Source organism: Pseudomonas sp. NPDC090208 (genome assembly GCF_044746785.1).
Lineage (GTDB): Bacteria > Pseudomonadota > Gammaproteobacteria > Pseudomonadales > Pseudomonadaceae > Aquipseudomonas.
On sequence record NZ_JBIVCU010000017.1, the window covers coordinates 1 to 56739 of the forward strand.

At 62.4% G+C, this 56739-nt stretch carries 49 protein-coding genes, 1 tRNA gene and 1 pseudogene; 31 read left to right on the forward strand and 20 right to left on the reverse strand.

Going from position 1 to position 56739, the window contains the following annotated elements:
- Positions 1-247: 247 nt before the first annotated feature.
- The 3 genes from ACIPL0_RS24035 to ACIPL0_RS24045 form a co-directional block, all read right to left on the reverse strand.
- Positions 248-1018: a molybdopterin-dependent oxidoreductase gene (locus tag ACIPL0_RS24035; RefSeq protein WP_400599472.1), complete on the reverse strand. Its 771-nt coding sequence runs from the start codon at positions 1016-1018 to the stop codon at positions 248-250.
- Positions 1011-1622 (reverse strand): cytochrome b/b6 domain-containing protein, encoded by a 612-nt coding sequence (locus tag ACIPL0_RS24040; RefSeq protein ID WP_400731616.1) that lies wholly within the window; start codon positions 1620-1622, stop codon positions 1011-1013. Before ACIPL0_RS24040 ends, ACIPL0_RS24035 begins: the two co-directional genes overlap by 8 nt.
- A 141-nt stretch (positions 1623-1763) precedes the next feature.
- Positions 1764-2375 carry a hypothetical protein gene (locus tag ACIPL0_RS24045; protein ID WP_400599474.1) on the reverse strand — a complete coding sequence of 204 codons (612 nt, stop codon included), beginning with the start codon at positions 2373-2375 and terminating at the stop codon, positions 1764-1766.
- A 238-nt stretch (positions 2376-2613) separates the two neighbouring features.
- On the opposite strand from ACIPL0_RS24045, the gene ACIPL0_RS24050 reads away from it, so the two are divergent.
- Both ACIPL0_RS24050 and ACIPL0_RS24055 read left to right on the forward strand, forming a co-directional pair.
- On the forward strand, positions 2614-3309 hold the full coding sequence (locus tag ACIPL0_RS24050; protein ID WP_400599475.1) for a heavy metal response regulator transcription factor: 696 nt from the start codon (positions 2614-2616) through the stop codon (positions 3307-3309).
- Positions 3282-4685 (forward strand): heavy metal sensor histidine kinase, encoded by a 1404-nt coding sequence (locus tag ACIPL0_RS24055; RefSeq protein WP_400599476.1) that lies wholly within the window; start codon positions 3282-3284, stop codon positions 4683-4685. The genes ACIPL0_RS24050 and ACIPL0_RS24055 overlap by 28 nt, the downstream gene beginning before the upstream one ends.
- Before the next feature lie 137 nt (positions 4686-4822).
- Here the strand turns inward: ACIPL0_RS24055 and ACIPL0_RS24060 are convergent, their stop codons facing one another.
- Entirely contained in the window at positions 4823-5491 is a 669-nt protein-coding gene (locus tag ACIPL0_RS24060; protein WP_400599477.1) for a polysaccharide lyase family 7 protein, read from the reverse strand.
- Positions 5492-6629: 1138 nt separating this feature from the next.
- Here ACIPL0_RS24060 and ACIPL0_RS24065 point away from each other — a divergent pair.
- From ACIPL0_RS24065 to ACIPL0_RS24100, 8 genes are all read left to right on the forward strand, one after another.
- The gene (locus tag ACIPL0_RS24065; protein WP_400599478.1) at positions 6630-7082 is read left to right on the forward strand and encodes a MarR family winged helix-turn-helix transcriptional regulator; all 453 of its coding nucleotides are present in this window, start codon (positions 6630-6632) and stop codon (positions 7080-7082) included.
- On the forward strand, positions 7079-9178 hold the full coding sequence (locus tag ACIPL0_RS24070) for an FUSC family protein (protein ID WP_400599479.1): 2100 nt from the start codon (positions 7079-7081) through the stop codon (positions 9176-9178). Before ACIPL0_RS24065 ends, ACIPL0_RS24070 begins: the two co-directional genes overlap by 4 nt.
- Positions 9175-9384, forward strand: coding sequence for a DUF1656 domain-containing protein (locus ACIPL0_RS24075; RefSeq protein WP_400599480.1), 210 nt, complete (start codon positions 9175-9177; stop codon positions 9382-9384). Before ACIPL0_RS24070 ends, ACIPL0_RS24075 begins: the two co-directional genes overlap by 4 nt.
- Position 9385: 1 nt before the next feature.
- A complete protein-coding gene (locus ACIPL0_RS24080; protein ID WP_400599482.1) occupies positions 9386-10288 on the forward strand; it encodes an efflux RND transporter periplasmic adaptor subunit in 903 nt (300 codons plus the stop codon).
- Positions 10285-11757: an efflux transporter outer membrane subunit gene (locus ACIPL0_RS24085; protein WP_400599483.1), complete on the forward strand. Its 1473-nt coding sequence runs from the start codon at positions 10285-10287 to the stop codon at positions 11755-11757. Before ACIPL0_RS24080 ends, ACIPL0_RS24085 begins: the two co-directional genes overlap by 4 nt.
- 238 nt (positions 11758-11995) lie before the next feature.
- Positions 11996-12817: an aldo/keto reductase gene (locus tag ACIPL0_RS24090; RefSeq protein ID WP_400599484.1), complete on the forward strand. Its 822-nt coding sequence runs from the start codon at positions 11996-11998 to the stop codon at positions 12815-12817.
- 298 nt (positions 12818-13115) lie between these two features.
- Positions 13116-14132, forward strand: coding sequence for a transporter (locus ACIPL0_RS24095; RefSeq protein WP_400599485.1), 1017 nt, complete (start codon positions 13116-13118; stop codon positions 14130-14132).
- 294 nt (positions 14133-14426) lie between these two features.
- On the forward strand, positions 14427-16043 hold the full coding sequence (locus tag ACIPL0_RS24100; protein ID WP_400599486.1) for an inorganic phosphate transporter: 1617 nt from the start codon (positions 14427-14429) through the stop codon (positions 16041-16043).
- A gap of 1030 nt (positions 16044-17073) precedes the next feature.
- On the opposite strand, the gene ACIPL0_RS24105 is transcribed toward ACIPL0_RS24100, so the two are convergent.
- On the reverse strand, positions 17074-17988 hold the full coding sequence (locus ACIPL0_RS24105) for a LysR substrate-binding domain-containing protein (protein ID WP_400599487.1): 915 nt from the start codon (positions 17986-17988) through the stop codon (positions 17074-17076).
- A gap of 317 nt (positions 17989-18305) precedes the next feature.
- Between ACIPL0_RS24105 and ssuD the strand changes: the two genes are divergently transcribed.
- Complete coding sequence (ssuD, locus tag ACIPL0_RS24110; RefSeq protein WP_400599488.1) at positions 18306-19442, forward strand: FMNH2-dependent alkanesulfonate monooxygenase; 1137 nt, start codon at positions 18306-18308, stop codon at positions 19440-19442.
- Positions 19443-19601: 159 nt separating this feature from the next.
- Positions 19602-20744, forward strand: coding sequence for a sigma-54 interaction domain-containing protein (locus ACIPL0_RS24115; RefSeq protein WP_400599489.1), 1143 nt, complete (start codon positions 19602-19604; stop codon positions 20742-20744).
- 191 nt (positions 20745-20935) lie between these two features.
- Here ACIPL0_RS24115 and ACIPL0_RS24120 read toward each other — a convergent pair whose 3' ends face one another.
- Positions 20936-21271: an antibiotic biosynthesis monooxygenase gene (locus ACIPL0_RS24120; RefSeq protein WP_400599490.1), complete on the reverse strand. Its 336-nt coding sequence runs from the start codon at positions 21269-21271 to the stop codon at positions 20936-20938.
- A gap of 167 nt (positions 21272-21438) precedes the next feature.
- Between ACIPL0_RS24120 and soxR the strand changes: the two genes are divergently transcribed.
- Entirely contained in the window at positions 21439-21900 is a 462-nt protein-coding gene (gene soxR, locus ACIPL0_RS24125; protein ID WP_400599491.1) for a redox-sensitive transcriptional activator SoxR, read from the forward strand.
- Here soxR and ACIPL0_RS24130 read toward each other — a convergent pair.
- From ACIPL0_RS24130 to ACIPL0_RS24140, 3 genes are all read right to left on the reverse strand, one after another.
- Entirely contained in the window at positions 21891-22379 is a 489-nt protein-coding gene (locus ACIPL0_RS24130) for a hypothetical protein (RefSeq protein ID WP_400599492.1), read from the reverse strand. The genes soxR and ACIPL0_RS24130 overlap by 10 nt on opposite strands.
- A gap of 256 nt (positions 22380-22635) precedes the next feature.
- Positions 22636-24054: an FAD/NAD(P)-binding protein gene (locus tag ACIPL0_RS24135; RefSeq protein WP_400599493.1), complete on the reverse strand. Its 1419-nt coding sequence runs from the start codon at positions 24052-24054 to the stop codon at positions 22636-22638.
- Between the two features lie 302 nt (positions 24055-24356).
- Entirely contained in the window at positions 24357-24920 is a 564-nt protein-coding gene (locus ACIPL0_RS24140) for a helix-turn-helix domain-containing protein (protein ID WP_400599494.1), read from the reverse strand.
- Between the two features lie 94 nt (positions 24921-25014).
- Between ACIPL0_RS24140 and ACIPL0_RS24145 the strand changes: the two genes are divergently transcribed.
- The gene (locus ACIPL0_RS24145) at positions 25015-25929 is read left to right on the forward strand and encodes a DMT family transporter (protein WP_400599495.1); all 915 of its coding nucleotides are present in this window, start codon (positions 25015-25017) and stop codon (positions 25927-25929) included.
- Positions 25930-25931: 2 nt separating this feature from the next.
- Here ACIPL0_RS24145 and ACIPL0_RS24150 read toward each other — a convergent pair whose 3' ends face one another.
- The gene (locus ACIPL0_RS24150) at positions 25932-26819 is read right to left on the reverse strand and encodes a LysR family transcriptional regulator (RefSeq protein ID WP_400599496.1); all 888 of its coding nucleotides are present in this window, start codon (positions 26817-26819) and stop codon (positions 25932-25934) included.
- Positions 26820-26937: 118 nt separating this feature from the next.
- Here ACIPL0_RS24150 and ACIPL0_RS24155 point away from each other — a divergent pair, with 118 nt between their 5' ends.
- On the forward strand, positions 26938-27432 hold the full coding sequence (locus tag ACIPL0_RS24155) for a multidrug/biocide efflux PACE transporter (protein ID WP_400599497.1): 495 nt from the start codon (positions 26938-26940) through the stop codon (positions 27430-27432).
- A 630-nt stretch (positions 27433-28062) separates the two neighbouring features.
- Here the strand turns inward: ACIPL0_RS24155 and ACIPL0_RS24160 are convergent.
- Positions 28063-28941: an alpha/beta fold hydrolase gene (locus ACIPL0_RS24160; RefSeq protein ID WP_400599498.1), complete on the reverse strand. Its 879-nt coding sequence runs from the start codon at positions 28939-28941 to the stop codon at positions 28063-28065.
- 209 nt (positions 28942-29150) lie between these two features.
- On the opposite strand from ACIPL0_RS24160, the gene ACIPL0_RS24165 reads away from it, so the two are divergent.
- Together ACIPL0_RS24165 and ACIPL0_RS24170 are read left to right on the forward strand one after the other, a co-directional pair.
- Complete coding sequence (locus tag ACIPL0_RS24165) at positions 29151-29588, forward strand: carboxymuconolactone decarboxylase family protein (RefSeq protein ID WP_400599499.1); 438 nt, start codon at positions 29151-29153, stop codon at positions 29586-29588.
- A 323-nt stretch (positions 29589-29911) separates the two neighbouring features.
- On the forward strand, positions 29912-30745 hold the full coding sequence (locus ACIPL0_RS24170) for a PhzF family phenazine biosynthesis protein (protein ID WP_400599500.1): 834 nt from the start codon (positions 29912-29914) through the stop codon (positions 30743-30745).
- 3 nt (positions 30746-30748) lie between these two features.
- Here the strand turns inward: ACIPL0_RS24170 and ACIPL0_RS24175 are convergent, their stop codons facing one another.
- Positions 30749-31900 carry an MFS transporter gene (locus ACIPL0_RS24175; protein WP_400599501.1) on the reverse strand — a complete coding sequence of 384 codons (1152 nt, stop codon included), beginning with the start codon at positions 31898-31900 and terminating at the stop codon, positions 30749-30751.
- Positions 31901-32358: 458 nt separating this feature from the next.
- A complete protein-coding gene (locus tag ACIPL0_RS24180; protein ID WP_400599502.1) occupies positions 32359-33000 on the reverse strand; it encodes an HD domain-containing protein in 642 nt (213 codons plus the stop codon).
- Between the two features lie 252 nt (positions 33001-33252).
- Here ACIPL0_RS24180 and rarD point away from each other — a divergent pair, with 252 nt between their 5' ends.
- A complete protein-coding gene (gene rarD / locus ACIPL0_RS24185) occupies positions 33253-34143 on the forward strand; it encodes an EamA family transporter RarD (protein WP_400599503.1) in 891 nt (296 codons plus the stop codon).
- 157 nt (positions 34144-34300) lie between these two features.
- Here the strand turns inward: rarD and zapE are convergent, their stop codons facing one another.
- A complete protein-coding gene (gene zapE / locus ACIPL0_RS24190; RefSeq protein ID WP_400599504.1) occupies positions 34301-35422 on the reverse strand; it encodes a cell division protein ZapE in 1122 nt (373 codons plus the stop codon).
- Positions 35423-35432: 10 nt separating this feature from the next.
- Positions 35433-36641: an MFS transporter gene (locus ACIPL0_RS24195; RefSeq protein ID WP_400599505.1), complete on the reverse strand. Its 1209-nt coding sequence runs from the start codon at positions 36639-36641 to the stop codon at positions 35433-35435.
- Between the two features lie 391 nt (positions 36642-37032).
- Between ACIPL0_RS24195 and ACIPL0_RS24200 the strand changes: the two genes are divergently transcribed.
- From ACIPL0_RS24200 to ACIPL0_RS24210, 3 genes and pseudogenes are all read left to right on the forward strand, one after another.
- Positions 37033-38478, forward strand: a complete 1446-nt coding sequence (locus ACIPL0_RS24200) for a SulP family inorganic anion transporter (RefSeq protein WP_400599506.1) — start codon at positions 37033-37035, stop codon at positions 38476-38478.
- 617 nt (positions 38479-39095) lie between these two features.
- Positions 39096-40034: pseudogene (locus ACIPL0_RS24205) on the forward strand (cache domain-containing protein); the annotation flags it as partial.
- Between the two features lie 129 nt (positions 40035-40163).
- Positions 40164-40892: a methyl-accepting chemotaxis protein gene (locus ACIPL0_RS24210; protein WP_400599610.1), complete on the forward strand. Its 729-nt coding sequence runs from the start codon at positions 40164-40166 to the stop codon at positions 40890-40892.
- A gap of 261 nt (positions 40893-41153) precedes the next feature.
- On the opposite strand, the gene ACIPL0_RS24215 is transcribed toward ACIPL0_RS24210, so the two are convergent.
- Both ACIPL0_RS24215 and ACIPL0_RS24220 read right to left on the reverse strand, forming a co-directional pair.
- The gene (locus tag ACIPL0_RS24215; protein ID WP_400599507.1) at positions 41154-41711 is read right to left on the reverse strand and encodes a cysteine hydrolase family protein; all 558 of its coding nucleotides are present in this window, start codon (positions 41709-41711) and stop codon (positions 41154-41156) included.
- Between the two features lie 18 nt (positions 41712-41729).
- On the reverse strand, positions 41730-42653 hold the full coding sequence (locus ACIPL0_RS24220; protein ID WP_400599508.1) for a LysR family transcriptional regulator: 924 nt from the start codon (positions 42651-42653) through the stop codon (positions 41730-41732).
- Positions 42654-42773: 120 nt separating this feature from the next.
- Here ACIPL0_RS24220 and ACIPL0_RS24225 point away from each other — a divergent pair, with 120 nt between their 5' ends.
- The 10 genes from ACIPL0_RS24225 (at position 42774) to ACIPL0_RS24270 (ending at position 51067) form a co-directional block, all read left to right on the forward strand.
- Positions 42774-43523, forward strand: a complete 750-nt coding sequence (locus tag ACIPL0_RS24225; protein WP_400599509.1) for a 3-oxoacyl-ACP reductase family protein — start codon at positions 42774-42776, stop codon at positions 43521-43523.
- A 164-nt stretch (positions 43524-43687) separates the two neighbouring features.
- A tRNA-Ser gene (locus ACIPL0_RS24230) sits at positions 43688-43777 on the forward strand.
- A gap of 430 nt (positions 43778-44207) precedes the next feature.
- Positions 44208-44687: a helix-turn-helix domain-containing protein gene (locus ACIPL0_RS24235; RefSeq protein ID WP_400599510.1), complete on the forward strand. Its 480-nt coding sequence runs from the start codon at positions 44208-44210 to the stop codon at positions 44685-44687.
- A gap of 70 nt (positions 44688-44757) precedes the next feature.
- Positions 44758-45189, forward strand: coding sequence for a DUF4124 domain-containing protein (locus tag ACIPL0_RS24240; protein ID WP_400599512.1), 432 nt, complete (start codon positions 44758-44760; stop codon positions 45187-45189).
- Positions 45190-45487: 298 nt separating this feature from the next.
- Positions 45488-45886, forward strand: a complete 399-nt coding sequence (locus ACIPL0_RS24245) for a YybH family protein (RefSeq protein WP_400599513.1) — start codon at positions 45488-45490, stop codon at positions 45884-45886.
- A gap of 120 nt (positions 45887-46006) precedes the next feature.
- On the forward strand, positions 46007-47506 hold the full coding sequence (locus ACIPL0_RS24250; protein WP_400599514.1) for a purine-cytosine permease family protein: 1500 nt from the start codon (positions 46007-46009) through the stop codon (positions 47504-47506).
- Between the two features lie 176 nt (positions 47507-47682).
- Positions 47683-47976 (forward strand): DUF6388 family protein, encoded by a 294-nt coding sequence (locus tag ACIPL0_RS24255; protein WP_400599515.1) that lies wholly within the window; start codon positions 47683-47685, stop codon positions 47974-47976.
- 325 nt (positions 47977-48301) lie between these two features.
- Positions 48302-48991 carry a crotonase/enoyl-CoA hydratase family protein gene (locus tag ACIPL0_RS24260; protein WP_400599516.1) on the forward strand — a complete coding sequence of 230 codons (690 nt, stop codon included), beginning with the start codon at positions 48302-48304 and terminating at the stop codon, positions 48989-48991.
- 255 nt (positions 48992-49246) lie between these two features.
- Positions 49247-50020 carry a 1-acylglycerol-3-phosphate O-acyltransferase gene (locus ACIPL0_RS24265; RefSeq protein WP_400599517.1) on the forward strand — a complete coding sequence of 258 codons (774 nt, stop codon included), beginning with the start codon at positions 49247-49249 and terminating at the stop codon, positions 50018-50020.
- 75 nt (positions 50021-50095) lie between these two features.
- Positions 50096-51067 carry a magnesium and cobalt transport protein CorA gene (locus tag ACIPL0_RS24270; RefSeq protein WP_400599518.1) on the forward strand — a complete coding sequence of 324 codons (972 nt, stop codon included), beginning with the start codon at positions 50096-50098 and terminating at the stop codon, positions 51065-51067.
- A 558-nt stretch (positions 51068-51625) separates the two neighbouring features.
- On the opposite strand, the gene ACIPL0_RS24275 is transcribed toward ACIPL0_RS24270, so the two are convergent.
- The 3 genes from ACIPL0_RS24275 to ACIPL0_RS24285 form a co-directional block, all read right to left on the reverse strand.
- The gene (locus tag ACIPL0_RS24275) at positions 51626-52348 is read right to left on the reverse strand and encodes an amidotransferase (protein ID WP_400599519.1); all 723 of its coding nucleotides are present in this window, start codon (positions 52346-52348) and stop codon (positions 51626-51628) included.
- Between the two features lie 140 nt (positions 52349-52488).
- Positions 52489-54630 carry a 3-hydroxyacyl-CoA dehydrogenase NAD-binding domain-containing protein gene (locus ACIPL0_RS24280; RefSeq protein ID WP_400599520.1) on the reverse strand — a complete coding sequence of 714 codons (2142 nt, stop codon included), beginning with the start codon at positions 54628-54630 and terminating at the stop codon, positions 52489-52491.
- 153 nt (positions 54631-54783) lie between these two features.
- Complete coding sequence (locus ACIPL0_RS24285) at positions 54784-55989, reverse strand: acetyl-CoA C-acetyltransferase (RefSeq protein WP_400599522.1); 1206 nt, start codon at positions 55987-55989, stop codon at positions 54784-54786.
- Between the last annotated feature and the right edge of the window lie 750 nt (positions 55990-56739).

Here is a 56739-nt window from a genome sequence, read left to right on the forward strand (position 1 = left end):
ATCAAAAGCTGGCGAAACACACACTCCCTGTGGGAGCGGGCTCGCCCGCGAAGGCGCTCTTGAAATCGCCACCGCCGGCAAGCCGGACTGCTACGGATCGATGTATGCCACCTGCTTTTGCTTCTGGCCGAAGGCCGTGGGAGGGAGCTCTGCTCGCGAAAGCGGAGTGTCAGCCAGCACATCACTACCTGATTTGACGCATTCGCGAGCAGGGCTCCCTCCCGCCAGATGGGTGTTCACCCCCGACTCAAATCCCGCTGAACCAGTTGTACCCCTGATCCTCCCAATATCCGCCCGGGTAGTCGTTGCTCACGAAGATCTCGACGATGTGTTTGGGGTTCTTGAAGCCCAGTTTGGTCGGCACCCGGACCCGCAGTGGATAGCCGTAACCCGGCGGCAGGGCGACTTCGCCGAAGTCGAGCGCCAGCAAGGTCTGCGGGTGCAGCGCGGTGGGCATGTCGAGGCTGGAGTAGTAACGGTCGGCGCATTTGAAGCCGACGAATTTCGCCGTGGTGTCGGCGCCAATGGCTTCGAGGAAGGTCTTCAGCGGCACCCCGCCCCACTGCCCTATCGCGCTCCAGCCTTCGACGCAGATCAGCCGCGTGATGTCGCTGCGTTGCGGCAGTTTGCGCAGGCCTTCCAGAGTCCATGGCGCCTTGTCGCGGACCAGGCCGGAGACGCCCAGTTTCCAGTCCGCCACGTCGAGGTCCGGCACGTCGTCTTCGGCGTAGAACGCGTTGAACGGGAACGGGTTGCGGATCTGCGCCTTGTCGAAGGTCGGCGCCAGTTTCTGGCCGCGGAACAGCCAGGCCTGAACCCGGTCGTTCCAGCGCGACATGGCCCACAGCACTTTGTCGACCTGATCGCCATCCTGCAGGTTGCAGCCACTGAGCATGGCCATGGCGCCGACGGTCAGGCTGCCGCGCAGGAAATGGCGGCGCTGGATGTTTTCCAGTTGGGTCTGTTGCGCCGGTTCCAGACGGATGCGCGGGCGATTGCGTTTGTTCGGATCAATCATGGTCAGCCTTCCCCTTTTCGCCACCGGCGATCATCGGCCACAGGGTTTTCGGCACCAGCAGCACCAACAACAAATGCACCACCACGAAGGCGCCAATGGCGGCCATGGCGGCGAAATGCACAAAGCGGGCGAAATCGTAGCCGCCGAACAGCGCAGTCAGTTCCTGCAACTGAATCGGCTTCCAGATCGCCAGCCCCGACGCGACGATCAACACCCCCGCCGCCAGCACCAACCAATACATCAGCCGTTGCACGGCGTTGTACACGCCGTGCTCGTGGTGCAGGCGAAAACGCAGGGCGTCGGCCAGATCGCGCTTGACCGCCGCCGATGTGACCGGCAGCAGATCGCGCTTGAAGTGGCGACTGAACAGCCCATACAGCAGATACGCCAGGCCGTTGAACACCAACAACCACATCACCGCGAAATGCCAGGCCAGCGCTCCGCCCAGCCAGCCGCCGAGGGTGAAATCACGGGGAAAGGTGAAGCGGAACAATGGCGAGGCGTTGTAAATGGCCCAGCCGCTCATGAACATGCAGACCATGCCGAAGGCGTTGATCCAGTGGGTCAGGCGGATGGGCCAAGGGTGGATTCTGGTTTTTTTCATTTGTTGCCTCATCTCGGTGTCGCAGGGACCTCATTCAATCCCGAAATGTGGTGCCGCCTGGAATGCCCCCATCGCGAGCAAGCTCACTCCTACAATGACTGGCGCGTTGTGTAGGAGTGAGCTTGCTCGCGATGCTTTTTCTTACATCGGCGGCTGGAAGCCATCCTTGCCGACCGCCACTCCACGGGCGTTCTTGCCATCATCGGCCGGGAACACGACGATCTTCGCGCCGGCTTTCAGCTGGCTGACTTCACCGGCCTGCACATGGGCAATCGGCACGTCTTCCGGCACCACCAGCTGCTTCTCGCCGCCCTTGTAATTGACCGTCAGGGTGCGGCCATTGGCCTTGGTCAGTTTGCCCACGGTGCCGTTGGTCATGGTGCCGGTACTGCCGTCGGCGTTCTGCCAGCCGTAATGGCCTTCGCCGCTGCCGCGCAGGGCCGGGTCGAACACGGTCACTTCCAGCGCCTTGAGACTGCCATCGGCCTGGGGAATCGCCGCCGAGCCGATGAAGCTGTCGGCCTGGATCGAGTCGATGCCCGCCTTGGACACCAGACGGATACCGGTCTTGTCGGTCAGGCCGATGCTCTGGTGCGCGCCGGCACGGGTGGTGAAATTCAGGGTGTTGTTGTCGACGCTGTCGACAGTGCCGCGCAGTGGCTTGACCACCGGCATGTCGGCGGCCGAAGCCATGACGGCGGCGCTGAGCATCAGCAGGCCGAAGGTGGTGGACAGAACTGTCTTCGTGCGCATGGTGAACATCCTTATCAGTGGAACGGACGGGTTGAATGACGGCCATGCTGACCCCGGAACCGGTACCCGAGCATGACCGGCCGATGACATTTTTGTCATTCGCCAACACGTCACCGGCGCCATGCGCCGATGACAAAAATGTCACCGACCGCGCCCGTTCAGTTGGTTACACTCCGCATTCGGCGCGGCGTCCAGCCGTTTTTTGCCAGCGACGACATCACGCGAGCTTAGACCTGTCATGCACATCCTGCTGATCGAAGACGACACCAAGACCGGCGAGTACCTGAAGAAAGGCCTCAGCGAATCCGGCTACAAGGTCGACTGGGCGGCGCACGGCACCGACGGCCTGCACATGGCGCTGGAAAACCGCTACGACCTGCTGGTGCTCGACGTCATGCTGCCCGGTGTCGACGGCTGGCAGATCATCGAAATCGTGCGGGCGCGCCAGGACGTGCCGGTGCTGTTTCTGACTGCCCGCGATCAGGTGCAGGACCGCATCCGCGGCCTGGAACTGGGCGCCGACGACTATCTGGTCAAACCGTTTTCCTTCACCGAACTGCTGCTGCGCATCCGCACCATCCTGCGCCGTGGCGTGGTTCGCGAGGCCGACCACTTTCACCTCGCCGACCTGGAGCTGGACCTGCTGCGCCGCCGCGTCACCCGCCAGCAACAGGTCATCACTCTGACCAACAAGGAATTCGCGCTGCTGCACCTGTTGCTGCGCCGCGAGGGCGACGTGCTGTCCCGCGCGCAGATCGCCTCGGAGGTCTGGGACATGAATTTCGACAGCGATACCAACGTGGTCGACGTGGCGATCAAGCGCCTGCGCAGCAAGGTCGACCTGCCCTGGCCGGTCAAACTGATCCATACCGTGCGCGGCATCGGTTATGTCTGCGAGGTGCGGCCATGCGAACCCGACGCCAGCCATCCCTGACCCTGCGCTCGACGCTGGCCTTTTCGGTGGTCGCCATGCTCGCCGTGGCCAGCGCCGGCATGTACCTGTACGAGACCATGAAAGCCTCGGTGATGACCCGCAGCGACCACGCCGTGCTGGCGCGCCTGGATCACTTTCGCAAGCTGCTGCAATACGACCTGACCCTCGACACGCTGCACAGCAGCCCGCAGTTGTTCGAGAACATGCTCGACAGCGAAGACGACATTTTCATCATCGGCGAACCGGGCAAACCACCGGTGATCATGGTCAACCCGCTGCACGCCACGCTGCCATCGATGCCACTGGCCGAAGCCGACCGGCCATTGAGCCCGGACGACCTGCGCAGCGGCACTGTAGGTGCGGACATCCCCCTGCGCGCCGCCACGGTCAAAGCCATGTCCGGCGGCAAGGAAGTGCACCTGACCGCAGCCCATCTGGCGGTCAAGGAAATGGCCACACTGGCGAATTTCCGCAACCGCATTCTGTTCGCCGTGGCGCTGGCCTTCGTGCTGACCGCCCTGCTCGGCTACCTGCTGCTGCGGCGCGGCCTGCGCCCTCTGCGCACGCTGGCCGATCACGCTGGCGCCATTACTCCCGCGCGCCTGCACAGCCGCCTGGACGACCGTGACACGCCGGTGGAATTGCAGCAGCTGAGCGAAGCCTACAACGCCATGCTTGATCGCCTGGCCGACGGCTATCAGCGCCTGACCCAGTTTTCCGCCGACCTGGCCCACGAAATCCGCACGCCGGTGGGGTCGTTGATGGGCCATTGTCAGGTGGCGCTGCGGCAGCCGCGCACGGTGGATGAATATCAGCAGTTGCTGGCGTCGAATCTGGAAGAGCTGGAGCGCATCTCGCGCATGGTCGAGAGCATTCTGTTTCTGGCCCGGGCCGATGACGCACAGGCCGCGCTGAATCGGCAGACGCTGGACCTCAACGATGAAATGCAGCGGGTCACCGGCTACTTCGAGGGGCTCGCCGAAGAGCGTCAGATGACCCTGACCATCGCAGGCGAGGGTCAATTGAGTGCCGATCCGTTGCTGCTGCGCCGGGCCTTGAGCAATCTGGTCGCCAATGCGATCCGCTATGCCGACGAAGGCAGTCGCGTCGATATCCGCGTGAGCGGTGACGGCGAGCGCCAGCGCATCGATGTGGAAAGCCAGGGGCCGGTGTTGAACGAATCGACCCTTGGCAAGCTCTTCGACCGTTTCTACCGAGGTGACGCCTCACGCCATCAGCGCTCAGACTCCAACGGCCTGGGCCTGGCGATTGTCGCGGCGATCATGCAGCTGCACGGCGGCGAGGTGAAGGTGAATCAGCCGGTGCCGGGCAAGACCTGTTTTGCGCTTGTTTTCCCGCAGACGCCCGTTTCATGAATCCTGTGCAAAGGCATTTGTGGGAGGGAGCCCTGCTCGCGAACAAGGTGTATCCATCACTACGGCAGCGTCTGAACTGACGCTTTCGCGAGCAGGGCTCCCTCCCACGGGTATTTCGCTGTGAGTCGTATCTCGACTCAGGCCTTCTTGTCGTGGGACGCCTGCAGCTTGTAGAACGTCGCCGCTCCGCCCTCGGTGGCGTAGCCGGTGTTGTCCTGGGTGTAGACACCGGCCTTGAAGTACAGCTGTTTGCCGTTCCAGGTCGGGTCCAGCTGGCTGCCCCACTGCATTTCATGGGCGTTCACGGTCAGGCTGCCGGCGGGCGTGAGGTGGATGGTGTAGGTGAAACGCTCCTTGAGCTTCACGCCGGTGGCGATCTGGATCACTTCCGGCTCCGAGTTTGGCGTCACCCGGTACTTGGCGACGATGTTGCCGGTCTGGGTTTTCTCCTTGTACTGGTACTCCAGCTTGATCAGCGGCTCGGTGCTGCCGTAGCAGTGGATCTGACCGATGACGATCTTGCCCGAGGACGGCACCTGGTCGACCGTCAGTGCGGCACGCAGGAAATTGTCCGCCTGGTTGTAGGCCCAGTTGTGCACCGCGCCGTTGGCGTAGGTTTCGCGCAATTCGGTGCGTGGGTAGATGGCGTTGTCGGTGCGTGAGCCGGTCACCGGTGCCCAGAAGAACAACGTGTCGCCGGAGCGGAAGTAACCATCCTGATAGCCGCTGACCAGCTTTGGCGTATCGATGGTAACGGCCGGGGTGCCGACGGGTACGGAGAGGTTCCAGGTGGCGAGATCGATCATGATGCGCTCGAGGGTGCGCATTGCGCACCAGCAAAGGGATGTGTCTGGAACGGGGTTTTGCGCCCTGTTCCGTGTCGCCTTTGCTATCGGCCGGGTTGTTTGTTTTTTAAACAGGGCGTTGAGTCAAGAAACCGCCGAAAAGGTTGAAAAAACCTTGATGGCTATTATTGAGACATCATGATTGATGGGGATCGAATTGTTTGTTTTTTGATCAGGCTGGCGGAATCCGGGCACGGCGTTCCTCAGCGGTGCCGTCATTTTTTTGGAGGGCGTGTAGAAGATTTCTCGAAAAACGCCCAAAAATTTCCCAATCGCCCGACGAATGGTTCTGCAGCAACGCCGTCCTGTAGGAGCTGGCTTGTCCTGCGACCGGCGACGACGTCGTCGTAAAACCTGTTCATGCGGTGTGTCTGGTGTATTGCTGGTCTGCTAACGCAGCCTGTTTCGCCTGGCGGCGAGTTACTTGGAAAAGCCCCAAGTAACCAAGGGCTCTTATCCCCGCCATACGGCATCTCGCCTAGGCTCGATGTTCCCTCACTCCGGCAATGCTCCGTGGGCACGCCGCGAATGGGCCATCCATGGCCCACGCGGCTCTCGCGGCATCCATGCCGCTCGGCGCCACTGCGCATCGCCTGCGTTCGGCCTTCTGGGACGGGGCCCCAAGATCAAAATCAAAAGCCCTGTGTCCGACTTGCCGACGTTGGCGTTTTCGGGATCGCCACCGCCGGCAAGCCGGACTGCTACCGATCGATGTATGCCATCTGCTTTTGCTTCTGGCCGAAGGCCGTGGGAGCCGGCTTGCTGGCGAATGCGGTGTGTCAGTCAACTTGGATGGTTCAGATCGATCGCGTTCGCCAGCAAGCCGGCTCCTACAGAACAGCAAAACGCCAACCCTTTGTAGGAGCGGGCTTGCTCGCGAAAGCGGTGGGTCAGTCATCACAGTTTTGTCTGGCCTTGCAGGTTCGCGGGCTTTAGCGACCACTCCAAAACCTCCACCACACCCCCTCCATTCATCCAATTTTCATTTGACGAAATAACTTTGTTACCGGATATTAATAGTTAGCAAGCTAATAGTACGGCGACTAATCATTCACTGCCTAACCAAAATCCGGTTCACCGATCAACCAGTGGCACGCTCATGACCCTAGACTCACTGCAAATGCACATCACCGGCGGCGTGGTCGCGGCTTCCCGTCAATGGCGCCGGGTGTGTCAGACCACCCTGCTGAATTATGGCGTGTCCGAAGCCTGTGCCGGACCGCTGCTGATGATCGCGCGGCTCGGTGAGGGGGTGCGTCAGGTCACGGTCGCTCAGGCGTGCGGGCTGGAAAGCCCGTCGCTGGTGCGTCTGCTCGATCAGTTGGGCAAGGCCAATCTGGTGCAGCGCACCGAAGACCCCACCGACCGCCGCGCCAAGGCGTTGAGCCTGACCGACGAGGGCCGGGCGCTGGCCAATGCCATCGAGGGCGAGTTGATTCGTCTGCGCCGGGATGTGTTCAGCGAGATTGAGCCGGCAGACCTCGAAGCCACCCTGCGCGTGTTCAAGGCCTTCGCTTCGGCCAGCCCGACGGGGTCGGAGTTGTCATCGTGAACAACCCGTTCAAAGGCTTTTTCGACGGTGTCCCGCCCGGCCGCGACTGGTTCTATGGCGTCCGCACCTTTGCCGCATCGATGCTCGCCCTGTATCTGGCGCTGATTTTCGAACTGCCACGTCCGTACTGGGCGATGGCCACGGTGTACATCGTCTCCAGTCCGTTCGTGGCGCCGACCAGTTCCAAGGCGTTGTACCGCGCCGCCGGTACGCTGCTTGGCGCCTGTGCGTCGGTGCTGGTGGTGCCGTTGTTCGTGCAGACGCCGTTTCTGCTGGCGGTGGTCATCGCCCTGTGGACCGGCACCCTGCTGTTTCTCTCGCTGCACCTGCGCACTGCCAACAGCTACGCGCTGATGCTGGCCGGCTACACCATGCCGCTGATTTCCTTCCCGGTGGTCGATAACCCGCAGGCGGTGTTCGACATCGCCGTGTCGCGGACCGAGGAGATCTTTCTCGGTATCGTCTGCGCCGCCGTGGTCGGGGCGATGTTCTGGCCGCGGCGTCTGGCACCGGTGCTGGTCGATGCCATGGGCAAGTGGTTCAAGGACGCTTCTACCTACAGCGACCTGTTCATCGCCCGCCGTGCCACGCCGGAAGCCGTCGGCGCACTGCGCACGGCGATGGTCGGCACGTTCAACAGCCTGGAGCTGATGATCGGCCAGTTGCCCCATGAAGGCGCTCATCCGCAGACCATGCGCAACGCCCGCGAACTGCGCGGGCGCATGATTCATCTGTTGCCGACCATCGATGCCCTCGACGATGCGCTGTGGGCACTGGAGCGACGCACGCCGGAATTGGTAGCCGATCTGGCGCCGCTGCTGATCGAAACCCGCGACTGGCTGGAAAAGACCGCCCAAGGCGCGCCGGTGAAATACTGGCAGGCGCTTCACAACGAACTCGACCGCCTGCAGCCGACCCCGGCGCAGCTGGACGACCGCCATCAGTTGCTGCTGTCCAACGCGCTGTACCGCCTGCGCGAGTGGATCGACCTGTGGCAGGACTGCCGCAGCCTGCAATGCGCCATCGAAACCGACGACCATTCGCCATGGCGCGCGGTGTATCGGCATTGGCGTCTGGGCCGGCTGTCGCCGTTTCTCGACAAGGGCATGATGCTGTATTCGGTGGCGACGTCGGTGACCGCGATCATCGCCGCCTCGGTGCTGTGGATTCTGCTCGGCTGGCAGGATGGCGCCAGCGCTGTGGCCCTGGCGGCGGTGTCGTGCAGTTTCTTCGCGGCCATGGACGACCCGGCGCCACAGATCTACCGGTTCTTCTTCTGGACGTTGATGTCGGTGATCTTCGCCAGCCTCTACCTGTTCGTGGTGCTTCCGAACCTGCACGATTTCCCGATGCTGGTGCTGGCGTTTGCCGTGCCGTTCATCGTCGTCGGCACCCTGACCGTGCAGCCGAAGTTCTACCTCGGCACGCTGCTGACTATCGTCAACACATCGTCGTTCATCAGCATCCAGAGCGCCTACGACGCCGACTTCCTCAACTTCCTCAACTCCAACCTGGCAGGCCCCGCCGGGCTGGCGTTCGCCTTTGTCTGGACCATGATCGTGCGGCCGTTCGGCACCGAAGTGGCGGCGCGGCGCCTGACCCGCTTCAGTTGGTGCGACATCGTCACCCTCAGCGAAGACGCCACCCTGGCCGAACACCGGCAGATGGGCGTGCGCATGCTCGACCGGCTGATGCAGCACCTGCCACGTCTGGCGATCACCGCCCAGGACACCAACATCGCCCTGCGCGAAGTACGGGTGGCGCTGAACATGCTCGATCTGCTGGCCTACATGCCGCGGGTCGAGCCTGTGCAACGGCGGTTGCTGCGTCAGGTGGCCGATGAAGTCGGCCAGTATTTCCGCGCCTGTCTCAAGGCCCGCGAACGGTTGCCGGCGCCCAAGGGCCTGCTGATGACCATGGACCGCGCCCGTCGCTCGCTGACCTTCGAATGGATGGGTGATGACGAATCGCGCCTGCACCTGCTGCATGCCCTGAGCGGCTTGCGTCTGGCCCTGCTGCCGGGCGTGGAGATCGTCGACGTGCAGGCCGAGCAGGAAGAACAACCGCCGTATGGCATCGATGGAGCACCCCTGTGATCGGTGATCTGGATATCAGCGGGATTTTCCTGCCCACGTTTCTGGTGCTGATGGGCATCGCCTACGTGATTTTTCTGGTGGTACACGCTCTGCTGTCGCGTGCCCATTTCTACCGCCTGGTCTGGCACCGGGCCTTGTTCAACGTCGGTCTGTACGCCCTGCTGCTCGGCGCGGTGGATACCCTCAGTCGCTATTTGATGAGATGAAATGAAGAAGCCTCTACTGACTCTGGGCCGGATGGTCCTGACCCTGCTGGTTGTCATCCTCGCCGCCATCGTCGTCTGGCGCATGGTGATGTATTACATGTACGCGCCCTGGACCCGCGACGGCCATATCCGCGCCGACGTGATCCAGATCGCCCCGGACGTTTCCGGCCTGATCGAAAAGGTCTCGGTGAGCGACAACCAGGCCGTGAAAAAAGGCCAGTTGCTGTTCACCATCGACCAGGACCGCTTCCGTCTGGCCCTGCGTCAGGCCCAGGCGACCGTGGCCGAGCGCAAGGAAACCTGGGAGCAGGCCCAGCGCGAGAACAAGCGTAACCGTGGCCTGGGCAACCTGGTCGCACGCGAGCAGCTGGAAGAAAGCCAGTCCCGCGAGGCCCGTGCCCTGTCGGCGCTGAACGAGGCCCAGGTGGCGGTGGACGCCGCGCAACTGAACCTTGATCGCTCGGTGATCAGAAGCCCGGTGGACGGCTACCTCAACGACCGTGCGCCACGCGAACACGAGTTCGTCAGCGCCGGGCGTCCGGTGCTGTCGATCGTCGACGGCAACTCGTTCCACATCGACGGTTACTTTGAAGAAACCAAGCTGGATGGCATCCATATCGGCTCACCAGTGGACATCCGCGTGATCGGCGACAACGCCCGTCTGCGCGGCCATGTCGTGAGCATCGTCGCTGGCATCGAAGACCGCGACCGCAGCAGCGGCAACAACCTGCTGCCCAACGTCAACCCGGCCTTCAGCTGGGTGCGACTGGCCCAGCGGATTCCGGTGCGCATCGCCTTCGACGAAGTGCCGGAAGACTTCCGCATGATCGCCGGACGAACCGCCACCGTGTCGATTCTCGACGGCGCCGGGCACACCACCACCTCTCAGGGAGCCGCGCAATGAAACACCCCGCACGCCTGTTGAGCGTGGGGCTGCTGTCCACCGGGCTGGCGTTGCTGATGTCGGCCTGCACGGTGGTCGGCCCCGATTACAAGCTGCCGAAGGACGCCGCGGTCAATCGCGCGGATTTGCAGGGCGAGCTGGCCGGCGCCTCGGCCAACGTGGTCTCGGCACCGGTGCCGGCAGACTGGTGGAAGCTGTACAACGACGCCCGCCTCAACGAGCTGGTGGGCCAGGCGCTGGTCTCCAGCACCGACTTGCGCGTGGCCGCCGCCAACCTGCAACGGGCGCGCTATCAAGTCAGCGAAGCCGACGCCGCCGGCGGCTTCACCAACACCGCTCAGGCCGGCGCCCAGCGTCTACAAGAGGCCGGTCAGGCGTTTCTGCTGCCGGAAAAAGTACCGGTGTCCAACGTCGCCGATGTCGGCCTGACCACCTCCTATCAGTTCGACCTGTTCGGCGTGTTGCAGCGCGGTATCGAAGCCTCGCAAGCCAACGCCGACGCTGCTCAGGCCGCTGCCGACACGGCGCGGATCACCCTGGTGGCCGACGTGGTGCGGGCTTACACGCAGATCTGCGCGGCCAACGAAGAACACGAAATCGCCCTGCACTCGCTGGACCTGCAAAAGCAGAGCGTGGAGCTGGTCCAGCGTCTGCGCGATGCCGGTCGCGGCGACGAAACCCAGGTCACCCGCTCGCAGACTCAGTTCAAGTCCCTGCGCGCCGAGTTGCCACGCTATGAGGCCGAGCGTCAGGCCGGGCTGTATCGCCTGTCGATGCTGCTGGCGCGTCCGGTGAATCAACTGCCCAAGGGCGTGGCCGAATGTGCCGAGCTGCCGCACATCGCCCAGGTGATGCCAGTGGGTGACGGTGCCGCGCTGCTCAAGCGTCGTCCCGACGTACGTCAGGCCGAACGCCGACTGGCCGCGTCCACCGCCGCCATCGGTGTCGCCACCGGCGAGCTGTACCCGGACATCAGCATCGGCGCGACCATCGCCACCGTCGGCATCATCGACGACCTTGGCGATCCGTCGACCAACCGCTGGGGCTTCGGCGGGCTGATCCACTGGACCCTGCCGTCCAACGGTGCCCGCGCGCGCATTCACATCGCCGAAGCGTCGAGCCAGGTGGCCCTGGCACATTTCGACGGCGTGGTACTCAACGCCATCCGCGAGGCGCAGACCAGCCTGTCGCAATACACCGCCGTACTGGAGCGTCGCGACGCGCTGAAAGACACCGAGCAATCGGCGAAACAGGCCGCCGACCAGACCCACCAGTTCTTCACCTCTGGCCGCGAGTCGTTCCTCGCCGACCTGCAGGCCACCCGCACCTACACCGACGTCACCGCGCAACTGGCGGCGGCCAACACCCAGGTGGCGATGGCGCAGATCAACCTGTTCCTGGCCCTGGGCGGCGGTTGGGAAGGCAGCCGGCCGACGGCGGCGCAGGCCAGTACCAAAGCTGCGCCATAATTCCGGACAGCTACTGGCCGAAGGCCGTGGGAGGGAGCCCTGCTCGCGAAAGCATAGGGTCAGTCAGTGCAATGCTGACTGACACACCGCTTTCGCGAGCAGGGCTCCCTCCCACAGGAATTTGGGCAGCTTCGAGGCCCCCACCTATCCAGAAATCCGTCACCCACTCACCCCTTGAATTGAACCACCGCCCGCCTACACTGCCTCACCTCTCATCCCCAATGACAGGAGGCACCCCATGCGCACACTGCAACTGGCAGACAAAACCGTTCCCGTCATCGGTCAGGGCACCTGGAAAATGGGCGAAGACCGCCAGCAGCGCCAGGCCGAAGTCGCGGCGCTGCAACTCGGCATCGAACACGGCCTGACGCTGATCGACACCGCCGAGATGTACGGCGAAGGCGGCGCCGAAGAGGTGGTCGGCCAGGCCATTGCCGGCAAGCGCGATCAGGTGGTGCTGGTGAGCAAGGTCTATCCGCACAACGCCAGCCGTCGAGGCATTCCCGAGGCCTGCGAGCGCAGCCTGAAACGGCTCGGCACCGAGCACATCGATCTGTACCTGCTGCACTGGCGCGGTCGCTACCCGCTGGAAGAAACCGTCGAAGCCTTTGAACGCCTGCGCGAGGCCGGCAAGATCGGCCGCTGGGGGGTGTCGAATTTCGACGTGTCCGACCTGCTGGAGCTGGACAATCCCGACTGCGCCACCAATCAGGTGCTGTACAACCCGGAAGAGCGCGGCATCGAATACGACCTGCTGCCGTGGATGCAGAACGCCGGCATGCCGTTGATGGCCTACTGCCCGATCGGTCAGGCCGGCAATTTGCTGATGAACCCGGCGATGATCGCCGTCGCCCGCCGCCACGAGGCGACCCCGGCGCAGATCAGCCTGGCCTGGCTGCTGCGTCAGGACGGCGTGATCGCCATCCCCAAGGCGGTCGACCCGCAGCACATCGCGCTGAACGCCGCTGCGGCAGAGATCGTGCTGACGGCCGAAGAGCTGGCGTTGATCGACACCTCGTGGCCGGCACCGATTCGCAAGGCGCGGTTGTCGATGGTTTAACGCCATCTCGATCCCGCGCCATACGTGATATCGCCGATGCCAACATCGCCCCGTGGGAGGGAGCCCTGCTCGCGAAAGCGTCATTTCAGGCAACGTTGTACTGACTGACCCGACGCCTTCGCGAGCAGGGCTCCCTCCCACATCAATCCTCTATTCACCTGAACATCGCCACCGTCAGTGCCATGACCGCGTCGAACGGTCATGCCAGACACAAATCGTCACAAAACTGTCAAAAACCCTTGCGATGATGCCGCTTTCGGTCTTGTGCCCCTCGGGCACCTCTCGCCTGCGAGTCCTCATGAATCAGAGCATCGCGCATCATCAGGATTCCGACCTGTTCGGCCTGCTGTATGGTTTTCGCTTCCTGCCCGGAGAGCCGGGCCAGCAGTTGGATTCTGTCACCGCCCTTGACTGCCTGAGGAACCCGGACGACCCCGACACGTTCGTCTGGCTGCACCTGAACCTGGCCCATGCCAGCTGCGAGCGCTGGCTGAAAACCAACCTGGAGCTGCCCGACGAGTTCCTTGAGGCGCTGCACGAAGGCTCGCGCTCGACCCGCATCGAGCATGTCGACTCGGCGCTGCTGGCGGTGGTCAACGACGTGGTGTTCGATTTCAACCGGGTCTCCACCGACATCGCCACGTTGTGGGTCTGCGTGCGCCGTAACCTGATGATTTCGGCTCGCCATCATCCGTTGCGCTCGGTGGACCGCCTGCGTTCGTCGGTCAAGCGCGGTGAAACCTTCCGCTCGCCGCTGGAACTGCTGGCTCACCTGCTGCGCGACCAGAGCGAAGTGCTGACCCAGTACATGCGCAAGACCAGCGTCAGCGTCGACAAGATCGAGGACCAGTTGCTGTCCCAGCGCCTGAGCAACAACCGCAGTGAACTGGGCGCCATGCGCCGGGTGCTGGTGCGCCTGCAACGCCTGCTGGCGCTGGAGCCGGGCTCGTTGATGCGGCTGTTGCACCGCCCGCCGGAATGGCTGCTGGAAGAGGACTTGCAGGAGCTGCGCCAGTCCACCGAGGAATCGGCGCTGGTGATCAGCGACCTCACGGCCCTTGGCGAGCGGATCAAGCTGCTGCAGGAAGAAATTGCCGCCAACCTCAACGAACAGAGCAGCCGCACGCTGTTCACCCTCACCGTGGTCACCGTGCTGGCGTTGCCGATCAACATCGTCGCCGGTTTTTTCGGCATGAACGTCGGCGGCATTCCCCTGGCCACCGACCCTCACGGTTTCTGGGTGCTGGTGGCACTGGTGGCTTCGTTTACCTTCATCGCCGGACGCTGGGCGTTTCGCAAGAGCCGGGATTTTTGACGCGAACTTCTGTAGGAGCTGGCTTGCCCTGCGACCGGCGGGGAACCCGTCGTAAAACCATACGCATTGGCCGTATCAGGTAAACCGCGTGCACAGGGTTTACGACGGGTTCCCCGCCGGTCGCGGGACAAGCCACGCTCCTACAGGTATCAACATTCGATTTTGACGCCATTTTCTTGAACGCCATTAGTCCCTTACACCCAATAAATACGCGGGTTTCGTGACCTGCGTCGTATCCTTGTCACATTTTGAAATGATCATGAGCAACATCCCATCTGAACAGGATTGTGCATCATGGCGACCCCCTCTCTGGCTCAAGGCTCTGCGGAACAAGGCGCCGGGCTGAGTTCTCAATTCGGGCGCAAGCCCGGCATTCTGACGATGGTGATCTTCTTCGCCGTTCTCGCGCTGGGCCTGCTATACACGGCCTACAGCCTGAAATCCGACATGGATGACCTGGGCACCGTCGTCACCACCTGGGTGCCTTTCCTGTTGCTCGGCGTGGCCCTGCTGATCGCGCTCGGTTTCGAATTCGTCAACGGTTTCCACGACACCGCCAACGCCGTGGCGACGGTGATCTACACCCATTCGCTGCCGCCGAACTTCGCGGTGGTCTGGTCCGGCTTCTTCAACTTCCTCGGCGTGCTGCTGTCCAGCGGCGCGGTGGCGTTCGGCATCATCGCCCTGCTGCCCGTGGAGCTGATCCTGCAGGTCGGTTCGTCCGCTGGTTACGCGATGATCTTCGCCCTGCTGATCGCCGCCATCCTGTGGAACCTCGGCACTTGGTGGCTGGGCCTGCCGGCCTCGTCGTCGCACACCCTGATCGGTTCGATCATCGGTGTGGGCATCGCCAACGCGCTGATGCATGGCCGTGACGGCACCAGCGGCGTGGACTGGAGCCAGGCGACCAAGATCGGCTATTCGCTGCTGCTGTCGCCGCTGGTCGGCTTCACCTGCGCCGCACTGTTGCTGCTGGCCCTGCGGGCGTTCGTGAAGAACCGTGCGCTGTACAAGGCGCCGGAAGGCAACACGCCACCGCCACTGTGGATTCGCGGTCTGCTGATCCTGACCTGCACCGGCGTGTCGTTCGCCCACGGCTCCAACGACGGCCAGAAAGGCATGGGTCTGATCATGCTGATTCTGGTCGGCACCCTGCCGATGGCCTACGCGCTGAACCGCACCATGCCGGCTGACCAGTCGGTGCAGTTCGCCGCAGTTGCCGAAGTCACCCAGCAGGCGTTGAGCAAGGCGGCTCCGCTGCCGGCGCCGGCCGACCCGCGCAAGGTGCTGTCCGAATACATCCGCGACAAGCAGCCGACCCCGGAACTGGTCCCTGCGCTGGCCGTCATGGCCGGCAAGATCGGCATCCAGGTCGGCAGCTACGGCTCGCTGGCCAAGGTGCCGGCCGAGGCCACTGCCAACGTGCGTAACGACATGTACCTGACGTCCGAAGCCATCCGTTTGATGGACAAGAACAAGGTCGGCAACTTCGACGCCGACACTCAGGGCAAGGTGATGCTGTTCAAGCAGCAGATCGACAACGCCACCCGTTTCATTCCGCTGTGGGTGAAGATTTCCGTGGCCATCGCGCTGGGTCTGGGCACCATGGTCGGCTGGAAGCGCATCGTGGTGACGGTTGGCGAGAAGATCGGCAAGACCCACCTCACTTACGGCCAGGGTGCCTCGGCGGAGGTGGTGGCGATGCTGACCATTGGCGCCGCTGACATGTATGGGCTGCCGGTGTCGACCACTCATGTGTTGTCGTCCGGCGTGGCCGGCAGCATGACCGCGAACGGGTCTGGTCTGCAGATGCGTACGTTGCGCAATCTGGCGATGGCCTGGGTGTTGACGTTGCCGGCGGCGATTTTGCTGTCGGGCAGTCTGTATTGGTTGTTCACGCAGATTTTCTGATTCACGAGTCTCCCAGACTCTCCTTCACAGGCGCTTCGGCGCCTGTTTTTTTGGGCCTGGTTTCCCTCCAGCACGTTACGCGACCCCTTGTAGGAGCTGGCTTGCCCTGCGACCGGCTGTAGGAGCTGGCTTGTCCTGCGAGCGGCGACGCAGTCGTCGTAAAACCTGTGCCCTCGGTCTATCTGGCGAATTGCATGGTCTGCTAACGCAGCCCTGTTTCGCCTGACGGCGAGTTACGCGGACCTTGTAGGAGCTGGCTTGTCCTGCGAGCGGCGACGAAGTCGTCGTAAATCCTGTGCACTCGGTGTGTCTGGTCTTGCGCTGTAGCTGCTAACGCAGCTTGGTTTCGCCTGGCGGCGAGTTACTTGGAAAAGCCCCAAGTAACCAAGGGCTTCTTTCCCCGCCATACGGTGCCTCGCTAATGCTCGGCATACCCTCACTCCGGCAATGCTCCGTGGGCCCGCCGCGAATGGGCCATCCATGGCCCACGCGGCTCTCGCGACATCCTGTCGCTCAACCCACTGCGCATCGCCTGCGTTCGGCCTTCTGGGACGGGGCCCCAACATCAAAAGCCAGATCAAAAGCCGGCGTAACACAACTCCTCCAGTGGGAGCGGGCTTGGTCTGGGCCGCATTCGGACGAAGGCGTCCTCGAAATCGCCACCGCCGGCAAGCCGGACTGCTACAGGGGCTGTGTATGCCATCCGCCTTTGATTCTGGCCGCAGGCCGTGGGAGCCAGCTTGCTGGCGATAGCGGCGTGTCAGGGAAACCGCTTTCGCGACCCTCGCAAACTCGGATCCCTCCCACGGGGTTTTGTGTTGGCTTTGCAAATTGTGATGGCTGACCCAAACCCACCAGACACCACACATCTGTGGGAGGGAGCTCTGCTCGCGATGGCGGTGGGTCAATCGAAACAGCATTGTCAGGACTGACGCCATCGCGAGCAGAGCTCCCTCCCACAGGGTTCAGCGCTGCCCGATCAAGGCGTATTCACTACTACAGGGTTTTGTGTTTGCTCAGGAGGGCGCCGCTACAGCGCCATCCCCTGAAAATGAGCTTGCAGGAATTCCACACAGGCGCGCAGTTTGCCGGAGTTGGCCAGGCGCGTCGGGTAGACGGCCCAGACGTTGGCGCTTTCGGTGTATTCGGGCAGCACTTGCACCAGTCGCCCTTGTTGCAGGTAGGGTTTGACGTCCCACAGTGAGCGCTGCAACACGCCGCGTCCGTCCAGCGCCCATTGCAGGACGATTTCGCCGCTGTTGGATGACAGCGGTCCGCTGACCCGCACGCTGTCTTTCACCCCGTCACGCTCGACGTGCCAGATGCCAAAGGCGTTGTCGCGCTCCTTGATCACCAGGCAGTCGTGCTGCTCCAGGTCGCTCAGCTGTTGCGGCGTGCCGCGTCGGGCCAGGTAGTCGGGCGCGGCGCAGAGTACGCGGTGGTTGCTCGCCAGTTGCCGACCGATGTGCTGGCCGGGGATGTCGTCGCCGACGCAGATTTCCAAATCGAACCCTTCCGCGACGATATCGACCACACGGTCGAATACATCCAGGCGCACTTCCAGATCCGGGTACGCCGCAGCCAGCCGCGAAATGGCCGGCGCCACATGGTTACGGCCGAAACCGAACGAACTGCACAAATGCAGCTTGCCGCGCGGTGCGCCGTGGGCTTCGGTCAGTTCGTCGTGCAGGTGCTGAAAGTCTTCAAGGATCCGCACCGCCCAGCGCTGCACCCGCTCGCCGTCTTCGGTCAGCGCCACCTTGCGGCTGGTGCGGTGCAAAAGGCGCGTGGCCAGGGTGGTTTCGAGGATCTGGATGCGCTTGCTGACGTAGGCCGGCGACAGGCCCAACTCGTCGGCGGCGGCAGCGAAGCCGGCCTTGCGGATCACGGTAAGGAAGACGCGAAGGTCTTCAGGTAGCGGCGCCACTTCTTTTTTTGAGGTCATGCGGCTTCTTTTTTGTGAGTGTCGAAAGCACACGTCTTGTAGGAGCGCGCTTGCCCGCGATGGTGTCGTGTCAAACGGCATCCATGTGACAGGCATGCCGCTATCGCGGGCAAGCGCGCTCCTACAGATCAAAGTGCACCCAGCAATGGTGGCCAAGGATAACACCCAGCCGGAAACAATCGTTTCAAGACGTAAACACGGGCATATCTCTTAACGTTCTAAAAATATGGAATTCAGTTCTTTTACGGAATAAATCGCACGTTCTATAAATGACGCCACTTATACCAAAGCCACCGATTTTGCCCGAAGGATTGCTCATGGATGTTTTCTGGTTTCTACCGACACACGGCGATGGCCATTTTCTGGGGACCACCAAGGGCGCGCGCCCGGTCACTCTCAACTACCTGAAGCAAGTCGCGCAGGCTGCCGACGACCTCGGTTATCACGGTGTACTGATCCCCACCGGCCGCTCCTGCGAAGACTCCTGGGTCATTGCCTCGGCGCTGGTGCCGCTGACCGAGCGCCTGCGTTATCTGGTGGCGATTCGTCCCGGCATCATCTCGCCGACCGTGTCCGCGCGCATGGCCGCGACGCTGGATCGCCTGTCCGGCGGGCGCCTGCTGATCAACGTGGTCACCGGTGGCGATCCTGACGAAAACCGTGGCGACGGCAGCTTCCTCGACCATTCCGAGCGTTACGAAGTCACCGACGAATTCCTCAAGATCTGGCGTCGCGTGCTGCAAGGCGAAGCGGTGGATTTCGAAGGCAAGCACCTGAAAGTGCAGAACGCCAAGGCGCTGTACCCTCCGATCCAGAAACCGTATCCGCCGCTGTATTTCGGTGGTTCTTCCCAGGCCGCCCACGAGCTGGCCGCCGAGCAGGTCGACGTGTACTTGACCTGGGGCGAGCCGCCGGCTGCGGTCGCCGAGAAACTTGCCGACATTCGCGAGCGCGCCGCCCGTAACGGTCGCACCGTGAAATTCGGCATCCGTCTGCATGTGATCGTCCGAGAAACCAGCGAAGAGGCGTGGAAAGCGGCCAATACCCTGATCGAACACATCAGCGACGAAACCATCGCCGCCGCGCAGAAATCCTTCTCGCGCTTCGACTCCGAAGGCCAGCGGCGCATGGCTGCCCTGCACGACGGCCGTCGCGACAACCTGGAAATCGCGCCCAACCTGTGGGCCGGTGTCGGTCTGGTCCGGGGTGGTGCGGGCACCGCGCTGGTGGGCAATCCGCAGGAAGTCGCGGCGCGGATCAAGGAATACGCGGATCTGGGTATCGAGAGTTTCATTTTCTCCGGCTACCCGCACCTGGAAGAAGCCTACCGCTTCGCCGAACTGGTGTTCCCGCTGCTGCCCGAGCCGTACCGCAGCCTGGCCGGCCGTGGCATCACCAACCTGACCGGCCCGTTCGGTGAAATGATCGCCAACGATCTGCCGCCGCAGAAGTAACGGTTACCACCCAACGTAGGAGTGAGCTTGCTCGCGATCGCGATTCGTCCCGGACAGGTGCTCTGACTGACCTACCGTCATCGCGAGCAAGCTCACTCCTACAATGATCCCGCGGCGTCTGGAAGACGGACACCTCCCGCCCGGACAAGGATTTCCCACATGAACGCCAGCGTACCGTTCCAATCACAAGTGATCCCCATGCAGCTACTCACTCTCCCGCCGTCACCAGCGTTGGCTACCTCGATCCGCGCCACCGCGCAGGTGTTCGAGGACCCCAAATCCCGGGCGCTGCTGGCCCACGTGCAACAGGTCGCACCGAGTGATGCCAGCGTGCTGATCATCGGTGAAACCGGCACCGGCAAGGAGCTGGTGGCCCGGCACATTCACAACCTCAGCGCCCGCCGTCATCAACCGTTCGTGGCGGTGAACTGCGGGGCGTTCTCCGAATCGCTGGTGGAGGCCGAACTGTTCGGCCATGAGAAAGGCGCCTTCACCGGAGCCCTCACCTCAAAGGCCGGCTGGTTCGAAGAAGCCAACGGCGGCACGCTGTTTCTCGACGAGATCGGCGACCTGCCCATGGCGATTCAGGTCAAGTTGCTGCGGGTGTTGCAGGAACGCGAAGTGGTACGTCTGGGCTCGCGCAAAAGCACGCCGATCAACGTCCGCGTACTGGCAGCGACCAACGTGCAACTGGAGCGGGCGATCAACGCCGGGCACTTTCGCGAGGACCTGTTTTACCGTCTGAACGTGGTCAACCTGGAACTGCACACCCTGCGCGAACGGCCGGGCGACATCATGCCGCTGACCCGTCATTTCATCGAGGTCTACAGCCAGCGTCTGGGTTGCGGGCCGATCCAGGTCAGCAGCGAGGCCGAACTCAAGCTGCGCAGCTACGGTTGGCCGGGCAATATCCGCGAGCTGGAAAACGTCATTCACCACACATTGTTGATCTGCCGTAACGGGGTCATTCAGGCCAGCGACCTGCGCCTGTCCAACCTGCGCCTGGAGCGTCAGGAAGACAACGCACCGGTCGTCGACGACTCGACCGATGCGCTGCTGTCACGGGCGTTTCAGAAGTTGTTCGAAGAACAGGCCGGCGCCCTGCACGAAAAGGTCGAAGACACGCTGCTGCGCGCGGCCTATCGCTTCAGCCATTACAACCAGGTACACACCGCGCAACTGCTGGGCCTGTCACGCAACGTGATCCGCGCGCGGCTGATCAAGATCGGCGAACTGGCCGTGAACAAACGCCGCCCCGGCGAGCAAGTCCAGGGTGAGCGGATGATGCATTTGTCGGTGTGAGTGCGCCTGCGGTTCAGCCATGTCCGGGCACTCCACCCAACCCGTGGTAGCGGGCTTGCCCGCGAAGGTGTTGGATCAGCCAACACAGCAGTGCCTGAACTGACGCCTTCGCGAGCCTCGTAACCTCGAATCCCTCCCACAGGGTTTTTTGGTGCCCTGGCGATTGGGTCGGCTGAAATGAATCCCACCAATCAACGCGGCCCGACGATCTCGCTCACCTGTTCATAGGCGTTGAAGGTCATGGCCGTGGTGCGGTGGGCGCGGATCAGGGTCCAGAAGTCGTCTTCGCCCTTTTCGGCATTCTCGAACGCCTTTTCGCAATCCGTCTTCGACCGCCACAGCACATGGCTGAGCACGCGCCGGCGGTCTTCGCTGACCTGCACGCTGGCGCGAATGAAGCCTGGGTAGGTACGGGTAAAACGCTCGCAGCGCTCGTTCAGGGCGGCGACCAGCGCGGCCTGATGCTGCGGATCCACGGCGAACTCGACGAACTGACTGAAGGGAAGATGTAAGTCTTGTGACGTCATGAACGCTCTCCACTGATAACTGTTGTCGCTGAACAGGATGCAGGTGATCCGGCTGTGGCGAACTACGTTTTTTGCGCTGCAAGGTGCGGTTGTCAACCGAGGCAGCGCAGGGTAAAACCTCCACTTAACTAGAGGTCAAGCATCATTTGCCGATCCATGGAGCCGCCATGCCCACCCACAATGCCATTTCCATCAATCGCGAGCTGACCGTCGGCCAGTTGGCAGCGCGCAGTGGCGTGGCGATCACCGCGCTGCGCTTCTACGAAACCAAAGGCTTGATCAGCAGCCAGCGCAACGCCGGCAACCAGCGGCGCTACCCGCGAGACATGCTGCGCCGGGTGGCGCTGATCAAGACCGCCCAGCGCTTGGGCATTCCGCTGGCGTCGATTCAGGCGGCCCTGCAAACCCTGCCCCACGACCGGCCGCCGACCATGGACGACTGGAACAGGTTGTCGGAATGCTGGAAAGCCGATCTCGACGAACGCATCCACCGCCTCACCGCCCTGCGCGACCAACTCAACGGTTGTATCGGCTGCGGCTGCCTGTCGACGGAAGCCTGCCCACTGCGCAATTACGGCGACAGCCTCGGCGAAGGCGGCGCCGGCCCGCGCCTGCTGGATCAGGATTGAATGTTCTGCGGACTGACCAGGGTGCCCGCCAGCGCGCGGTCATCCAGCGACAGTTTCATTTCCTGCATGGCCTGGTTGAGCTGATAGGTGGCCAGCATCAACGAATTGGTCATGGCGGCAATTTCCATCTGCATCTGGCGGATTTTCGCTTGGCGCACCTTGGGTGCCAGCGAGCGGTCACTCATGAACGCCTGCATGTCGCGCATGCGCTTGCCGATGCGCTCCTGAATCGAGCGGATCATCTTCAACTGATCCTTGATCCGCTTGGGCAGATTGGAGTCATCGATATCGGCGTCCTTGCCGCCCGCCTTCGCCGCCTTTTGCGCCTCGGGCGACAGCAACACCTCGACACCCTGACGTATCTGATCGGCCACCGAGGGCAGCGCCGCCGAATCGCTGCCGGCTTGCGACGCGCCGGTCGTGGCTGGCAGCGACAGGCTGAGTGTCTCTGCCGGGGTTTTGAAATTCAGACTCAACATGGGTGAACGCCTCCATAGCTCGATGTCACCCACGTCCGGGCGGATTCAGCGGGTCATGTCAGGCTGTCGGCGCGTTCGGATGGCTCTTTAGCATGACCGTACGGATTTGTGTCGGAGTCGACACAAATCCCCGGATCGCACCGTTCATCATTGTGGGAGCGAATTCATTCGCGATGCGATGTGACTGACGACGTATCTGTTTAGATTGAACGGGCCAATCGCGAATGAATTCGCTCCCACAGGGTTTCCGGCGTCGTTATTCGTCGATCACCGACAACCGCAGCGCCAGCGCCTTGGCCTGCAACGCCACATCGGTCACCGCCGTGCTCTCCCACCACAACCCCCGCAACGGCGGGCCCATGGCGAACAATCGTGACGACACCTGCCCTTGGGCATCCAGCACCGCTCCACCCGGATCGGCGGCGATGCCCAGTGCCAGCGGCCCCGGTTGAATCAGCCCGCGCTGCAACAAATGACGCGGCAAGGCGCGATCGACCTTGCGCCAGTCGTATTGAATGCCGGTGGAATTGATCAGCGCCGCGCCCTCTTCCACCCGCGATGTGTCATCACCGCGATAACGCAGGCGAATCCGCACCTGCGCCGAATCGCCGCTCTCGACCTGCTGCAGCGAGGCGGCGTGGATCTTCAAGCGCCCCTCTTGCACCAGTCGTTCCAGCAAAGCCGCACTCGGCGGTGGCGAGCGGTGGTGATGGCTTTCCCACCAGGGCCGCACATGGCGAACGAACTGCCGGCGCTGGCGGTCACTGGCCTGGCTCCACAACCTCGGAATATGCACGCGCACGGTGTCCAGCGGCGCCTGCCAGTCGATGCCCTGGGCGATGGCCGCCGCGCATTGTTCCCGCAATGCCCGCACCAGTTGCCGGGTGCTGCGAATGCTGTGATCGGCACCGAGAAAATCCGGCCACGCCGGTGGCTGGCGACGCACATGGGGCAGCAGGCCATGCCGGGAAAACACGTCGATAGGCCCGCGATGGCCGGCCTGTTCCAGCGACACCACGGCGTCGACCATGGTCAGCCCGGAGCCGATGATCAACACCCGTCCTTGCGGATCAAGCTGGCCCATCGCTGCGACATCCCACGGATCCACGGCGGCGGCATTGAAGTCCTGCACGTCCCGTTGCGGCGTGCGTGCAGCGGCGAACATGCCGGTGGCGAGCACCGCACGGGCCGCATGCCATTGCCCGCCATCGGCCAGGCTGACGCGCACGCCATCGGCGTCGACCTGCAGATCGGTCACTTCACCACGCACATGCTCCACCGTCGAGCCGCGCGCGGCACCGACCGTTTGGGCCTCGGCCAGACGCTGCTGCACATACAGACCGAAGATCCCCCGTGGCGGGAACAGCTCGGCCACCGGCACATGTTGCTCGTCCGACTCGGGCCAGCCGCCTTTGGCGATGAAATCGCCCAGCCACAGGGTCAGGTCTTCGGCGTTGTCCGGCTCGACACTCATGCGCGCGGCGTTGCCGTTGAGGGTGTGGCCCAGCTCGGTGGCGCTGTAGGCCTCACCCCGGCCCAGCTCGCTGCGCGACTCGACGATCACGATGCGCCGTCGGCCCGGCAGGCGCAGCAGTTGCACCGCCAGCATGGTGCCGCTGAGGCCACCACCGACGATGAGGATGTCTGCGTAAGGTCGACTGTTATCAGAGGTCATTGTTGTTCGCCTTGTTTTCGCCACGATGGCGCGCACGCCCGATTATGGCGAGCGTGCCAATGGATTCAAACAGAACGTTGGTAGGTGCGTTCCGGTACGAAGGGTGCAAGGCAGGATAAATGCCGGAAACGGGCGGGGTTGTTGTGCTTTGAGCGGGCAGATTGTTGATCCGGTGTTGCTCAGGCAACTTGTAGGAGCGCGCTTGCTCTGGGCGGCATTCCGACGATTGCGATCTGCCTGTGCCATGGGTGTTATCTGACACAACGCAATCGCGGGCAAGCGCGCTCCTACGGAAAACGGCGTTACAACACCACGTTGCGGACAAACCGCAAAACCGCGTCGCCGTCATTGCGATAGGTGTGCGGGCGGTTGCTGGCGAACATGAAGAATTCCCCGGCAGCGACCTGGCGGGTTTCATCGGGCAGCGCCACGGTCAGGCAGCCGTCGATGACATACACCTGCTCGCTCCAGCCCTCCGGGTCGGCTTCGGAGACGTAGGCCTCGCCCTGCATCAGGGTGAATTCCCAGAGCTCCACTTCGCGACGCGCGCTGGCCTTGGACAGCAACACCGCCTTGCTGCCGGGCTGCGAACCGGCCCAGGCGACTTCGTTGATGCGGCCGGGGTCGCGCTCGTCGGGCGCCTGGATCAGGTCGCTGAACGCCACGTCCAGCGCTTCGGCCACCCGGTCGAGGGTGGCCAGGCTGACGTTCTTTTCACCGGCCTCGATGGCCACCAGCATGCGTCGGCTGACACCGGACTTTTCCGCCAGCGCCGTCTGGCTCAGGTCCGCCCCATGGCGCAGACGGCGCACGTTGAGGCTGACGTGTTGCAGCACCGATGTACGCGGAGAATCTTCTTTGTGCACTATATTGCTCACTCCCGGGTATTGCGCAGTATACTGCCCAACTTTTCGGCGCATTGTGCGACCGCCTTTCTGTCTTCGCAAGGCATGGAACATCATGAAACCGTTGGCCCTGATACCCCGCCTCAGTAAAGCAGAAGCGGTACTGATCCTGATCACCGTGATCTGGGGCGGCACGTTTCTGATCGTCAAGCACGCCATGGACAGCAGCGGGCCGATGTTTTTCGTTGGCCTGCGCTTCGCGGCGGCGGCCATCATCGTGGCGCTGTTCTCGCTGAAAACCCTGGGCGAACTGACCCTGGCCGAACTCAAGGCCGGGGTCGGCATCGGCGTGGCGATCATGCTCGGCTACGGCTTGCAGACCGTCGGCCTGCAGACCATTCCCAGCAGCCAGTCGGCGTTCATCACCGCGCTGTACGTGCCGTTCGTGCCGCTGTTGCAATGGCTGGTGCTGGGCCGTCGCCCGGGTCTGATGCCGAGCATCGGCATTGCCCTGGCCTTCACCGGCCTGATGCTGTTGTCCGGCCCCAATGGCACGGCGCTGCAATTCAGCGCCGGGGAAATGGCCACCGTGGTCAGCGCCGTGGCGATTGCCGCCGAAATCATCTTGATCGGTGCCAGTGCCGGCAAGGTCGATGTGCGTCGGGTGACCGTGGTGCAACTGGCGACCGCTTCGGTGCTGGCGTTTCTGATGGTGGTGCCGACCGGCGAGCGGCTGCCGGACTTCTCGCCGACCCTGCTGATTACCGCGATTGGTCTGGGCGCCTCCAGCGCGGCGATTCAGGTGGCGATGAACTGGGCGCAGAAAACCGTCTCACCCACCCGCGCCACGCTGATCTATGCCGGCGAGCCGGTGTGGGCCGGTATCGCCGGGCGTCTGGCCGGTGAGCGTTTGCCGGGCATTGCGCTGCTGGGTGCCTGCCTGATCGTTGCCGGGGTGATCGTCAGCGAGCTGAAAGGCCGGGCCAAGGTCGAGTCGCTGGAGAAGGAAGAGGAAACCGTGCGCGACTGAGCTCAGTAATCCCCTCGCCCCTCCAGCAGGGTGTCGAGTAGCCACGCGCCAGCCGGGCCGAGGCTTTTCTGTCGCGACCAGATCACGTCCACCGCCGAGCTGCGCGGCCAGCCCGGCACCTGCAACTCCTTCAGCCGCCCCTGGGCATAGCCGCGCACCAGCCAGCGCGGCAAGGCCGACCAGCCAAAACCGAAAACCGCCATGTCCATCAGCAGCAGGTAATTGGGCGCCGACCAGTTGCGCCGCGCGCCACCGGGCAGATCGTCGGTGGGAATGCTTTCGTCGATCAGCGTGTTCAGGCGCAGGGCGCGGTGTTCGGCCAGATGGCGATAATCGACCGCCTCCAGCGCCGCCAACGGGTGTTTGTGGGCGACAAACAGACCGAAATCGGCTCGCTCGGCAATCGTCGCGTGGCCGACTTCCGGCGGGTAGCTGGCCTGAGCCGACAACAGGCCCAGCGAGGCGCGGCCGGTGCGGATCAGGTTGATCGCATCGCCGTGCTCGGCAAACACGCATTCCAGTTCGATGTCCGGGAAACGCTGATCCAGCTCGGCCATGCGCACCTCGAATTCGGCGAACTGGTTGGCGTCGGACAGCACCAGCGTCAACCGTGGCTCCATGCCCTCAACCAGACGCCCTGCGGCGCGGCGCAGCTTGTCGGAGGCGGCCAGCACTTCCTCGATCCGCCCCTGCAAGGCGCGCCCGGCTTCGGTAAGCGTCGGGTGTTTGGAAGAGCGGTCGAACAGCTCGACACCCAGGTCGATTTCCAGCCGGGAAATGGCTTCGCTGACCGTCGACTGGCTTTTGCCCAGCCGCCGCGCCGCCGCACTGAACGAGCCCAGCGCCAGGGTCTGGGTAAAGGCTTCAAGGGCTTCGGGCGAATAGCTCATGGCGGGGTTTCTCTGAATAGCGGCTTTCATCCATCGGTTTTACCGATGGGAACGATTTTCACTTTAGTCCATCGCCCGCCGACAATGCACGCCTGCCTCGCAACAAAGTGAAATTGCCATGTCTGTTCGTCAAACCGCGAAGTCGGTCGTGATTGCCAAATCGGTCAAGGAGCGCGCCTTTCATGCGTTGCTGTTTGAACTCATCGGTGTGCTGCTGTTCGCGCCGGGGCTGGCCTGGGTGCTCGGTCAGTCGCTGGGCAAGATGGGTGCGCTGACGGTGATGATTTCGACCGTGGCGATGCTCTGGAACATGTTGTTCAACGCAGGGTTCGACCGTTTGCGCAGCCGTTTCGGTTTCGCCCTGACGTTGAAAATACGGGCGTTGCATGCGATGGCGTTTGAAACCGGGCTGATCATCGTGGTCGTGCCGCTCGCGGCGTGGTGGTTGACGATCGGGCTGTGGGAGGCGTTTTTGCTGGATATCGGGTTGTTGTTGCTGTTTTTGCCGTACACGTTGCTGTTCAACATGGCGTATGACGGCGTGCGCGAGCGGATTGTGGCGCGGCGGCAGATCAAGCGCGGTCAGAGCCTGCGCGACGCCGAACGCATGTAGGAGCTGGCTTGTCCTGCGAGCGCGCCGGGGTCGCGTCCGACCGAAGTCGTCGTAAAACCTGCGCACGCGGTGTGTCATTTGGATTGCTGGTCTGCTAACGCAGCCCGGTTTCGCCCCCGGCACGTTACGCGGACTTTTGTAGGAGCTGGCTTGCCCTGCGACCGGCGACGCAGTCGTCGTAAATCCTGCGCACTCGGTGTGTCATTTGGATTGCTGAGTTTGCTAACGCAGCCCTGTTTCGCCTGGCGGCGAGTTACTTGGAAAAGCCCCAAGTAACCAAGGGCTTTCTACCCCGCCATACGGCACCTCGCTAAAGCTCGGTGTTCCCTCACTCCGGCAATGCTCCGTGGGCCCGCCGCGAATGGGCCATCCATGGCCCACGCGGCTCTCGCGGCATCCATGCCGCTCGGCACCACTGCGCATCGCCTGCGTTCGGCCTTCTGGGACGGGGCCCCAAGATCAAAAGCCAGATCAAAAGCTGGCGTAACACAGATTCCCTGTGGGAGCGGGCTTGCCCGCGATGACATCCTTGGAATCGCCACCGCCGGCAAGCCGGACTGCTACAGGGCGGTGTGTGCCATCTGCTTTTGTTTCTGCCCGAAGGCCGTGGGAGCGGTGTTGAGCAGACCGTCAAACCAGCAAAAACGGCAGCACTTCTTCCATCAATTCATCCGGAATTTCTTCGGCCAGATAATGCCCGCCGGGCAGGGCCTTGCCGCGTACGTTGCTGGCGACTTTCTGCCATTCGGCCAGCGGCTCGAAACACTTCCCGACCGCTCCTTCCGCGCCCCACAGCACCAGGAGCGGCAGGCTCAGATGGTGCCCGGCAGCGATGTCGGCACGGTCATGTTCCAGGTCGATACCGGCACTGGCCCGGTAATCCTCACACACCCCGCGGGCGGCGCCCGGCAGATGTGCGCAGCGCAGGTATTCGGCGAAGGCTTCGTCGGTGAACGGTGCCATCCCCGCGCTGCGGGTGCCCATGACGCTGCGCAGGTATTGCTCGGGATTGGCCTCCAGCAGTGTTTCCGGCAACGGCGCCGGGCGGATCAGGAAAAACCAGTGCCAGTACGCCCGGGCAAAGGCTTCGTGGGTCTGGCTGTACATCGCCAGGGTCGGCGCGATGTCGAGCAAGGCCATGCGCGTCACCGCCTGCGGATGGTCCAGCGCCAGTCGATGCGCCACTCGGGCGCCACGGTCGTGGGCCAGCACCGAGAACGTCGGCAGGCCCAGCTCTGTCATCAGCTCGACCATGTCTCGCGCCATCTCGCGCTTGGAATAGCTGGCGTGATCGTCCGTTGCCGGGGGTTTGCTGCTGTCGCCGTAGCCGCGCAGGTCAGCGGCGACCACGGTGAAGTGCCGGCTCAGGCGTTCGACCACCTTGTGCCAGATCACATGGGTCTGTGGGTGGCCGTGCAACAGCAACAACCCCGGGCCGCTGCCGCCGATGCGGTAGGCGATCTGTACGCCGTTGACCTGGCGCTGGTCTTTCTGGAATCCGGCAAACATGAATGGCTCCTTGTTTTGAATGCTCCACATGCTAGTTCGCCAACGTCGCAAGGCAAGGCGCAAAGCGTGGCGCGGCGATTCATGAAGCGTGTTGTCAGGGGCCGGCAATTGGACTGCGGAAATCCCGATCCATTGGCTATTCGACGCCGTCGGCAGCGGGCGTAAGGTAGGCCCCACATTCACCGCACATCTCCACGGAGCACGCACACATGAACAAACGCATCGCCTGGGCACAAGCCTCGCCAGACGCCTACAAAGCCATGGTCGGTCTGGAAATGGCACTGGGCAAATCCGGCCTGGACAACTCGCTGCTGGAACTGATTCGTCTGCGCGCCTCGCAAATCAACGGCTGCGCCTACTGCGTCAACATGCACGCCAATGACGCTCGCAAAGCCGGTGAAACCGAAGCCCGCCTGCAGACCCTGAGCGTCTGGGAAGAGACCACTTTCTTCAGCGATAAAGAAAAAGCCGTGCTGGCCTGGGTCGAAAGCCTGACCCTGCTGCCTACCCGCCACGCGCCGCAGCACCAGTACGAAGCGCTGCTGGAACACTACAGCGAAGCCGACGTCGCCAACATCACCCTGGCCATCGCCACCATCAACGCCTGGAACCGCTTCGGTGTGGGCTTTGCGATGATTCCGGCGTAATCAAAAGCCGGATCACCTGGATCGGTTAAACGCGATCCTTCGGTTGAACACGATCCTTGTAGGAGCTGGCTTGTCCTGCGACCGGCTGCGAAGCAGTCGTAAAACCTGCGCACTCGATTTTCCTGATACACCGCGTTTGCCGGGTTTACGACGGGTTCCCCGCCGGTCGCGGGACAAGCCACGCTCCTACAAGGGTGCGGCGTGCATCCAGGGACCTACCATCAAGCCACCGAATCCCACGCATAAGCTTTTTTGGTTGGTGTCCGCTGTCCTGCTTCGTCGACACTTGCGTTTCATCCCCAGGGCGCAAGGACTCTTCGAACATGACAGTGGACATTCTCCGACTCGCAGCCTTTTCCGATGCTGATCAGGGTGGCAACCCGGCCGGCGTGTGGATCGGCGAACAGTTCCCCGACGACGCCACGATGCAGGTGCTGGCCGCCGAGGTGGGTTATTCGGAGACCGCTTTTGCCGTCCCGCAAGGTGACGACTGGCGCGTGCGTTATTTCTCCCCTGAAGCCGAAGTGCCGTTCTGCGGACATGCGACCATCGCCCTCGGTGCGGCGCTGGCCGAGCGTTATGGCGACGGTCTGTACACCCTGCAATTGAACCAGGCGCGGATCAGCGTCGAGGGCCATCGTCAGGGCACACTGTTTTCCGCCGCCTTGCAGTCGCCGCCGACCCACAGCCGGCCGGTCAGTCGTGAATTGCTCAGTCGGGCCATGGCCCTGTTCGACCTGCAAGCCGAAGACATCGACCTGCGCATCCCCCCTGCCTTGATCAACGGCGGCGCACAGCATTTGCTGCTGACGCTGAACCGTCGCGACACGCTGAAGCACATGCGTTACGACTTCGCCGCCGGCCGTGAGCTGATGGTCGGTGAAGGGCTGGTGACGATTCTGCTGGCCTTCGCCGAATCGCCACGGCTGTTCCACACGCGCAATCCGTTCGCCTTCGGCGGCGTCTACGAAGACCCGGCCACCGGCGCAGCGACGGCGGCGTTTGCCGGGTATCTACGGGATATCAAATGGGATCACGGCGGCGCCATCGACATTGTCCAGGGCGAGGACATGGGCAGCCGCTCGCGAATTCATGCCGCATTCAGCGATGAGCCGGGCAGCTCGATCCGGGTGTCCGGCACTGCCCGCTCGCTTTGAGCCTCAGACTTTCAGGTAGCGCCCACTCAGCGCCACGCCCAGCAACATGGCGGCGATCAGCACGAAGGCGACTTCAAGGCTGCTGAGGTGGGCGACAAAACCGATGCCGGCCGGCCCCATGAGAATGCCCATGTAACCGAGGGTGGTGATGGCCGGCACCGCGATGTTTTCCGGCATGGTTTTCTGCCGGCCCACGGCACTGTAGAACACCGGCACGATGTTCGAGCAGCCCAGGCCTACCAGCGCGTAGCCGCACAACGCCGCTTGCCACAGGGGAATCAGCGTGGCGACCACCAGGCCGATGGCGGCGCACAGACCACCGAACAGAATGATGCGCTGCGCACCCAACCGCCGCACGACCGGATCGCCACACAGGCGGCCAACCGACATGGCCAGGGCGAACACCGCGTAACCGAAACCGGCATAGGACGCTTCGACGCCCCGTTCAGCGCTGAGGAACACCGCGCTCCAGTCGAGCATGGCGCCTTCGGTGAGAAACACGGTAAAGCACATCAGGCCAATGAACAGCACCACGCCGCGTGGCACCGCGAACATCGGGCCGCCCGGTTCGCTGCCGTAGACGAGCAGGTTCGGCGCCGCCTTGTACAGGGCAAAGGCGATGAACAGCGCCACCAGGGTCATGCTCAGCCATGGCCACACGCCCACGCTCAACAGTCCCGACACGCCCGCCGCGCCGACGATCCCGCCGCAACTGAACAGGCCATGGAAGCCCGACATCATGGTGTTGCCGCTGGCCCGTTCGACGATGATCGCCTGAATGTTGGTGACACAACCCAGCGCGCCCATGCTTGCGCCATAAATGAACAACGTGGCGACCATCAGCGGCACGCTGGTCAGGCTCGCCAGCAAGGGCAGACACAGGCAGGCGATGCTGCCGACCCAGATGATGATGCGCCGGCAGCCAAGGCGCGCACTCAGGGCACCGGCCAACGGCATGGCAAGGATCGAGCCGATGCCCAGACACAACAGCAACAACCCCAGCCCGGCCTCGTCCAGTCCCAGTCGGTCCTTGGCATAAGGCACCAGCGGTGCCCAGGCGGAGATGCTGAAACCGGTGATGAAAAAGGCGACCCGGGTGGAGAACTGTTCCAGCCGTCCGGGGAGAGTCGGTGCGGCGGTACTGATGGCGGTCATGCAGGCTCCTTCCTGAAGCGAAAACGCCCGGCCTGAATGGGCCGGCGCAGGAAAAGCCTAACAAGGTTTGCCCGGGGATCGAAGGAGGGAAATTTGAGGAATTCGCCTCAGAAACACCTCAGAACAGGGTCGTGAGGCGTGATGCGATGGATGTACACGGCAGATCAAACAACGAAAACCGTGGGAGGGAGCCCTGCTCGCGAAAGCGGCGGGTCAGTCAGCACAGCATTGACTGAAATGACGCATTCGCGAGCAGGGCTCCCTCCCACATAGACCGAGTCAACGCCGCCCCTGTAGGAGCTGGCTTGTCCTGCGACCGACTGCGAAGCAGTCGTAAACCCGTTAAACGCGGTGTACCAGGAGAACCAAGCGCACAGGCTTTACGACGGGTTCCCCGCCGGTCGCGGGACAAGCCGCGCTCCTACAAAGAGCGCGGCGCACGCCTGCAGACAGGGCGATCACGCCTTCCACGGCGACTGGCGGATGATGTCGACGAAGTTCAGCGGTTTGAACTTCGGATCTTCGTCCACGAGCACGTCGGCGTTGACGGTGCCGAAGGTGGTGTCCGGTTTGTGGCGGAAGCCGTTGGCGAAGGCGCAGAGGATGCATTCCTTGAACTCTTCACCACGCGGGTGGGCGTGGGTGACGATGTCGCGCTGTTCATCGCTGAATTTGTCGTAGTTGATGCCCAGCACGTCCATCTCCACACCGGCGGTGACCAGTGCCACGTTCGGCCGCAGGTGCTCGGGTACGCCCGGGGTGGTGTGCAGGGCGATCGACAGCCACACTTGCTCCATGTCGCCTTCGGACAGGCCGAACGGTTTCATGAATGCGCGGGCAGCGTTGGCGCCATCGACTTCGAAACGCAGATCGGGGCTGCGATGTTTTTCCATCAGACCGAGGTCGTGGAACATCGCGCCGACGTACAGTTGCTCGGCGTCGTATTTCAGACCTTTGCGCTCGCCGGTCAGGGCGCCCCAGAGGAACACGCGACGGGAGTGATGGAACAGCAGGTCGCTTTCCTGTTCGCGGATGTATTCGGTGGTGGCGCGAGCCAGGGCGCTGTCAGGGATCTTGATACCGGCGATTTCTTGGGTCATGGCGGTCTTCCTCGTGGGATCGCGCCGGTATGGCGCGTTGAGGACAAGTCTGTGGCACACCGGTTTTCGCCTCAATCGACACGCGGCTACGTTCTCTGCCAATCGTGCATCGTTTACTGCCAGACCACCTGAGGTTTACCAGATAGCGGAGGAACGCCGAAAACCCTTGGGTAGAATGCGCGCCCTTTCCTGCAAGCCAGCCGTCAGAGCCCGGCACGGGAAAGGTGAACTGGAACTGAAAAAGGAGCCCCTGTGTACAAGGGTGTTGCGTTATCGGTCATGGCCTCCTGCCTCTTCGCGGTCATGTACTACTACACCTCGTTGCTCAAACCCTTGAGCGGCGAAGAAATCTTCGGCTGGCGCATGCTGCTGACCCTGCCCTGCGTGACGGCGTTCATGCTCTGGAGCGGCGACTGGAAACTGGCCCGCCAACTGGCCGCCAGAATCCGCCAGAAGCCCGCGCTGCTGCTGGCACTGGCCTTGTCTTCGGCACTGATGAGCGTGCAACTGTGGCTGTTCATGTGGGCGCCGCTGCACGGGCGCAGCCTGCAAGTGTCGCTGGGTTACTTTCTGCTGCCACTGACCATGATCCTGCTGGGGCGGCTGGTCTACGGCGAGCATCTGTCGTACCTGCAGAAGGTCGCCGCCTGCTGTGCGCTGGTCGGGGTCGGCAACGAGCTGCTGCGGCTGGGCAGCATTTCCTGGGAAACCCTGCTGGTGTGCCTTGGCTATCCGCTGTATTTCGTCCTGCGTCGGCGCCTGAAGACCGACCACCTCGGCGGGCTGTGGTGGGACATGCTGCTGGTGTTGCCGGTGGCCCTGACCTTCATCTTCAAGGGCGATCCTTCGGTGTTTGAAACCACGCCGAAGCTGTACGCGCTGGTGCCGATCCTCGGCGCGATCAGTGCCTCGGCGCTGGTCAGCTACATCTTCGCCAGCCGCCTGCTGGCGTTCAGCGTGTTCGGCCTGCTCAGTTACGTGGAGCCAGTGCTGCTGGTGGGTGTCTCGCTGCTGCTGGGCGAGTCAATTCAGCGTGACGAGTGGATGACCTACGGGCCGATCTGGCTGGCGGTGATGGTGCTGGTGACCGAGGGCGGCAAGCATGTGTTGCGTCAGCGGCGGCGGATGAGCGTCCAGGGCTAGGCTGATTCTGGCCGAAGGCCGTGGGAGGGAGCCCTGCTCGCGAAAGCGTCATCCCGGTCAATGCTGTGCTGAATGATCCATCGCTTTCGCGAGCAGGGCTCCCTCCCACGGGGCTGTGCCGCCAGATAAATCCTGGCAAGGCACAAATCCGTAGCCGCTACGTCCCGAACCTTGCCAGCTGCATTTCCTGCAACCGGCTCAGGGTGCGGCGGAAGGCGAAGGCCAGATAGCCCTCGGTGTACAGCGCCTGCATCGGCAGGGCCGCTTCGACGTACAGCGGCACCTTGCGGTCGTAGCATTCGTCGACCAGCGCGATGAAACGCCGCACGCCGTCGTCATAGGGCGACAGTTGCGGCAGTTCGCGATCCCCGGCCTTGACCTGCTCCACCCCGTCTTCCGTACCCCGGGCAATGCGCCCTTCCCTTTGCGGCGCGCTGAGCGCAGGCACTTCGCTGAGCAACACGGCGTGATAACGGTCGCACAGTTCGATGAAATCCGATGACGCCAGCGGCTGCTCGCAGAGGTCGGCGTAGCGGCACCAGACCACCGTCTTGCTGCAACGCACCACCGGCAGATGGCGACGGCCCAACGGCACCGGCTGAATGGACACCGACTCACCGCTGCTCAGCTCTTCAAACACCTCGACCAACGCGCTGCGGCCCTTGTCCTGGGTCAGCCAATAACGCTGTTTCGCCTGGCCCGGATGCAGACGATGGTCTTCGCCACCATCCACCTGCACCACGTTCATGTATTGATTGATCGCGGCGATCGCCGGAACGAAACGCTCGCGGTTGTGCCCGGTGGAATACAGCTGCTCGGGCAACTGGTTGGAGGTGCAGACCAGCACCACGCCTTCCTCGAACATGGCCCGCAGCAGACCGCCGAGGATCACCGCATCGCCGATGTCGTTGACGAACAGCTCGTCGAAGCACAGCACCCGCACTTCCTGGGCCAGTTCGTGGGCCACGACGTCCAGGGGTTTCGCCACACCGGTGAGCTGGAACAGGCGCTGATGCACCCAGCGCATGAAGTGATGGAAATGCTGACGCCGCGCCGGGATCTGCAAACCTTGGTAGAAACGGTCCATGAGCCAGGTCTTGCCGCGCCCCACCGGGCCCCACAAATACACGCCCTTGGGCGGCGTACGATGCTTGCCGTCGCGCAGCAGTTGCCAGCAGTCCTGCAACCGGCCTGCGGCCTGGCGTTGAGATTCATCCGCCTGAAAACCCTGGGTATCGACGGCCTGTTGCCAGGCCTCTAATGGAGAAAGCGCACTCATCGAAAACCGCTCACCGCCCGCTGGAAGATTGATCATGGCGCCTGGAGTACGAGGCGCCCAGCAGGTAGAAGCAGCCGCCGGCCACGATAAAGCCCGCCAGCATATAGAACATGAACGCCGGTGGCTGCGCGGCCAGGGCAAAACCGCAGAGCACCGGGCCCAGCGCGCCGCCGAGGTTGGACAGGTTCTGCGCGCCGTAATACATGCCGCGCAGATGCGTGGGCGCGATGCGGTCGATGAACATGTATTCGGCGGGGAACACGATGATTTCGCCGAGGGTGAAGATCGCCACCGCGAAGCCCCAGTGCAACACGCTGGTGGACATCGCAAAGCCGACTACGCCCATCAGGAACAGGCTGAAACCGGCGGTCAGCCACTGGTTCAGGTACTGATGGCTGATGTAGCGGCCGACGAAATACTGCAGGCAGATCACCACCGCCGCGTTGACCGCCACCACGGTGCTGATGACCTGATAGGTGAATTCCGGCGTGTTGGTGGTGACCAGGTATTGCGACAGGTAAGCCGTGAACTGGCCGAACACCACCGCGCTGAGCACCCCGCCGACGGTGAAGCAGACCAGCCGGTAGTCCTTGAGCAGAATCCGCCCCACGGCCAGAAACGACACCGGCGCATTGGCCGGGTCCGCCGAGCTGAGCTTGCGATCGCCATACATCGCGTAGACCACGAAATAACCGATGCCCAACGCCGCTGACATCATGAACGGCAGCTTCATGCTGACATGGGCCAGCCCCGCGCCGATGAACGGCCCGACCGCGTAGCCGATGTTGATCAGGGTGTAGCGCACCGAAAACACCTTGCTCTGCTCATCCACCGGCAGCAGCTTGCCGAAGGCGGCCTTGACCACCACGTCGATCACCGAATAGGCGAAGTTGAACGACACCAGAAACAGGAAGAACAGCCACAACTGCCCGGTCAGGCACATACCGACGAAACCGGTGACGAAAAAGCCGGTGAAGCACAGGATCAGCCGGTAGCTCGACAGTTTGTCGGTGAGGTACCCACCGTACAGGCTTAACAGCGAACCGACGATCAACGCGGCACCGACCACCATGCCGATATCGCTGATGCTCAGGGTGAAATTCGACGACAGATAAATGACCAGATACGGCAGGGTAATCGCCCTGCCCAGTGTCAGAAACAGCGACGACGACAACAGCAGATTGACCGAGGCAGGGTAATGGCGGAGAGCGGCGAGCATCCGTGTTCTGTCCTTTAAAGGCGGCGGATTGGATCGGCTGAAAATGTTAGGCAACTATCGTTACACAATCGGGGTTGACTGGACACTGAGATAATTTCACGTGGCTCATTAGTACGCGTACCCCGTGGGAGGGAGCCCTGCTCGCGAAAGCGGTGGGTCGGCTGAAACCCTGTCCGGAAATGGAAAACGATGTCAGATGCCCCACTGTGGGAGCGAATTCATTCGCGAAGCGGTTTACGTCCGACAAATAGGTGCCGGATGGAATGGCCTCTCGCGAATGAATTCGCTCCCACAGGTGTCTCTCTCGGCTCGGGATCTCTGTCTGGCTGGCCCGTTTGGTTCACATTCCGTAACATTCCCACCCTTTGCATTCCCGTCTTTCAGGTACCCCATGAAACCCGCCCGCCTGCGCGCCGACGTCCTTGCCGGACTCACCACCTCCTTCGCCCTGGTGCCCGAGTGCATCGCCTTTGCCCTGGTCGCCCACCTCAACCCGCTGATGGGTCTGTACGGCGCTTTCATCATCTGCACCCTGACCGCGCTGTTCGGCGGCCGGCCGGGGATGATTTCCGGGGCGGCCGGCTCGATGGCCGTGGTGATCGTTGCGCTGGTGGTTCAGCACGGCGTGCAGTACCTGCTGGCTACGGTGCTGCTCGGCGGGCTGGTGATGATCGCGTTCGGCGTGCTGCGCCTGGGCAAGCTGGTGCGCATGGTGCCGTATCCGGTGATGCTTGGTTTCGTCAACGGCCTGGCCATTGTCATCGCCATGGCCCAGCTGGAGCATTTCAAGAGCGGCGAGCACTGGCTCAGCGGCACTCCGCTGTACTTGATGCTGGGCCTGGTGGCGCTGACCATGGCGGTGGTCTATCTGCTGCCGCACCTGACCCGCGCGGTGCCTCCGGCACTGGTGGCAATTCTGGGCGTGGGTCTGGCGGTCTATCTGCTCGACCTGCCGACCCGCACCCTCGGCGACATGGCCCACATCGCCGGTGGCCTGCCGGGCCTGGCCCTGCCCGAGGTGCCGTGGAATCTGGAGACCCTGCGCATCGTCGCGCCCTACGCCGTATTGATGGCGCTGGTCGGCCTACTGGAAACCCTGCTGACCTTGAACCTCACCGACGAAATCACCGAAAGCCGCGGCTACCCGGACCGCGAATGCGTGGCGCTGGGCGTCGCCAACATGGCCTCGGGCTTCTGCGGCGGCATGGGCGGCTGCGCGATGATCGGCCAGACCGTGATCAACCTCAGCTCCGGTGGCCGTGGTCGCCTGTCCGGGATCGTCGCCGGAGTGATGATCCTGATGTTCGTGCTGTTTCTCTCGCCGCTGATCGAGCGCATTCCGCTGGCGGCGCTGGTCGGCGTGATGTTCGTGGTGTCGCAGCAGACCTTCGCCTGGGCGTCGCTGCGGGTACTGCGCAAGGTGCCGCTGAACGATGTGCTGGCGATCATCGCGGTGACCATCGTCACCGTGCTGACGGACCTGGCGACGGCCGTGCTGTTCGGCATCCTCATCGCCGCGCTCAACTTCGCCTGGCAACACGCCCGCGAACTGTATGCCGACAGCCACCTGCAGGCCGACGGCAGCAAGGTCTATCAGGTGCATGGCACGCTGTTCTTCGCCTCGACCACGACCTTTCTCGACCAGTTCGACCACCTCAACGATCCGGCACTGGTGACGCTGGACTGCCAGCACTTGAGCTTCGTCGATTATTCGGCAATTGCCGCGCTGAAGACCCTCCGCGAGCGGTATCAGAAAGCCGGCAAGCACCTGCGCGTGGTGCATTTGTCGGAGCGCTGCAAGCATCTGCTCAAGCGTGCAGGTGTGCAGCACGCTTGACCTCAGCCCCCGTTCAACACCGCATGTCCTCTGTAGGAGCGTGGCTTGTCCCGCGACCTGCCGCGAAGCGGCAGTAAAATCAGCGAACGCCGCTTTTCAGGCATACCGTGTTTGCAGGGTTTACGGCCGGTTCCCGGCCGGTCGCGGGACAAGCCGCGCTCCTACAAGTAGGAATCAGATGCAAAAGGCGTCAGGTAAATGGCAAACACTGGGGCGCAATGCCCCGGTATCAATCACTGCCACACCTCTGCGCCAAAAATTCGATACAAAATTACTCAATCTTTGTACACAATAAGCCAAAGAAACAAATCTGAAACATTCCGCCGAACGGCAAAGCCCTTGAAATCAAAGGCCTGCGACCTCGTTCACAGCCCTTAACCTGACCAATTGATCAGAATAATGGCCCGTTAATTGCTCCGCGCCTGCCATCAGCACAGTTCCATCGTGGTCGTGCACCTGTTTCTGCGGAGTTTTTCATGGCTGTCTGGCGAAAGAGTATTCAGTGGCAACTGACCCTGAGCATGGGAGCGGCATTGGTGATCAGCAGCCTGATCGTCATCGGCATCTACGCCTTTGCATTGAACAAACTGACCGACCGTTACCTGTTGCAGCAGGCCATGCCGGCCAGTGTCGAGGCCATCCGCAATGACCTTGAGCGGCTGCTGGCGGCGCCCCTGACGGCGGCCAGCGACATCGGCGACAACACCCTTGTTTCAGAATGGCTGGGCAATGGCGAAGACCCCGCGCAGCAGCCGGCGTTCATTCGCTACCTGGCCAACATCAAGGCACAGCACAACGCCCTAACCACCTTTATCGTCGCCAAAGACAGCGGCCACTACATCACCAATCAGGGCGCCGACCGCACGCTGCAGCGCGGCCCTTCGGAAAACAACTGGTTCTACAGCTTCCTCGACAGCAACAAGAAACGCTCGCTGGACATCGATATCGACGCCACCACCAAGGTGCCGACGCTGTTCATCAACCAGCGCATCGAGCACAACGGCCAGGTCGTCGGCGTGGCCGGGCTGGGTTTCAGCATGAGTGCGCTGTCGCAGATGGTGCGCGACTTCCATTTCGGCAAGGCCGGTCAGGTGTACCTGGTCAGCGCCGACGGCAAGGTCAAGGTTCACCCGAATGCCGACCTCAACGACCGTGAGATGCTCGCGCAACTGGTTGGCGACAACGCGGCGCGCAGCCTGCTGAGCCAGAGCGGCAATGGCCAGGCGCTGGAATTCGAGCGCCGCGGCGAGGCCTATGTCGCCGTCGCCAAGCCGGTGCCGGCGCTGGGCTGGACGCTGATCAGTGAAGTGCCGATGGCGGAAGTCTACGGGCCGGCCAAGGACGCGCTGATGACGATTTCCGCGATCAGCCTGGCCGTGGTCCTGCTGTTTCTCGGCTTTGTCGCCTGGATCGCGCGCGGCATCGTGCGGCCGATTCGTCAGGTCACCGATGCGCTGGTGGACATCGGCGGCGGTCAGGGCGACCTCACCCGCCGCCTGGATGATCGCCGTGAAAACGAGCTGGGCGATCTGGCCCGTGGCTTCAACCGTTTCATCGAAAGCCTGCGCCGACTGATCGCCGATGCGCTGACCACCAGCGAGCAGTTGCGTCACAGCGTGGTCGACGTGGCGCGGGTGGTCGACAACACCTCGACCCGTGCGCTCAAGCAACAACAGATGACCGACATGGTCGCCACCGCCGTGCATGAAATGGGCCTGACCGTGCAGGAAATCGCCCGCAACGCCGGGGCGGCGGCTGACGTGTCGCGTAATACCCATCAGGAAGCGCTGTCGGCGAAGAATATTGTCGGTGAGTCCATCGCCCACATTCAGGACATGTCCGACGGCGTCGGCACGGCCGCCGGGGCGGTGGAAAATCTCGCCGCCCAGATTTCCACGATCGATCAGGTGCTCAGCGTGATCCGCAGCATTTCCGAGCAGACCAACCTGCTGGCCCTGAATGCTGCCATCGAGGCGGCGCGGGCCGGTGAGATGGGCCGTGGCTTTGCGGTGGTCGCCGATGAAGTGCGTACCCTCGCCGGCCGCACCCAGAGCGCCACTTCGGAAATCCAGCAGATGATGGGCGAACTCAAGACCGGCGCCGATCAGGCCGTCGGCTCGATGCGCAGCGGCCAGGCCGCGACCGGCACCGGCGTGGAAGCCAGCCGCCGCACTGGCAATTCGCTGGACGCGATTGCCGTGCACGTCGAAGAACTGACCGACCGCAATCATCAGGTCGCCGCCGCGACCGAAGAGCAGACCACCGTGACCGAAGAGATCAACCGCAACGTCCAGGGCATCGCCGACCTCGCCCAGTCCACCGCTCGGGATGTGCAGGTGTGCCGTGAGGACTGTCTGAAACTGTCGGAAAAGGCCGAACACCTGGCGGCGCAGATGGCGCGGTTCAAACTTTAAAGGCCTGACCCTGGATCAAAGAATGTCGGAAACAGGGAGATTCCTGTGGGAGGGATCGGAGGTCACGACGGTCGCGAATACGGTAGGACTGACACTGCATGGTTGTCTGAACTGACGCATTCGCGAGCAGGGCTCCCTCCCACAGGCCTGCGTTGGTCTTGGAGAATTGATTCACACCGTAGGAGCGCGCTTGCCCGCGATTGAGTCGGGTCAGACACCTCTGCAGTGCGAGAACTGGCGCTTTCGCGGGCAAGCGCGCTCCTACAGAAGATGCAAGATTTCCTCAGTCGCCATCACCTGCGCATATTCCCCGTGCAGGTTGCCCAACGACATGGCGTGAATGTCTTCGGCGCTGCGCGGCTGGCCGAAGAAATCCGCGCCGTCGAAGGTGTAACAGGCATCATGGGGCACGATCACCTCGAACCCCAGATTGCCACCGGTCCGCGCCGTCGCCTCCACCGAGTTGTTGGTGATCACGCCAACGATCACCACCTGCGTAATGCCATCGGCCCGCAACCAGCCTTCCAGCGCCGAATGGCAGAACGCATCCGGCACCTGTTTGTGTAATTCGCCCTCGCCGTCCTGCGGCAAGAACGCCGGCTGAAACTCAACGCCCGACTGCTTCGGCCAGAACACCGAATCCGGCGAGCGGGAAAAGTGCCGCACATGGATCACCGTCCGCCCGGTTCGCCGCCAGGCCTCCAGCAGCGCCAGCATGTGTTGCTCGGCGTCGGGGTTGTTGCGCCGTCCCAACTTCGGGTGATTGATCCCCTGCTGCATGTCGATGATGACCAGCGCGGCTTTCTTCTGAATATCCATAACGGCCTTCGTTCTCGTTCAAATGGCGCTGAAATGCCGCGCCCACTGCTGCTGCGCGAACTGCTCGATTAGGAAATCGACAAATGCACGGGTCTTGCCCGGCAGCATCTTGTGTTCGCTGTAATAAAGGCACAGGTGGCCGTCATCAACGTACCAGTCCGGCAACACCCGCTGCAGTTCGCCGCTGCGCAGATACGGCAAGGCGAACGGCATGCTCACCAGGGCAATGCCCAGATCCTGCATCGCCGCCCCGCACGCGGCCTCGGAATCGCTCATGGTCATGCGCGCCTTCAGCCGCAACGGCGCCTGCTCCTGATTGCGATGGCTCAGCGGCCAGGAGCGGATGCGCCCGGTCTGCGGCGAGCGGATCAAGATACCGTCGCACGGCGCCAGTTGCTCGGGCGACTCAATGGGCGAATGCGCGTCGATCCAGCCGGGCGACGCCACCAGCACTCGGTGCGCCGGCCCGAGCTTGCGCGCCACCACCCCCAGCGGCAGATCGAACCCGCCGCCGATGGCCGCGTCGAAACCCTGGCCGATCAGATCGATCTGGCGGTTATCGAAATGCCAGTCCGGAGTGATCCCCGGGTAGCGCTGCAGAAACTCGCCCAGCATCGGCACGATGTAACGTCGCCCGAATACCGTGCCCATGCTGACCTTGAGCGTCCCGGCAGGACTGCCTTCGGCACTGGCCAGGTTGGCTACGGCGTTCTGGATGGTGTGAAAGCTGGCACTGACCTCGGCAAAAAAACGTTGTCCGGCTTCCGTCAAAGTCAGCCGCCGGGTACTACGCTGGAACAGCCGCACGCCCAGGCGCGCCTCCAGCTTGGCCACGCTCTTGCCCACCGCGGCGGGTGTCAGGCTCAAACGACGCGCCGCCTCGGCAAAGCTGCCAACCTCGGCACTGCGCACGAAACACTCGATGCTGCTGAAATTTTCCATCGCACTGATTCACAACTTCTGGTTTACACAGAGTAGAGCGATTACCGGCTACTGCGTATGCAATCGACGACAGATACTGACGTCCATCCACTCACCGCTCAAGGTTTACAGGAGATTCACATGACTCACCCCATCAACCTCGCTGGCAAAATTGCACTGGTTCAAGGCGGCTCCCGCGGCATCGGCGCCGCCATCGTCAAACGCCTCGCCGAACAGGGCGCAGCGGTAGCGTTCACCTTCGTCAGTTCTGAAGCCAAGGCCCGCGAGCTGCAAGACAGCATCACCGCCAGCGGCGGCAAGGCCCTGGCGATCAAGGCCGACAGCAGCAGCGCCGATGATATCCGTCGCGCCGTCGACACCACCGTCAGCTCCTTCGGCGGCCTCGACATCCTGGTCAACAACGCTGGCGTGCTGGCTGTCGCCCCGCTGGAAGACTTCAAGCTGGAAGATTTCGACCACACCGTCGCCGTCAACATTCGCAGCGTGTTCATCGCCAGCCAGGAAGCCGCCCGCCATATGAAGGAAGGTGGCCGCATCATCAACATCGGCAGCACCAACGCCGACCGCATGCCCTTCGGCGGTGGCGGCGTCTACGCCATGAGCAAATCGGCGCTGGTCGGCCTGACCAAGGGCCTGGCCCGCGACCTCGGCCCACGCGGCATCACCATCAACAACGTCCAGCCCGGCCCGGTGGACACCGACATGAACCCGGCCCAGGGCGACTTCGCCGAAATGCTGCTGGGCCTCATGGCCATCAACCGCTACGGCCGCGCTGACGAAATCGCCGCCATGGTCGCCTACCTCGCCGGCCCTGAAGCCGGTTACGTCACCGGCGCCAGCCTGACCATCGACGGCGGCTTCGGCGCCTGATCCCGCCGCCGCCCCTGCGCCACCGAGGCCCCGGACTTCACAAAGAAGCCGGGGCCTCATGGTTTTTTCTTAACCGCATGAAAATTCTGAAAAAAAGCTTTGCCTTATCAAATACTTTCGACTACATTAGCGCGCCTCGACAGACTGAACGTCTGAAGAGATACGGTGAGGTGTCCGAGTGGCTTAAGGAGCACGCCTGGAAAGTGTGTATACAGGAAACTGTATCGAGGGTTCGAATCCCTCCTTCACCGCCATATTCGATGCAAGCGAAACCCCTGAGAATCCTCGCGAACTCAGGGGTTTTTCGTTTCTGGATTTCGGATTTAGGGCATTGTTTAGGGAAAAAAAACGGCGTGCTGACACCACAGCGCCTCAGCGACCGTTATAGTTATTTCTACCCAACGCCAGTCACTTCCCCCCCATGCGGATACCCGATCCATCCGTCCCGATGGATTCTCCATAGCACCAACCTTTTTCTCGCCCTCACCGCCGACAGAACATCGGAAAGCCCTTCCTTTAGTGGCCCAAGCAGCTAATGTCTTAGTTGTTGCTGGTGATTCAGGAGCAGCCGTCGGCACATCACTTATTCCTACAAAAAAGATCGCTCGGCTCGCATTCCAGCCCCCCCATTGCGCCCAATCACTAAAACCAGAACCACGGCGCGAATTTCGCAGGAGCAGGTTGATGAACAACATCGGCAAACGTCTGAGGCAGGAACGGAAGCGATTGAAGCTGACGCAAAGCGCCCTGGCAGCCATCGGGGGAGTCGAGGCCAACGCTCAAGGCCACTATGAGAGCGGGCAGCGCCTGCCCCGGGCCGACTATCTGTTTCGCGTGGCAGCCGCCGGGGTGGACATCAGCCGCGTAGTCACCGGTATCGACTCCAGCAACCGCCTGGAAATGCCGACGCTGCCAAAACTCTCGGGCAGCGAAGCCGACGATGACGCCGAAAGTGTGGTGAAGATCATTGGGCAGTTGCGCCAGAGCCTGTGGGTGACCGCCAATGCGTTGTGCGAGGTCACCCGGCTCATCGATACCAAGACCCAGCAGCAGGCCAGTCTCGATCACGTCGAAGATCATCTGCGGGTGTTGCAGGGCGATGCCGACATGTTCGTCGCGCTGGCCTTGTCCAAGGTGCAGAAAGCCAATCACGAGGCCCATTGATCCGACGACCGTCACGCTGACAGCCCTGCATTGTGGTGATAGCCTTGCGCCACACGAAGGAGGGGCAACGGTGCGCTTTTCACCACTATGGATGTTTTCCGTCATGTGTCTGGCTGGCGCCGCCCAGGCCGACACCTATAAATGCATCAGTGCCGACGGCAAGGTGAGCTTCGCCTCGACCCCTTGCCCGACCTATGTCGGCGACAGCACCCGCGTCCGCCCGCCACCCTCACGTCTGTCGAGCGACTGGGAAGAGCGGGATTTCCCTCACCGCCTGAACCAGAACGCCACGGATATCCTGAAGATCAGCCGCCGTTCAAAGCTGATCATTACCAACGAAAAGGAAATTTCCGATCACATGCAGGCCATTCGGCCACCGCCACCCGGCGTGCCGTCGGTGTGCGTGGCGCCCGACTACAACGACGCCTGTTTCGATCCATCCGGAGGCCGCGTGCGCCAGCCGGCCAAGGGCAACAATCTGTTCAAGTCCGGGGGAAATTAAATCAATTTGGGCCTGTAGGAACGCGGCTTGCGAGCATTGCAGGAGCTGGCTTGCCCTGCGAGCGGCTGCGCAGCAGTCGTAGAACCATACGCATTGGCCGTGTCAGATAAATCGCGTGCGCCGATTTTACGACTCTGTCGCCGCTCGCGGGACAAGCCACGCTCCTACAGGGGGCGTGAGATGTGCCACGTTTAGTTCCCTTTTTTCTGAACTAAGTTTTTATCGGCGCCGATGTGACGCGTTTATGGGTCCGCTTAAAGTCATGCTCCATCGCCACCATCACAACAACGAGACGGCCATGAGCTCCAGCGATTCCCTCATTCAACAGGTCCAGCAGGCAGCCAACGCGCTGGTCGCAGCCTTTGCCAGCAACGACACCGAGGCCTATTTCGCCGCATTCAGCGAAGACGCCACCTTCATCTTCCACATCCTGCCCGCCCCGCTGCTGTCCCGTGCGGCTTATCGCGAGGTGTGGAATGGCTGGCAGGCAGACGGTTTCACCGTGCTCGGCTGCCAGTCGAGCAACGTCAACATCAGTGTCCAGGGTGACATCGCGATCTTCCTCCACGATGTTGCCACCCATGTGCGTTTCGGCAGCGAAGAAAGCCGTTATCACGAGCGCGAAACCATCCTCTTCCGCCGTGAAGGCGAGCGCTGGCTGGCCTGCCACGAACACCTGTCGCCGACACCCGAGTGATCCGGCGACTCACCAGAATAAAAACGTCTTACCTACCTTTTTGATCCACTGCCCACGCCACAACCGGCCGACATCCCCGTGTCGGCCCTATAACAACACGACAGCGAGCAGGAATACGTCATGTCACAAACCACTACCATCGAAACCTTCGGGGTCGAGCAGATCCCCGACGATCAGCGCGATGCCGCACCGCTCGATCTGTTCCGCCTGACCTTCGGTGGCGCCAACACCTTCGCCACGGCGGTGCTCGGCAGCTTCCCGGTCCTGTTCGGCCTGTCGTTTCAGGCCGGCGTCTGGTCGATCATCCTCGGCATCGTGCTGGGCTCGATCATCCTCGCGCCGATGGGCCTGTTCGGCGCCCTCAACGGCACCAACAACGCCGTATCGTCCGGCGCGCACTTCGGCGTTCACGGGCGGATCGTCGGCTCGTTCCTGTCACTGCTGACGGCAGTGGCGTTCTTCTCGCTGTCGGTGTGGAGCTCCGGTGACGCGCTGATCGGCGGCGCCAAGCGCATGATCGGCCTGCCGGAAAACGACCTGACCCTGGCCATCGCCTACGGCGTGTTCGCCCTGCTGGTGCTGGTGGTGTGCATTTACGGCTTCCGCTTCATGCTGTGGGTCAACAAGATTGCGGTGTTCGCCTCCAGCCTGCTCTTTCTGTTGGGCATCTTCGCCTTTGGCGGCAGTTTTGACGCGGGCTTCGCCGGCACCGTCAACCAGGGCAGCGAAGGCTTCTGGGCGGCGTTCATCGGCGCGGCGCTGCTGGCGATGAGCAACCCGGTGTCGTTCGGCGCCTTCCTCGGTGACTGGTCGCGCTACATTCCGCGCCACACCTCGAAGAAGCGCATCATGTCGGCGGTGTTCCTGGCCCAGGTCTGCACCCTGATTCCGTTCCTGTTCGGCCTGTGCACCGCGACCATCGTCGCCACCCAGGCGCCGCAGTACATCACCGACAACAACTACGTCGGCGGCCTGCTGGCGGTGTCGCCGACCTGGTTCTTCCTGCCGGTGTGCCTGATCGCGATCATCGGTGGCATGTCCACCGGTACCACCTCGCTGTACGGCACCGGCCTGGACATGTCGAGCATGTTCCCGCGTCTGCTCAATCGCGCTCAGGCGACGATTCTGATCGGTATCGCGGCGATTGCCTTCATTTTCATCGGCCGTTTCGCCTTCAACCTAGTGCAGAGCGTGTCGACCTTCGCCGTACTGATCGTCACCTGCACTTCGCCGTGGATCGTGATCATGGTACTGGGCCTGATCATCCGTCGTGGCTTCTACCACCCGGCCGATCTGCAGGTGTTCACCCGTGGTCAGAGCGGCGGTCACTACTGGTTCGAACACGGCTGGAACTGGCGCGGTCTGGGCGCCTGGATCCCCAGCGCTGCGGTCGGCCTGTGCTTCGTCAACCTGCCGGGTCAGTTCGTCGGTCCGCTGGGCAACCTGGCAGGCGGCATCGACATCAGCCTGCCGATCACTCTGGGCCTGGCGGCGCTGCTGTACATCACCCTGCTGCGCACCTTCCCGGAACCGATCGGCGTGTATGGCGACCACGGCCCGCACCCGCTGCTGGGCAGCAACGCCCACAGCAACGTGAAAAAACCGATGGCAATCAATTGATCGGCTATAACAGGTAACGCAAAAGGGCTCACTGATCAGTGGGCCCTTTTCATTTGCGTCATGCGTGCCGCCATAGCGACCGACGGAGCCGTGGTGGCTGGCGTGGCCCGGCCGCATCCCGCACAATCGCTGTTCCCACAAGAATGTCAGCTCGACCCACTGGAGATTTTACGCGCATGAACGCAAACGACTGGACCGAAGCTGCACTGGCAAAGTACATCGTGACCAACCCGACCCTGAAGGCCGAAATCGAAGACCTGAGCCCGCAGGAACAGCATCAGCAGATTCTCTGGGCCTTTGAAGACGAAGCCGATGACCTGGGCATCCCGACCTGGGATCTGGCGCTGCAATTCATCGCCGAAACCCCGGAACAGCTCAAGGAAATGCGCCTGGCCACGCACAAGGAAGCGGCCGAAGCGCTGGGCATGCCGTGGGGTGAGTACTGCAAGTTGAATGACGTCGAGGAATAGACCTTTCACCTGCAATCATCAACGGCAACACCGCGTCTGATTCTGGCCGAAGGCCGTGGGAGGGAGCCCTGCTCGCGATAGCGTCGCTCCAGTCAGTGCAGCGTCGACTGACACACCGCTTTCGCGAGCAGGGCTCCCTCCCACGAGCTCATTATTCTGATCCGCTGAATGCGCTGATCTTGCGGGCGCCGACGCCGACAAGCCAGACGGCCACGGGCCGCTCCAACGCCCGGATTTCCTGACTTGCCAGTCACCCTTTGCGCTTTACCTTGCCCGTCCGGGTGGGTAACGTCTGCGCCACTTCACAATAAAAAGGATGCACTTCATGAGTGATCTGGTCGCCTATCAACTGGACGACGGCGTCGCCACGCTGACGCTCAACAACGGCAAGGTCAACGCCATCAGCAACGATGTGATTGCAGCGCTGAACGCAGCGCTGGATCAGGCAGTGACGGACCGTGCCGTGGTGATCATCACCGGCCAGCCGGGCATTCTTTCCGGCGGTTACGACCTGAAAATCATGACCTCCAGCCCCCAGGCCGCTCTGGATCTGGTGGCCGCAGGTTCGACGCTGGCCCGGCGCATGCTGTCCCACCCCTTCCCCATCGTCGTCGCGTGCAGCGGCCACGCCGTGGCCAAAGGCGCGTTCCTGCTGCTGTCGGCGGATTACCGCATTGGCGTCGAAGGCCCGTTCAGCATCGGCCTGAACGAAGTGCAGATCGGCATGACCATGCACCACGCCGGTATCGAACTGGCCCGCGAGCGCCTGAGCAAGCGTGCCTTCGACCGCTCGGTGATCAATGGCGAGATGTATGACCCGAAAGGCGCGATCCAGGCCGGTTTCCTCGACAAGGTGGTCGCCCCCGAGGAGCTCGTCGATGCCGCGCGCACCGTGGCGCTGCAATTGAAGAAGATCAACATGAACGCCCACAAGCAGACCAAGCTGAAAGTACGCAAGGCGTTCCTCGAAACCCTGGACAAGGCCATCGAGCTGGATCGGCAGCATTCGTTCTGATCTGTATATGCCCCAACTGTAGGAGCTGGCTTGCCCTGCGACCGGCTGCGAAGCAATCGTAAAACCGCCAAACGCGGTGTGTCAGGACGGCATAGTCGCCTGATTTTACGACGACTTTGTCGCCGGTCGCAGGACAAGCCAGCTCCTACAGTCCGGTGACCGGCAAGCGCGCTCCTACAGACGTTGCCGCGCTCCGTTTGCCCATCCCGGAGCACCTCCGTACACTGCGCCCTCTTTTTTGCCTGAGTGGTCTGCATGCTGTTCGTGTTGCGTATGTTGCTGTTGGCCCTGCACTTCGTTGTCGTGGGTGTGCTGGGGTTGATCCTGGTGCTGTGCCGTCCGTTCAACCCTGACAACAGCCGTCTGTGTGCCCGTCTGTACGCGTTGCCCGCCCTGTGGTTTCTCGGCCTGCGGCTGAAGACCGATCTCGGCGCGCATTTCGCCAAGACCCGCCCCTGCGTGGTCATCGCCAACCATCAGTCCAACTACGATCTGTTCATGTGCGGCTACGTGGTGCCGCCACGGACCGTCGCCATGGGCAAGAAAAGCCTGAAATGGGTGCCGCTTTTCGGGCAGATGTTCTGGCTGGCGGGCAATGTGCTGATCGACCGTGGCAATCCTCTCAGGGCGCGGGTATCGATTGCCCGGACCACCGAAACCCTGCAGCACAAGGACACCTCGATCTGGGTCTTCCCCGAAGGCACGCGCAATGGCGGCAAGGGTCTGTTGCCGTTCAAGCGCGGCGCCTTTCAGATGGCCATCGATGCCGGCGTGCCGATCCTGCCAGTGTGCATCAGCACTTATTCCCGCGACATGCGCCTCAACGCCTGGAACAGCGGCCAGGTGATGATCCGGGCGTTGCCGCCGATCAGCACCGAAGGTCTCGATCAGGCCGACATCAACGAACTTGCCAGCCGCTGCCATGCGCAGATGCAGGCCTGCATCGACGACATGGATGCGCGACTGCAACGCCGCGTCGATAACCAAACCGCAGCTGAACGGCCTGCAGAAAACCCGCGAACTCGTTGAGTTTTGCCGACTCTGAACACAGAGAGCGCGCTAAGCTCGTCTGAGTTTCTCCCACAACAAGAAGAAGTCGTCGCCATGGGCCGAGTTGTCGCTGCCGCCGTTTACAGTGAAGGGAAGAAGGTCTCCAACATCACCCTCGACGAGGGCGCCGAATGGGCTGCCAAGCCCGGCCACTTTGTCTGGATCGGCCTTGAACAGCCTGACGCACAGGAACTGGCTTCCCTGCAAAAGCAATTCAATCTGCATGAACTGGCCATCGAGGATGCGCTGGAGGTGCACAGCCGACCGAAGCTGGAAACCTTCGGCGACGCGCTGTTCATCGTCACCTACGCGCCGATCCGCGAAGACGGCAAGCTGATCTTTATCGAAACCCACATCTTCGCCGGCAAGGGCTACATCATCACGTCGCGCAACGGCCATTCGAAGTCTTACGGCCTGGTGCGCCAGCGCTGCGAGGCGCGGCCACTGCTGTTGCATCACGGCGAGGATTTCGTGCTGTATGCGCTGCTGGATTTCGTCACCGAGAACTATCAGCCGGTGACCGAAGCCATCCATTGCGAGCTGGAAGAACTGGAACACAGCGTACTGAGCACCGAACTCAACGAGTCGGATATCCACCGCATTCACGCCCTGCGCCGCGACCTGCTGCGGCTGCGCCGCTATGTGGCGCCGATGGTGGAAATCGGTGAAGAACTGCAGAAGCTCAACTTCCCGTTCATCGACAAGAACATGCGCCCGTACTTCCGCGACGTGGAAATCCATGTGAAGCGGCAGATGGAAGACTTGGCCAACCTGCGCGACATCGCCAGCCAGACCATCGAGATCGGCCTGCTGCTGGAGTCGTCACGGCAAAGCCTGACCCAGCGCAAGTTTGCCGCCTGGGCGGCGATTCTGGCGTTCCCCACGGCGATTGCCGGGATCTACGGGATGAACTTCCAGAACATGCCGGAGTTGAGTTGGCATTACGGTTACTTCATCGCGCTGGGAGTGATTCTGGGCGGGTGCGCGATACTGTTTGCCAGCTTCAAGCGGTCGGGGTGGCTGTAAAGCTGTGGGAGCGCGCGTGCCCGCGATTGCAATCTGTCTGGCGCATCAAATGGCGACTGACACACTGCATCGCGAGCAAGCTCACTCCTACGCGGGATTGCGTGGTGTCAGCACCGACATCGCGGGCAAACGCAAAACCTGTAGGAGTGAGCTTGCTCACGATTGCAATCTGTCTGGCACATCAAATCGCGACTGACACACCGCATCGCGAGCAAGCTCACTCCTACGCGGGATTGCGTGGTGCCAGCACCGACATCGCAGGCAAACGCAAAACCTGTAGGAGTGAGCTTGCTCGCGATTGCAATCTGTCTGGCGCATCAAATGGCGACTGACACACCGCATCGCGAGCAAGCTCACTCCTACGCGGGATTGCGTGGTGTCAGCACCGACATCGCGGGCAAACGCAAAACCTGTAGGAGTGAGCTTGCTCGCGATTGCAATCTGTCTGGCGCATCAAATGGCGACTGACACACTGCATCGCGGGCAAGCGCGCTCCTACGTGTCAGGGGGCGGCGTCAGCGCAAGTAGATCGCAACCGCGAGCAGGCGCGCTTGTCAGTCAAGCGACTTCGGGCTTGTTCGCCACGAATCGCATCATCCATTCGGCCACGGTGGTGCCGTGGTGGTCTTCTTCCAGGCTGGCGACGCCTTTGCTGTAGACCTGCTCGCCCAAGGCTTCCTGACGGATATCGAGCAGCGTGCGCGAATAATCGTGGATGAATTCCGGGTGGCCCTGGAAGCACAGCACCTGATCGTTGATGTGGTAGGCGGCGAACTGGCAGAAATCGCTGGAGGCGATGACGGTTGCGCCTTCCGGCAACGCAGTGACCTGATCCTGGTGGCTGATCAGCAGGGTCAGTTTGTCCATCGCCGGGGTCATCCACGGTTTGGCCGGGGCCAGGTCGTAATGGTGGATGCCCACGCCCCACCCTTGAGTGGCACGTTCGGTCTTGCCACCCAGCAGCAGCGCCAGCAACTGGTGACCGAAGCACACGCCCAACAGCTTGTCGCCACGCTTGTAGCGGTCCAGCAGGTAGGTCTTGAGGGTCTGGATCCAGGGATCGGTGCCGAACGAATCGGCCTTGGAGCCGGTGATCAGGTACGCGTCGAAGCGCTCGTCATCGGCAGGATAGTGGCCTTGCATGACGTTGTAGACGACAAACTCGGCGGGAATTGGCTGGCGGGCAAACAGTGACTCGAACATCCGCCCATAACCTTGGTATTGATCGACCAGTTCCGGGCGAAGAACGTCGGTTTCCAGAATGCAGATGCGTAACGACATAAAAATACCTGAAGCGACACGGCGAAAATGCGCACACCCAAGCCTGCCTTGAAGCCCGGTTCAAGGCAAGGCCCGGATGCAGCTCCCTGTCGCGGCAGACTGAACGCCCGCTGTACCGATGCAGGATGGCTATCGCCCCCTTAGAAAAGTTTTCCGTTGAGCGCCTTGTCCAGCAACAGGGCCGGCGGCTCGAAACGTTCGCCATAGTGCTCCGCCAGGTCATGCGCGCGAGCGATGAAGTCCTTCAGGCCATATTGGTTGATGAACTGCAGCGCACCACCGGTCCACGCCGGAAAGCCGATGCCGAAGATCGAGCCGATATTGGCATCGGCGCTCGAGCGCAGCACGCCCTCCTCCACGCAGCGCACGGTTTCGATGGCCTGGATGAACAGCAGACGGTCGCGAATATCCTGCGCGGCGATCTGCGCATCGGGCTTCTCGAAGCGGCTCTTGAGCTGCGGCCACAGCCGCTTCGGCTCACCCTCGGGGTAATCGTAGAAACCGCCACCGGCCGCTTTGCCGGCGCGCTTGTACTCATTGAGCAGCAGGTCGATCAGTGCTGTGGCCGGATGCTCCGCCAAGGTCTTGCCTTCAGCGGCCAGATCCTTGCGAGCCTGCTCGCGGATGTGGCTCATCAGGCTCAGCGACACCTCATCGGACACCGCCAGCGGGCCCACCGGCATGCCGGCCTTGCGCGCTTCGGTTTCAATCATCACCGCCGAAATGCCTTCGCCGAGCATGGCGATGCCTTCATTGGTGAAGGTGGCGAATACCCGCGAGGTGAAGAAGCCGCGGGCATCGTTGACCACGATCGGCGTCTTGCCGATCTGTTGCACGAAGTCGAATGCGCGGGCCAGGGTCATGTCGTTGGTGCGCGCGCCCTTGATGATTTCCACCAGACGCATCTTGTCCACCGGACTGAAGAAGTGCATGCCGATGAAGCGCTCCTGACGATTGACCGCCGTCGCCAGACCGGTGATCGGCAGCGTCGAGGTATTGGAGGCGATCACCGCATAGGGCACCACCACCTGTTCGGCGGCGGCACTGACCTGGGCCTTGAGTTCACGGTCTTCGGGGACGGCTTCGATGATCAGGTCGCAGCCTTCCAGATCACCATCGCGACCGGTGGTCTTGATCCGCCCGAGCACGATGTCGCGTTGTTCCTGGGTGATCCGGCCGCTGGCAACCTGTTTGTCGAGCAGGCGCACCGAATACTCCTTGCCCTTCTGCGCCACGGCGAGGCTGACATCCTTGAGCACCACATCGACACCGGCGCGGGCGGTCACGTAGGCGATGCCGGCGCCCATCATGCCCGCACCGAGCACGCCGACCTTGCGCATGTGGTAAACCGGCGGCGCTTTGGGCCGCGATTCGCCGGCATTCAGTTGATTGAGCTGAAACCAGCTGCCGATCATGTTTTTCGCCACCTGGCCGGTGGTCAGCTCGGTGAAATAGCGCGCCTCGATGCGCTCTGCCGTGTGGAAATCCACCTGCGCCCCCTCGACGGCGGCGGCGAGAGCTTTTTCCGGTGCCGGGTAGCAGCCCTGAGTCTTGCTGCGCAGGATCGCCGGGGCGATGGCCAGCATTTGCGCGACTTTGGGGCTGGACGGCGTGCCACCGGGAATCTGGAAACCCGGCCGATCCCAAGGCTTGACCGGTGCAGGGTGCGCAAGAATCCACTCACGCGCCTTGTGCAGCAAGTCATCGCTGCCGTCGGCGAGTTGATCGACCAGACCGGCCTGCAACGCCTGCTGCGGGCTCAGAGTTTTACCTTCCATCAGCAGCGGCAAGGCCTTTTCCAGACCGAGCATGCGCACCAGCCGCACCGTACCGCCGCCACCGGGCAGCAGACCGAGGGTGACTTCCGGCAGGCCCAGGCGCACATGGCGCTGATCCAGCGCGATGCGCCCGTGACAGGCCAGGCACAGCTCCCAACCGCCCCCCAGCGCCGCGCCATTGATCGCGGCGACCACCGGTTTGCCGAGGGTTTCCAGCGCGCGCAGTTGGGCCTTGAGTTCCAGGGTCATGTGGTAGAACCACTCGGCGCGGGAGGCATCGACCTGAATCAGCTCGTTGAGATCACCGCCGGCGAAGAAGGTGCTTTTCGCCGAGGTGATGATGACCCCGGCAATCTGCTCGCGCTCGGCCTGCAAGCGCGCCAGGGTTTGCGCCATCGCCTCGCGGTAATCGGCGTTCATGGTGTTGGTCTGCTGGCCGGGCATGTCCAGGGTCAGCGTGACAATCTGGTCGGGGCCGGTTTCATACTGGATGGCGTCAGTCATGCGGTCGTTCTTCCTGAAACTGTTCTTATGGAGGACACGGTCATGTGGGAGCCAATGCATTCGCGAGAGGTCGGTACAGCCGCCGCGAATGTGGTGCGCTTCATGGCGCCTCGCGAATCAATTCGCTCCCGCAGGGTGACCTTGCCAATCACTTCACACCCGCTCGATGATCGTCGCAATGCCCATGCCGCCGCCGACGCACAGGGTCGCCAGGCCGTAGCGCAAGCCGCGCGCCTCCAGCTCGTCGAGCAAGGTGCCGAGGATGATGCAGCCGGTGGCGCCGAGCGGGTGACCCAATGCAATCGAGCCGCCGTTGACATTGACCTTGTCCGCATCGACGCTCATGTCCTTGATGAACTTGAGCACCACCGAGGCAAAGGCTTCGTTGACTTCAAACAGGTCGATGTCGTCGATCGTCAACCCGGCTTTCGCCAGCGCCTTGCGCGTCGCTGGCGCGGGGCCGGTGAGCATGATGGTCGGATCGGTGCCGGTGACCGCCGTGGCGACAATCCGCGCCCGTGGGCGCAGGCCCAGTTCGTGGCCTTTCTGTTCAGAACCCAGCAGCATCAAGGCAGCGCCGTCGACGATCCCGGAACTGTTGCCAGGCGTGTGCACGTGCTCGATCCGTTCGACATGGCTGTACACCCGCAGGGCCGTGGCGTCGTAACCCATCTGGCCGATGGCGGCGAAGCTCGGCTTGAGATTGCCCAGGCCTTCGAGGCTGGAATCGGCGCGGATGAATTCGTCGTGATCAAGCAGCAGCACGCCGTTCTGATCTTTCACCGGCACCAGCGAACGCTGGAACGCGCCACGCTCACGAGCATGGGCCGCCTTTTGCTGGGATTGCAGGGCAAAGCGGTCAACGTCCTGCCGGCTGAAGCCTTCCAGGGTGGCAATCAGGTCGGCGCCGATGCCCTGCGGCGTGAAGTGGGTGTGCAGGTTGGTCTGCGGGTCCAGCACCCAGGCGCCGCCGTCGCTGCCCATGGGCACCCGCGACATCGACTCGACGCCGCCGACCACCACAAGATCCTCGAACCCGGAGCGGATTTTCATCGCCCCCAGATTGACCGCCTCAAGGCCCGAGGCGCAAAAGCGGTTGACCTGCACGCCGGCAACATTGATTGCCCAGTCGGCCACCAGCGCCGCCGTCTTGGCGATGTCCGCGCCCTGGTCACCGACCGGTGTCACACAGCCCAGCACGATGTCATCGACCTGACGGGTGTCCAACTGTTGCCGACGTTGCAGCTCGCGGAGCAGCCCCGCCAGCAGATCCACCGGTTTGACGCTGTACAGCGCCCCGTCCGCCTTGCCCTTGCCACGGGGGGTGCGCACTGCATCGAATATGAACGCTTTGGTCATCCTGTCCTCGCTATCCTGCGAAATGCTTTTTTCTTTCTGCCGACACCATAACGGTCATACAACCGTGATCAATGATCAAAGTGCTCGGCTCGCTTGACTGCCATGAAGGGTAGCTTGTTACAGGAAAATTCGGGGTCGGACGAACGGTAGCGTGCTAATGGAAACCTGCCGTTACACCCCGATGTGTCTAGCGTGCGACGCGTGAGTGATAGCCATAAGCCTTATGCGGTTTTATTACCACCTTATCGAATAAAACATAACAAACCGATCTAAGCCGCAGGGCACGCGGGCTCTAAGGTTAAGTCAGTAGCAGAGGCGCCATAACAAACGATTCTCCAAGCGCCGATGTCTGCGACTGATTTGGTCGCCGCACCTGCTCTTTTGCTTTCACCTTTGCCAGCTGCCGCTTCCTCCCTTGAAGAAGCAGGAGAGCTTTTGTCGCTCAGGAATAACAAAAAAAGGCATACGCCATGTTCAAGCATTCGAAAGTACGTCAAGCCGGGCTGATTGTTTTCGCCACCACACTTCTGTTGATCCTGCCGAATCTGACTCGTCTGTTCGGCTGACCGCGAGCCCATTCTCGTGCCGCTTCCAGGACGTTGCGCACCTTGAGGACCGCCCTGCATCCCGCAGGGCGGCGCACGCGCTCAACCACACGTTCAGGATTCACTGGCAAAAGCCGATGGGACCCGTATGATCGATGGCGATTTCCACGCCGAGCGGCAGATATCCCTGCCCGGTGCTATCGAC

Excerpts from the sequence above, each read along its gene's own strand:
- ACIPL0_RS24035 (WP_400599472.1), bottom strand. The coding sequence starts at position 1,018 with ATGATTGATCCGAACAAACGCAATCGCCCGCGCATCCGTCTGGAACCG.
- ACIPL0_RS24040 (WP_400731616.1), bottom strand. The coding sequence starts at position 1,622 with ATGAAAAAAACCAGAATCCACCCTTGGCCCATCCGCCTGACCCACTGG.
- ACIPL0_RS24045 (WP_400599474.1), bottom strand. The coding sequence starts at position 2,375 with ATGCGCACGAAGACAGTTCTGTCCACCACCTTCGGCCTGCTGATGCTC.
- ACIPL0_RS24050 (WP_400599475.1), top strand. The coding sequence starts at position 2,614 with ATGCACATCCTGCTGATCGAAGACGACACCAAGACCGGCGAGTACCTG.
- ACIPL0_RS24055 (WP_400599476.1), top strand. The coding sequence starts at position 3,282 with ATGCGAACCCGACGCCAGCCATCCCTGACCCTGCGCTCGACGCTGGCC.
- ACIPL0_RS24060 (WP_400599477.1), bottom strand. The coding sequence starts at position 5,491 with ATGATCGATCTCGCCACCTGGAACCTCTCCGTACCCGTCGGCACCCCG.
- ACIPL0_RS24065 (WP_400599478.1), top strand. The coding sequence starts at position 6,630 with ATGACCCTAGACTCACTGCAAATGCACATCACCGGCGGCGTGGTCGCG.
- ACIPL0_RS24080 (WP_400599482.1), top strand. The coding sequence starts at position 9,386 with ATGAAGAAGCCTCTACTGACTCTGGGCCGGATGGTCCTGACCCTGCTG.
- ACIPL0_RS24085 (WP_400599483.1), top strand. The coding sequence starts at position 10,285 with ATGAAACACCCCGCACGCCTGTTGAGCGTGGGGCTGCTGTCCACCGGG.
- ACIPL0_RS24090 (WP_400599484.1), top strand. The coding sequence starts at position 11,996 with ATGCGCACACTGCAACTGGCAGACAAAACCGTTCCCGTCATCGGTCAG.
- ACIPL0_RS24095 (WP_400599485.1), top strand. The coding sequence starts at position 13,116 with ATGAATCAGAGCATCGCGCATCATCAGGATTCCGACCTGTTCGGCCTG.
- ACIPL0_RS24100 (WP_400599486.1), top strand. The coding sequence starts at position 14,427 with ATGGCGACCCCCTCTCTGGCTCAAGGCTCTGCGGAACAAGGCGCCGGG.
- ACIPL0_RS24105 (WP_400599487.1), bottom strand. The coding sequence starts at position 17,988 with ATGACCTCAAAAAAAGAAGTGGCGCCGCTACCTGAAGACCTTCGCGTC.
- ssuD (WP_400599488.1), top strand. The coding sequence starts at position 18,306 with ATGGATGTTTTCTGGTTTCTACCGACACACGGCGATGGCCATTTTCTG.
- ACIPL0_RS24115 (WP_400599489.1), top strand. The coding sequence starts at position 19,602 with ATGAACGCCAGCGTACCGTTCCAATCACAAGTGATCCCCATGCAGCTA.
- ACIPL0_RS24120 (WP_400599490.1), bottom strand. The coding sequence starts at position 21,271 with ATGACGTCACAAGACTTACATCTTCCCTTCAGTCAGTTCGTCGAGTTC.
- soxR (WP_400599491.1), top strand. The coding sequence starts at position 21,439 with ATGCCCACCCACAATGCCATTTCCATCAATCGCGAGCTGACCGTCGGC.
- ACIPL0_RS24130 (WP_400599492.1), bottom strand. The coding sequence starts at position 22,379 with ATGTTGAGTCTGAATTTCAAAACCCCGGCAGAGACACTCAGCCTGTCG.
- ACIPL0_RS24135 (WP_400599493.1), bottom strand. The coding sequence starts at position 24,054 with ATGACCTCTGATAACAGTCGACCTTACGCAGACATCCTCATCGTCGGT.
- ACIPL0_RS24145 (WP_400599495.1), top strand. The coding sequence starts at position 25,015 with ATGAAACCGTTGGCCCTGATACCCCGCCTCAGTAAAGCAGAAGCGGTA.
- ACIPL0_RS24150 (WP_400599496.1), bottom strand. The coding sequence starts at position 26,819 with ATGAGCTATTCGCCCGAAGCCCTTGAAGCCTTTACCCAGACCCTGGCG.
- ACIPL0_RS24155 (WP_400599497.1), top strand. The coding sequence starts at position 26,938 with ATGTCTGTTCGTCAAACCGCGAAGTCGGTCGTGATTGCCAAATCGGTC.
- ACIPL0_RS24160 (WP_400599498.1), bottom strand. The coding sequence starts at position 28,941 with ATGTTTGCCGGATTCCAGAAAGACCAGCGCCAGGTCAACGGCGTACAG.
- ACIPL0_RS24165 (WP_400599499.1), top strand. The coding sequence starts at position 29,151 with ATGAACAAACGCATCGCCTGGGCACAAGCCTCGCCAGACGCCTACAAA.
- ACIPL0_RS24170 (WP_400599500.1), top strand. The coding sequence starts at position 29,912 with ATGACAGTGGACATTCTCCGACTCGCAGCCTTTTCCGATGCTGATCAG.
- ACIPL0_RS24175 (WP_400599501.1), bottom strand. The coding sequence starts at position 31,900 with ATGACCGCCATCAGTACCGCCGCACCGACTCTCCCCGGACGGCTGGAA.
- ACIPL0_RS24180 (WP_400599502.1), bottom strand. The coding sequence starts at position 33,000 with ATGACCCAAGAAATCGCCGGTATCAAGATCCCTGACAGCGCCCTGGCT.
- zapE (WP_400599504.1), bottom strand. The coding sequence starts at position 35,422 with ATGAGTGCGCTTTCTCCATTAGAGGCCTGGCAACAGGCCGTCGATACC.
- ACIPL0_RS24195 (WP_400599505.1), bottom strand. The coding sequence starts at position 36,641 with ATGCTCGCCGCTCTCCGCCATTACCCTGCCTCGGTCAATCTGCTGTTG.
- ACIPL0_RS24200 (WP_400599506.1), top strand. The coding sequence starts at position 37,033 with ATGAAACCCGCCCGCCTGCGCGCCGACGTCCTTGCCGGACTCACCACC.
- ACIPL0_RS24210 (WP_400599610.1), top strand. The coding sequence starts at position 40,164 with ATGGTCGCCACCGCCGTGCATGAAATGGGCCTGACCGTGCAGGAAATC.
- ACIPL0_RS24215 (WP_400599507.1), bottom strand. The coding sequence starts at position 41,711 with ATGGATATTCAGAAGAAAGCCGCGCTGGTCATCATCGACATGCAGCAG.
- ACIPL0_RS24220 (WP_400599508.1), bottom strand. The coding sequence starts at position 42,653 with ATGGAAAATTTCAGCAGCATCGAGTGTTTCGTGCGCAGTGCCGAGGTT.
- ACIPL0_RS24225 (WP_400599509.1), top strand. The coding sequence starts at position 42,774 with ATGACTCACCCCATCAACCTCGCTGGCAAAATTGCACTGGTTCAAGGC.
- ACIPL0_RS24235 (WP_400599510.1), top strand. The coding sequence starts at position 44,208 with ATGAACAACATCGGCAAACGTCTGAGGCAGGAACGGAAGCGATTGAAG.
- ACIPL0_RS24245 (WP_400599513.1), top strand. The coding sequence starts at position 45,488 with ATGAGCTCCAGCGATTCCCTCATTCAACAGGTCCAGCAGGCAGCCAAC.
- ACIPL0_RS24250 (WP_400599514.1), top strand. The coding sequence starts at position 46,007 with ATGTCACAAACCACTACCATCGAAACCTTCGGGGTCGAGCAGATCCCC.
- ACIPL0_RS24255 (WP_400599515.1), top strand. The coding sequence starts at position 47,683 with ATGAACGCAAACGACTGGACCGAAGCTGCACTGGCAAAGTACATCGTG.
- ACIPL0_RS24260 (WP_400599516.1), top strand. The coding sequence starts at position 48,302 with ATGAGTGATCTGGTCGCCTATCAACTGGACGACGGCGTCGCCACGCTG.
- ACIPL0_RS24265 (WP_400599517.1), top strand. The coding sequence starts at position 49,247 with ATGCTGTTCGTGTTGCGTATGTTGCTGTTGGCCCTGCACTTCGTTGTC.
- ACIPL0_RS24270 (WP_400599518.1), top strand. The coding sequence starts at position 50,096 with ATGGGCCGAGTTGTCGCTGCCGCCGTTTACAGTGAAGGGAAGAAGGTC.
- ACIPL0_RS24275 (WP_400599519.1), bottom strand. The coding sequence starts at position 52,348 with ATGTCGTTACGCATCTGCATTCTGGAAACCGACGTTCTTCGCCCGGAA.
- ACIPL0_RS24280 (WP_400599520.1), bottom strand. The coding sequence starts at position 54,630 with ATGACTGACGCCATCCAGTATGAAACCGGCCCCGACCAGATTGTCACG.
- ACIPL0_RS24285 (WP_400599522.1), bottom strand. The coding sequence starts at position 55,989 with ATGACCAAAGCGTTCATATTCGATGCAGTGCGCACCCCCCGTGGCAAG.